At 67.1% G+C, this 50,433-nt stretch carries 34 protein-coding genes and 1 pseudogene; 21 read left to right on the top strand and 14 right to left on the bottom strand.

What is annotated here, in order from left to right:
- The coding region (locus MFF13_RS22965; protein ID WP_238273022.1) for a PAS domain-containing protein at positions 1-837 on the top strand (837 nt) is incomplete at its 5' end.
- Between the two features lie 363 nt (positions 838-1,200).
- Here MFF13_RS22965 and MFF13_RS22960 read toward each other — a convergent pair.
- Complete coding sequence (locus MFF13_RS22960; RefSeq protein WP_147814245.1) at positions 1,201-1,449, bottom strand: DUF6894 family protein; 249 nt, start codon at positions 1,447-1,449, stop codon at positions 1,201-1,203.
- 243 nt (positions 1,450-1,692) lie between these two features.
- Here MFF13_RS22960 and MFF13_RS22955 point away from each other — a divergent pair, with 243 nt between their 5' ends.
- Positions 1,693-1,923: a hypothetical protein gene (locus MFF13_RS22955; RefSeq protein ID WP_238273021.1), complete on the top strand. Its 231-nt coding sequence runs from the start codon at positions 1,693-1,695 to the stop codon at positions 1,921-1,923.
- Positions 1,924-2,644: 721 nt separating this feature from the next.
- On the opposite strand, the gene MFF13_RS22950 is transcribed toward MFF13_RS22955, so the two are convergent.
- From MFF13_RS22950 to MFF13_RS22920, 7 genes are all read right to left on the bottom strand, one after another.
- Complete coding sequence (locus tag MFF13_RS22950) at positions 2,645-3,418, bottom strand: SDR family oxidoreductase (protein ID WP_238273020.1); 774 nt, start codon at positions 3,416-3,418, stop codon at positions 2,645-2,647.
- 58 nt (positions 3,419-3,476) lie between these two features.
- Positions 3,477-5,894, bottom strand: coding sequence for a membrane-bound PQQ-dependent dehydrogenase, glucose/quinate/shikimate family (locus tag MFF13_RS22945; RefSeq protein WP_238273019.1), 2,418 nt, complete (start codon positions 5,892-5,894; stop codon positions 3,477-3,479).
- Between the two features lie 35 nt (positions 5,895-5,929).
- A complete protein-coding gene (locus tag MFF13_RS22940) occupies positions 5,930-6,874 on the bottom strand; it encodes an SMP-30/gluconolactonase/LRE family protein (protein WP_238273018.1) in 945 nt (314 codons plus the stop codon).
- Positions 6,875-6,969: 95 nt separating this feature from the next.
- Entirely contained in the window at positions 6,970-7,455 is a 486-nt protein-coding gene (locus MFF13_RS22935) for a cyclophilin-like fold protein (protein ID WP_238273017.1), read from the bottom strand.
- A gap of 10 nt (positions 7,456-7,465) precedes the next feature.
- Positions 7,466-8,227 (bottom strand): SDR family NAD(P)-dependent oxidoreductase, encoded by a 762-nt coding sequence (locus MFF13_RS22930; RefSeq protein WP_238273016.1) that lies wholly within the window; start codon positions 8,225-8,227, stop codon positions 7,466-7,468.
- Positions 8,228-8,266: 39 nt separating this feature from the next.
- On the bottom strand, positions 8,267-9,469 hold the full coding sequence (locus MFF13_RS22925) for an MFS transporter (RefSeq protein WP_238273015.1): 1,203 nt from the start codon (positions 9,467-9,469) through the stop codon (positions 8,267-8,269).
- Positions 9,470-9,513: 44 nt separating this feature from the next.
- On the bottom strand, positions 9,514-9,909 hold the full coding sequence (locus MFF13_RS22920; RefSeq protein WP_238273014.1) for a (R)-mandelonitrile lyase: 396 nt from the start codon (positions 9,907-9,909) through the stop codon (positions 9,514-9,516).
- 132 nt (positions 9,910-10,041) lie between these two features.
- Between MFF13_RS22920 and MFF13_RS22915 the strand changes: the two genes are divergently transcribed.
- Entirely contained in the window at positions 10,042-10,935 is an 894-nt protein-coding gene (locus MFF13_RS22915; protein ID WP_238273013.1) for a LysR family transcriptional regulator, read from the top strand.
- Positions 10,936-10,952: 17 nt separating this feature from the next.
- On the opposite strand, the pseudogene MFF13_RS22910 reads toward MFF13_RS22915, so the two are convergent.
- From MFF13_RS22910 to MFF13_RS22900, 3 genes and pseudogenes are all read right to left on the bottom strand, one after another.
- A pseudogene (locus MFF13_RS22910) lies at positions 10,953-12,234 on the bottom strand (flavin monoamine oxidase family protein).
- A 160-nt stretch (positions 12,235-12,394) separates the two neighbouring features.
- A complete protein-coding gene (locus tag MFF13_RS22905; protein ID WP_238273012.1) occupies positions 12,395-12,946 on the bottom strand; it encodes a metallophosphoesterase in 552 nt (183 codons plus the stop codon).
- A 398-nt stretch (positions 12,947-13,344) separates the two neighbouring features.
- Positions 13,345-13,719 (bottom strand): response regulator, encoded by a 375-nt coding sequence (locus MFF13_RS22900; RefSeq protein WP_238273011.1) that lies wholly within the window; start codon positions 13,717-13,719, stop codon positions 13,345-13,347.
- Positions 13,720-13,972: 253 nt separating this feature from the next.
- Here MFF13_RS22900 and MFF13_RS22895 point away from each other — a divergent pair, with 253 nt between their 5' ends.
- Complete coding sequence (locus MFF13_RS22895; RefSeq protein ID WP_373322596.1) at positions 13,973-14,389, top strand: response regulator; 417 nt, start codon at positions 13,973-13,975, stop codon at positions 14,387-14,389.
- 119 nt (positions 14,390-14,508) lie between these two features.
- Positions 14,509-17,325 (top strand): PAS domain-containing protein, encoded by a 2,817-nt coding sequence (locus MFF13_RS22890; protein WP_238273010.1) that lies wholly within the window; start codon positions 14,509-14,511, stop codon positions 17,323-17,325.
- A 363-nt stretch (positions 17,326-17,688) separates the two neighbouring features.
- On the opposite strand, the gene MFF13_RS22885 is transcribed toward MFF13_RS22890, so the two are convergent.
- Complete coding sequence (locus MFF13_RS22885) at positions 17,689-19,644, bottom strand: AI-2E family transporter (protein ID WP_238273009.1); 1,956 nt, start codon at positions 19,642-19,644, stop codon at positions 17,689-17,691.
- A 423-nt stretch (positions 19,645-20,067) separates the two neighbouring features.
- Between MFF13_RS22885 and MFF13_RS22880 the strand changes: the two genes are divergently transcribed.
- From MFF13_RS22880 to MFF13_RS22845, 8 genes are all read left to right on the top strand, one after another.
- The gene (locus MFF13_RS22880) at positions 20,068-21,222 is read left to right on the top strand and encodes a YihY/virulence factor BrkB family protein (protein ID WP_238273008.1); all 1,155 of its coding nucleotides are present in this window, start codon (positions 20,068-20,070) and stop codon (positions 21,220-21,222) included.
- A gap of 610 nt (positions 21,223-21,832) precedes the next feature.
- On the top strand, positions 21,833-22,225 hold the full coding sequence (locus tag MFF13_RS22875) for a heme utilization protein (RefSeq protein ID WP_238273007.1): 393 nt from the start codon (positions 21,833-21,835) through the stop codon (positions 22,223-22,225).
- A 273-nt stretch (positions 22,226-22,498) separates the two neighbouring features.
- Positions 22,499-23,575 (top strand): hypothetical protein, encoded by a 1,077-nt coding sequence (locus MFF13_RS22870; protein WP_238273006.1) that lies wholly within the window; start codon positions 22,499-22,501, stop codon positions 23,573-23,575.
- 5 nt (positions 23,576-23,580) lie between these two features.
- Positions 23,581-24,402, top strand: a complete 822-nt coding sequence (locus MFF13_RS22865) for a mechanosensitive ion channel family protein (RefSeq protein ID WP_238273005.1) — start codon at positions 23,581-23,583, stop codon at positions 24,400-24,402.
- An 83-nt stretch (positions 24,403-24,485) separates the two neighbouring features.
- Positions 24,486-25,478, top strand: a complete 993-nt coding sequence (locus MFF13_RS22860) for a mechanosensitive ion channel family protein (protein ID WP_238273004.1) — start codon at positions 24,486-24,488, stop codon at positions 25,476-25,478.
- A gap of 162 nt (positions 25,479-25,640) precedes the next feature.
- The gene (locus MFF13_RS22855) at positions 25,641-26,069 is read left to right on the top strand and encodes a LexA family protein (protein ID WP_238273003.1); all 429 of its coding nucleotides are present in this window, start codon (positions 25,641-25,643) and stop codon (positions 26,067-26,069) included.
- Positions 26,066-27,355 (top strand): Y-family DNA polymerase, encoded by a 1,290-nt coding sequence (locus MFF13_RS22850; RefSeq protein ID WP_238273002.1) that lies wholly within the window; start codon positions 26,066-26,068, stop codon positions 27,353-27,355. Before MFF13_RS22855 ends, MFF13_RS22850 begins: the two co-directional genes overlap by 4 nt.
- Positions 27,356-27,887: 532 nt before the next feature.
- A protein-coding gene (locus tag MFF13_RS22845; protein ID WP_238273001.1) for an IS3 family transposase occupies positions 27,888-29,068 on the top strand; the annotation gives its coding sequence in 2 pieces (ribosomal slippage) (positions 27,888-28,149 and positions 28,149-29,068; 1,182 coding nt in all).
- Between the two features lie 31 nt (positions 29,069-29,099).
- Here the strand turns inward: MFF13_RS22845 and MFF13_RS22840 are convergent.
- Positions 29,100-29,519 (bottom strand): GAF domain-containing protein, encoded by a 420-nt coding sequence (locus MFF13_RS22840; protein WP_238273000.1) that lies wholly within the window; start codon positions 29,517-29,519, stop codon positions 29,100-29,102.
- A gap of 104 nt (positions 29,520-29,623) precedes the next feature.
- The gene (locus MFF13_RS22835) at positions 29,624-29,785 is read right to left on the bottom strand and encodes a hypothetical protein (protein ID WP_238272999.1); all 162 of its coding nucleotides are present in this window, start codon (positions 29,783-29,785) and stop codon (positions 29,624-29,626) included.
- A gap of 768 nt (positions 29,786-30,553) precedes the next feature.
- Here MFF13_RS22835 and MFF13_RS22830 point away from each other — a divergent pair.
- The 8 genes from MFF13_RS22830 (at position 30,554) to MFF13_RS22795 (ending at position 50,238) form a co-directional block, all read left to right on the top strand.
- A complete protein-coding gene (locus tag MFF13_RS22830; protein WP_238272998.1) occupies positions 30,554-39,511 on the top strand; it encodes a peroxidase family protein in 8,958 nt (2,985 codons plus the stop codon).
- A 60-nt stretch (positions 39,512-39,571) separates the two neighbouring features.
- Positions 39,572-41,299, top strand: coding sequence for a type I secretion system permease/ATPase (locus MFF13_RS22825; protein WP_238272997.1), 1,728 nt, complete (start codon positions 39,572-39,574; stop codon positions 41,297-41,299).
- A complete protein-coding gene (locus tag MFF13_RS22820) occupies positions 41,296-44,541 on the top strand; it encodes a calcium-binding protein (protein WP_238272996.1) in 3,246 nt (1,081 codons plus the stop codon). Before MFF13_RS22825 ends, MFF13_RS22820 begins: the two co-directional genes overlap by 4 nt.
- Positions 44,542-44,565: 24 nt before the next feature.
- Positions 44,566-45,912 (top strand): HlyD family type I secretion periplasmic adaptor subunit, encoded by a 1,347-nt coding sequence (locus MFF13_RS22815; protein WP_147829714.1) that lies wholly within the window; start codon positions 44,566-44,568, stop codon positions 45,910-45,912.
- A gap of 149 nt (positions 45,913-46,061) precedes the next feature.
- A complete protein-coding gene (locus MFF13_RS22810; protein WP_238272995.1) occupies positions 46,062-46,601 on the top strand; it encodes a methanogen output domain 1-containing protein in 540 nt (179 codons plus the stop codon).
- A gap of 58 nt (positions 46,602-46,659) precedes the next feature.
- The gene (locus MFF13_RS22805; protein ID WP_238272994.1) at positions 46,660-47,775 is read left to right on the top strand and encodes a sensor histidine kinase; all 1,116 of its coding nucleotides are present in this window, start codon (positions 46,660-46,662) and stop codon (positions 47,773-47,775) included.
- A 40-nt stretch (positions 47,776-47,815) separates the two neighbouring features.
- Positions 47,816-48,439, top strand: a complete 624-nt coding sequence (locus MFF13_RS22800; RefSeq protein WP_238272993.1) for a response regulator — start codon at positions 47,816-47,818, stop codon at positions 48,437-48,439.
- A 701-nt stretch (positions 48,440-49,140) separates the two neighbouring features.
- Positions 49,141-50,238, top strand: coding sequence for a PAS domain-containing protein (locus MFF13_RS22795; RefSeq protein ID WP_238272992.1), 1,098 nt, complete (start codon positions 49,141-49,143; stop codon positions 50,236-50,238).
- Positions 50,239-50,433: the final 195 nt, after the last annotated feature.

Raw genomic sequence — 50,433 nt, 5'->3', positions numbered from 1 at the left:
GCGATGGCGCGCAAGGGCCTGCGGCTGGATCTCCGAACGGCGCTGCGCGAGGCGATCGAGGGCAACACTCGGGTCGTGCGCGACAGCATCAGCGTCGAGCTGCCGGACGGCCGCCTTCAAACGATCTCTTTGGTCGTCAAGCCGTTGAACACTGCCGGCGCGACCGAGCCATTGTTCCTGGTCGTGTTCAACGAAGCCGCTGCGCCCGTCGTTAAGGAGCGGCAGGCCTTGGAGGCGAATGAGCGAGACACGGCGTTCCAGGGCTTGGAACGCGAACTGAGCATGACGCGCGAGCGGTTGCAGGGCGTGATCGAAGAGTACGAGACCTCCCTTGAGGAGCTCAAATCCTCGAACGAGGAACTCTACTCCGTCAACGAGGAGATGCAGGCCGCCAACGAGGAGCTGGAGGCTTCGAAGGAGGAGACGCAGTCTCTGAACGAGGAGCTTCAAACGGTAAATGCCGAGTTAACGTCCAAGATCGAGGCCATCGATCAGATGAGCGACGACCAGTCCACGCTGTTCGAGGGCATGAACGTCGCCAGCGTGCTCCTGACGCCGGATCTCCACATCCGCATGTTCACCGCTGCCGCGGCGCAGATCTTCGGCCTCCAGCCGGGCGACGTCGGCCGGTCCCTGCGCAACTTCTCGACGCCGATCCCCCTGACGTGGCTGTTGGACGAGATCCCGACTGTGCTGGCGGCGAGCCGACCCTCCGAGCGGACGATTGAGGGGGAAAACGGCGCTCGCTACCGTGTCCGGTTGATGGCCTCGTCCCGAAAGGGCAGCCGGATGCCCGGGATCGTCGCGAACTTCACGAACCTACTGGAGCAGGGATGACCGAGGGGAGCGGGCACCGCGCCTAGAACCTCGGCGGCCCGTCCGCGCTTGCGTGATATCGACGAGGCTGCCTACGCGAGAATAGCGGGCAAACGGCACGCCTTTGCAGAGGCCGCCCACCTCTGTTTCGTGGGAAAGCAGATCGCGGTGCCGGCCTGAGCTGAAGGTTGAACGTCAGCTTTCCGGCGGCCAGCCCAGGCTTGCCTCGACATCTACGAAGACATCAAAGCTTACGACATGCCGGAAATGCAGATTCTGATGCGCCTACTGCTGCTTCAGATCGGTCAAGACATTGCGCGCCAGCAATCCAAAAATTAAAAAGGAGCAGCTTGATTGCAGTTCATGAGGCTGAATAAGGGGAGGCTATCTGTTCGGCGCGTTCAGCCATTCGTCCGCGAGCGTAAGGGTCGCACGGTAGAATACCGTACCGTCCATGTCTCGCACGGCGGTTGAGAAGGTCCGATGATCGCCAGTGGCCAGCTTGTCCCGAGCCATATCCGGAAGGGCTGCCAACGCGGCCGTGCGAGCATCTTCCAGGGTATCGAAGGCAATGCCCTCGTCGCCAAGGATCAAGTGTTCATCGTCACAGCTATCGATGACGTAGCGAGACATGTGGCTCTCCTCAGAAAGCAGCACTCTCCTAGGTTCTGTTGGCTGACGCCACAACTTAAGTGAAATGCTGCAGCTACGCCCTTGAAACACGCTAGGCGTCTTATTCCTCCTGCATTAGCAGCCGACGGATTCCCCTTCGATCAGCCGCGGCGACGCTGCTTGCCCCCTCCATAGGCGGGTCGCCGGCAACGTTTTTGAACGGTCGTCACCGAACCGAACCTGGGACAGGCTGGTTGATGCGCCATGGCGTACCAAAACCCCGTTGAGAACTTTTCCTGCCAGCGCTTGCGCGACCGGACGGCCCTGAACGTCATCCTCGATGAGACGGTGCTATCCGCGTTTTCGGAGACGATCTCCGTGCTCCGAGATGGTGGCGATCCGCTGGTCCCTGAGTTTGAGCATGTGGTCCGTTCGCATCGCATAGGCATCATCAAGCAGCGCGCCATCCTTGGGGCCGCAGGGATCGACTTGTGATGGTAGAGCGCCCACTCTACATCGTTCGGGGTCTCTCGAAGAACGGCACAGTGACCTACAACTGTCCGACGCCGGAATGGGCTGTGCGCAAGAACCGTGACCTGATCCAGAGCAAGCTGACTGACGTTACCATCACGGGACCGGACGGCCGCATCCTGAGCCTGAGAGAGCTGGAAGCCCTCTCGGACGAAGGCGCCGTACCCAAGGCTTGCGCCTTGGCGTCCAGGGCCTAACTGCCGACAGCGATATGACTGTTCCTCGCCGTCATGCCACGCCGTACATGCCAGCATCCCGCCGACTGTAAGGCCGCCGGTCGCGGTGGACCCTGCCGCCGATGCGATGCCGCTGCCATTGCACAGCGGGCAGTGTCCCTTCGCGAACGCATCCAAGCGAAGAAAGCCGAAGGGCTCTCACTCTATGCGCCGCGCAGTGAGCGTTCCCCGAGGGAAGAGGTGCCTTAACTTGAGGCCGTTGATCTCTGCTCGACTGCCTCTGGGTGAATTTTCCCTCCGTCGTCGGCGCACAAGCATGGTTGCCGTGTAGCGACCGCTTCGTTGCGAGATGTCTGCTTTCGAGCTTTAGGTTGGAGCTCCTCAAAGGCGAAGTTGGGTCGGAAGCTGCACGTCTGCTTAGGAAGAGGGGGCTGTAGACTTGGCCTCGGGTTGGCCGACCAGGGACACGCGGTATATTTTGCGCTGCTTTCCCGTTCTGGGTGCAGGCGTCAGCCAACCGTCTGGCCGCCGTCGACTACCATGGCGTGCCCGATCACGAAGGCTGCCATGTCCGAGCATAGGTAAAGCACCGCCGCCGTGATCTCCTCGGGCCTCCCCATTCGCCCGACGGGCTCCTGCGCGATCACCCGTGCCAGGCCCTCCGGGGTGCCGCCGGTGAACCGTTGCATCATCGGGGTGTCGATGATGCCGGGGCAGACCGCATTGATGCGAATTCCATCCTTCGCATAGTCGAGGGCGGCGCTTTTGGTCATGCCGATCACGGCGTGCTTGGTCGAGGCATAGGCGGCCTGGCCAGCGATGCCCTTCACGCCCGCGCCGGAAGAGGTGTTGACGATGGCGCCGCCACCGTTCCTCAGCAGCAGCGGGACCTGGTGCTTCAGGCAGAGAAACATCCCCCGCAGGTTGATCGCGACGAGGCGGTCGAAGTCCTCGTCCTCGTCCTCGATCTCGGACACCGGGGCCACCGGCTGCTCGATGCCGGCGTTGTTGAAGGCGAAGTCGAGCTTCCCGAAGGTCTGGATGGTCCGGTCGAGCGCGGCCTTCACGTCCTCGGCCTTGCTCACGTCGCACCGCACCGCGAGCACGCGGCCACCGACCTCCTCGATCAGGCGGGCGGTCTCCAGGTTGCCCTCCTCGGACACGTCGGCGACCGTGACGGCGGCGCCAGCCTTGGCGAACGCCAGGGCGGTGGCGCGCCCGATGCCGCTCGTCGCACCTGTTACGAAGGCGACCTTGCCGGTGAAATCATGGGTCTGGGTCATCGGTATCTCCGGAATCTGCGTGATCACCGCGCGGCCTCGGAAGGCCTTACGGACGGGTTCAGCGCGGCAGCGCGTAGGCAACGAGCTTGGTGCCGAGGCTGATGGTGAGCGGGGGCTTGCCGCCGGCCGCCACCACCACGAACTGGCGGCCGCTCACCGGGCTGCGGTAGGTCATCGGCGTGGCGTTGCCGCCGCCCGGAAGCCGGGCCTGCCAGAGCTCCCGCCCGGTCGCGGCGTCGAGCGCCCGGAAGGTGCGGTCCATGCTGGCGCCGACGAAGACGAGGCCGCCGCGCGTGGTGACGGCGCCGCCCGAAACCGGCGTGCCCACCGTCAGCGGCAGCATCGACGGGATGTTGAACGGCCCGGTGTCACGGGCGGTCCCGAGCGGCTTGGACCAGAGCAAGCGTCCGCTCGACAGGTCCACCGCGGCGATCAGGCCCCAGGGTGGCGCGGTGCAGGGCACGCCGAGCGGCGACATGAACAGGCCGCCATAGGCACCGTAGGGCGTGTTCAGCATCGGCCGGTCGGCGTCGCCACCGGGGCTTTGCCCGTCCGACAGCTTCAGCTTGCGCCGGTTCGCCACCTTGCGGGTCACGAGCTCGACCCGGTCGGGGAACCGCATCCAGTTCGCGACCATGATGCCGCGGTCGACGTCGATCGAGGCGCTGCCCCAGTTGACGCCGCCGACCGAGCCCGGATCGATCAGGACGGGCTTGCCCAGCGTTATCGGCGTCAGGTGCCCCTCGTAGCGCGATTGCCGGAACAGGATGCGGCACAGCATCTGGTCGACGGGAGTCGCGCCCCACATGTCCGACTCCCGCAGGGTCGCTCCCCGGAATGCCGGCAGGTCGAGGGAGGCGGGCTGGGTCGGCGACAGGCGCTCGCCCGGGCCGAGATCCCCCTGCGGTGCCGCCACCTCGGTCACCGGCTTGATCTGCTGCCCGGTCTCGCGGTCGAGCACGAAGATCTCGCCGCGCTTGGTCGGCTGGATCAGGGCGGGCCGCACGCCGTTCGCGGTGGGCATGTCGACGAGGGTCGGCTGCGAGGGGGTGTCGTAGTCCCAGATGTCGTGGTGGGTGGCCTGGAAGCGCCAACGCAGGCGGCCGGTCTCGGCGTCGAGGGCGATGACGGCGCTGGAGACCTCCTCGTCGAAGGGCCGGCGCAGGCCGCCGAAATTGTCTGGCGTGGCGTTGCCCATCGGCAGGTAAACCAGCCCGAGCGCCTCGTCGGCGCTGATCGGCGCCCAGCTGTTGGGCGAGGACGGCGTGTAGGTTTCCCCGGCCGGCGGCGCGCCGATCCGGTCGGGATGGCCGGGATCGAAGGCCCAGGACAGTTCGCCGGTCCGGGCGTCGAAGGCGCGGATCACGCCGGACGGGCCGCCCCAGAACTGGCCATCGGGGATGCCGCCACCCACCACCGCCTTGCCGCGGATGATCTGAGGGGCCGAGCTCACGTAATACTGACCGGCGGGGTAGGTGCTGATACCCTCGCGCAGGTCGACGCGTCCGCCCTTGCCGAAGTCGGTGCAGGGCTTGCCGGTGGCGGCGTCGAGGGCGATCAGCTCGGGGGTCTGGCTCGCCGCGATGATGCGGGTGGCGCACATGCCGGTCGCGTTTGGCACGCGGTAATGGGCGACGCCGCGGCACGGCTTGCCCGAGGGCGGGGTGCCGTTCGACATGTCGTGGCGCCAACGCTCGCGCCCGGTCTCGGCGTCGAGGGCGAGGACGCGGTTGTGGCCGTCGCACAGGTAGAGGGCGTCGCCGACCATGATCGGCGTCGCCTCAAGGGCGGTCGCCGGTCCGGGCGTGTCCGGGCCGGTCTCGGCCTCCCACGCCACCTCAAGCTTGCCGACGTTCTGCGGGGTCAGGTCCGTGAGCGGGCTGAAGCGCGTGCCGCCTTGGTCGTTGCCGAAGCTCGGCCAGTCCTCGCCCGTGATCTGGGCCAGGGGTTGCGGCAGGGTGCCGGGCGCACGCTCGGCGACGCCACGGCGCAGGATGGGCTCGGCCGGTGCCTCCGGGTGCAGGGCACCGCCCGCGACCACGGCGAAGATCAGGGCCCCGGCGAAGGCCGGCCATCCCCATGCACCGGTGAGCCTGCGGGGCCCGCCGCTCCGGACGGGCGGCAACAGGAGCGCTAGTCCGAGGACGAAGGGCGCGAGCAGCCGTGGCAGGAGCTGCCAGGGATCGAAGCCCACCTCCCAGACGGCCCAGGCGGTCGTCCAGACCAGCATCGCCGCGAAGAGCGGGACGCCCCTCTGGTCGCGACGCCAGACGAGGACGCCGCTCGCCAGGAGGGCGATCCCGGTCAGCAGGTAGTACGGCGAGCCGCCGGACCAGGCTAGTACCGCGCCCCCGGCAGCCAGGCCGAGCCCGATGAGAACGAGCAGGGAGGCTACCGCTCGCCGCGTCCAGATCGCCATAGGGCCATCACGGACTGCGGTGCGCGCCGATGGGGGCACCGCGACTTTGGTCTTCATGAGGGTGCTTTCTGGCGCGGAACCGGAGGCGGCCATCACTGGTGCGAGAAGAGTGGCAGTGCTTTCGCGAATGCCTTGGCGTGGAAGATCATGGAGCCCTGGCCACCCGGGCCGTCGTTCGTGACGATGAGGAGGTCGTCGGTGCCCGGCCGCAGCGCCATGCTAGTGGAGCGCAGGTTGTGGCCGTCGTCTCGGCCGGGCAGCAGCACCTGGCCAATGGGGATGCCGTTGCGGTTGAACGCCAGCACGCGGCCCTGGCCGTACAGGGCGACGTAGAGGTTGCCATCGGAGTCGGCGCGCATCGAGTCGGGCGGCGGACCGGTGAAGTGGTAGGCCACCGCCGTGCCGAGCGGGGTGGGGGTGGTCGCGTCGGCGAGGTCGACCCGGTGCAGCAGGTTGCGACCGAACTCGGTGACCCACAGGGTCTTGCCGTCCGGGCTCAACGCCACGCCGTTGGCCAGCGCGAGGTTCGGCAGGATCGGGGTGACGGTCGTGAGGTCCGGCGCCACGTAGTAGGCGCCCCCCTTCGGATCGGTCGAGGTGCCCCGGAAGTCGGTGAAGTAGAAGCCGCCCTCGGCATCGAAGACGAGGTCGTTGACGACGTACCCCGCCTCCGGCGGGATGACGGTCCGCATGTCCGAGCCGTCGGGTCGCACAGAGACGATGGTGCCGCGCTTGAAGCCGCCGGTTCCGGCGGCGAAGATGCGGCCGTCCTTATGGATCGCGAGGCCGCCGAGGTTGAGGTCGTTGGTCGGCACGACCGTGGTCAGGCGCTTGTCCGCCGTAAGCCGAAGCACGCGGCCGGTACCGGCATCGGTGAACAGCAGGTCGCCCGCCCGGTCGAAGGAAGGCCCTTCCAGGGGGACGCCCTCATCCGACACCTTGAACCAGGCTTGCGCGACAACGCTCTGCAGGTCGCGCTCCCCTGGCGGAATGGGCACGGGTCCGCGTGTCTGGGCGTCGTAGGCTAGCTGGTTCATCGCATCCTCGGCCGAACTCGCACCGGTCGCTCCCGAGAGGCAGCCCACGACGGCGAGCGTCAGGGCAAGGGCGTGCCTGTTCCGTAATCCCCGCGTCATGGGACGGCCTCGATGGTCACCTTGACCGGGGCGGACTTCCGGAAGGCATCGGGGATGCGGTCCAACCGGCCGAGGCGCACGAGCCCGCGCGAATAGGTGAAGTCCTTGTAGAAGATCGCGAGGTTGCCCCAGGGGGCGTAGTAGGCCAGGTCGCCGGGCTCCGGATCGACACCCGGCGGCTCGCCCTCGGTCGCGAGACGCTTCGGCAGGTCCGCGATCTTCTCCGTCGCGTTGAAGTCGGTCAGCTCCACCGTAAGGGGCAGGAGAGCGCGAAACGCGCGGGCGGACGCGCCGCCGCCGAGCGTCGCGGTGACGCTCTCGCCGTTCGCGGTGCCCAATCGGATTTGCACGGTCTCCATGGCGGGTGCCTTTTCGGTTTTGGGGCCGGGAGTGCGGGGCCCGGGGCCGGGTGCGGCGTGGAGCGCGGACACGCTGGCGAGTATGGCTGCCAGGAGCGCCGGCGCGGACACGTTGCGTCGCATGGTCGACCCCTCAGGTGGCGGTGTAGCCACCGTCGACCGGCAGGGCGACGCCGAGGACGAAGCTCGCCGCGTCGCTGCAGAGGAACAGTACGGCTGCGGCGACCTCCTCGGGCCGGCCGAGGCGCTTGTTGGGCTGCTTGCCCATGATGACGTCCATCGCCTCGGGCTGCTCCTTGAGCATCTTGGCGACCATCGGGGTGTCGATGGTTCCGGGGCAGACGGCGTTCAGCCGAATGCCGCGCGGAGCGTTCTCCAGGGCCGCGCTCTGGGTCATCCCGATCACGCCGTACTTGGTGCCGTGATAGGCGGCGAGGCCGGGATTGCCGATGAGCCCTCCGATGGACGAGCAGTTGACGATGGCGCCGCTGCCCTGGGCCTGCATCTGGCGCAGTTCGGCCTGCATGCAGTTCCAGACGCCGCGCAGGTTCACCGCCATGACCCGCTCGTAGTCCGCGTCCGGGACGTCCACGACGTCGTTGGCCGGGATCTGGATGCCGGCGTTGTTGAAGGCGGCGTCGAGGCGGCCGTAGGTGTCGACCGTGCGCCGGACCATCGCGGCCACATCGTCAGCCTTGCTGACGTCGCAGCGAACGCCGAGCACCCGATGGCCCTCCGCCTCCAGGCGATCCGTGGCGGCTCGCAAAGCCTCCTCGTTCTGGTCGGACAGCACGACGGCGGCGCCCGCCTCGGCGAACATCCGGGCGGTCGCCAGACCCACGCCCATGGCCGCGCCGGTGACGAGGGCGACCTTGTTCTCGAAGGTGATCTGCATGGGGGTTCCTCGGTATCGGTTTGGGCGGGATTTCGGGGTTCAGGCGTTCGGCCGCTGGCGCCAGGCGAGGGCCGCGACCAGGGCCGAGGCGCAGAGCGCGGCGGCGCTGACCGCGAAGGTGGCGCGGTAGCCGCTCGCGTCGTAGGCGAGGCCGCCAAGGGTGGCCCCGAGGGCGATGGCGAGTTGCACCACGGCGACGAGCAACCCGCCGCCGGCCTCGGCCTCGTCGGGCAGCGCCCGGCTCAGCCAGGTCCACCACGCCACGGGTGCCGCGGTGGCGACCAGGCCCCATCCGGCGAGCAGCGTCGCCGACGCAACCGATGACCCGCCGACCACCGTCAGGGCGACGGCGATGATCGCCATCACGAGAGGCATGGCGATCAGCAGGCTGAAGAGGCGTGTCTTGAGCAGGAACCCGATCAGGTAGGTTCCGACGAGACCCGCCGCGCCGGTGCCGAACAGGATGAGCGACAGCGTGGCCACATCCACGCGCGGCACCGTCTCCAGGAACGGGCGCAGGTAGGTGTAGAGGGCAAACTGCCCGAGGAAGAACAGCGAGACCGAGAGCATACCTAGAGGCACCTGGCGCTTGCGCAGGACCCGGAAGACGGTGCCGCCGTTGGCTGTCCGGGCGGAGGGCATCGCAGGCAGGCTCATGAAGAGCCAAGCCAGTGTCACGGCCCCCAGCGGGACGACGCAGAAGAAAGCGCCGCGCCAGCCGATATACGCCCCGAGGAAGCTGCCCAGCGGCGCCGCGACCGTGGTCGCCAGGGCGTTGCCGCCGTTGAGCAGGCCCAGCGCACGGGGAAGCTCGGACTCCGGTACGAGACGCATGACCGTCGCGGTCGACATCGACCAGAAGCCGCCGATGACGACGCCTACCAGGGCACGCCCGGCCATGAAGACCGCGGTGTTCGGCGCGAAGGCCACCATCAGGCCCGAGGCGATCATCAGGACGGTGAGCACGAGCAAGACGGTGCGGCGGTCGATCCCGCGCGTGGCCGTGGAGATGACGAGGCTGGTGATGACCGCGAACAGGCCGGAGACGGCGATGGCCTGGCCGGCATGCCCCTCGGTCATGTGGAGGTCGGCCGCGAGCGGCGTCAGCAGGCTGACGGGCATGAACTCGGAGGCGATGAGCGTCGCGACGCAAAGGGTCATGGCGAACACCGCGCCCCATCCGCGGGCCGCCGTCTCGCGACCGAAGGCGGCATCGTCCGCGCAGGCATGGTTCGGGTTCATGGGCAGGCTGCCCCTTCCTGGATGTTCGAGGTCGAGGGCGGTCTTCAGGCGCCGTACTGCCGGTCGGAGACCTTCTCCATCCAGTCGACGGGGCTGCCGTTCAGCGCCTCCTGGATGGCCATGTGGCTCATGGCGGTGGTCGGGCCGGCCCCATGCCAATGCCTCTCGCCGGGCGGGAACCAGATCACGTCGCCGGGACGGATCTCCTCGATGGGACCGCCCTCGCGCTGGACCCGACCGCAACCCGCCGTGACGACCAGGGTCTGGCCGAGCGGATGGGTGTGCCAAGCCGTGCGGGCGCCGGGCTCGAAGGTCACGAGGGCTCCGCTGGTGCGGGCCGGCTCCGTCGCGCCGAAGAGCGGGTCGATGCGGACCGTACCGGTGAACCATTCGTCCGGGCCCTTGCCGGAGGGCTGCGAGCCCGCGCGTTTGATGTCCATGGCCATGCTCCGTCGTGATCGATGGGTCCGGGAGCGCGAAGGCCCCCGGCGATGCTGGATCGGAAACTAGCGTTTGGGTGCGAACCCGATTAGGTGCTCAAATGAACATGGGGTCATGAGCAGAGCTTATGGATGTTGCGTGAGAGCCTGAACGACCTGAGTGCCTTCGTCGCCGTGGCGCGGGCGGGCAGCTTCACGAAGGCGGCCACGCAGCTCGGAGTATCGCAGCCGGCGCTAAGCCAGACGGTCCGGGCCCTTGAGGCGCGCTTGGGGATACGGCTTCTTGCGCGCACGACCCGGAGCGTGTCGGCCACCGAGGCAGGTGAGCGGCTCCTCAAGGCCGTGGGGCCGCGCTTCGACGAGATCGAGGCCGGCCTCGTCGACCTGGCCGAGATACGCGGCAGGCCGGCTGGGACCATTCGGATCACCGCGGACGAACACGCGGCACGAACGGTCCTCTGGCCCGCCCTCCGACGCGTCCTGCCGGGTAACCCGGACATCAAGGTCGAGACCATCGTCGACTACGGCCTAACCGACATCGTCGCCGAGGGCATCGACGCCGGCATCCGGCTGGGGGGGACGGTGGCCAAGGACATGGCCGCGGTGCGGATCGCGCCCGACATGCGCATGGCCGCCGTCGCGGCGCCCTCCTACCTCGCGGGTCGTCCGGGTCCCCAGCGGCCGGAGGACCTCACCGACCATTCCTGCATCAACCTGCGCCTGCCGACGCTCGGGGGGCTCTATGCCTGGGAATTCGAGAAGGGCGGGCGGGACGTCCGCGTCTGGGTCGAGGGGCAACTCGTCTTCAACACGGTCACCCTGATCCTGGAGGCGGCGCTCGACGGGTTCGGGATCGCCTACCTGCCGCAGGACCAGGTGCAGGCCGGCCTGGACGACGGTCGGCTCACTCGGGTGCTGGATGACTGGTGCCCGCCATTCTCAGGCTATCACCTGTACTATCCGACCGTGTGCCGGCCCTCGCCGGCGTTCGTCGTGCTGGTCGAGGCGCTGCGCTACCGGGGATGAGGTCGCCGTAGCGCCGCTCACGTTGCCGTAGCGGCGAGAGGGCCTCGCAGCCCCAGGCCGTGCCTGTCCCGAAGCGCCGCCATCGCCTCGTCGGCAGCCCTTTGCCCGCTATCGTGGGCCCCATGGGCGGTCGTGAAGTCGAAGGGGTGGGTCGCCTCGCCCGCGAAGAAAAGCCGGTCCTCGAAGGGCCGGGCCAGCTGTGCCCGCGCACCGGATCGGCCCGGCAGCGCGCAGCTATACGCGCCGCCGATGGAAGCCATCCGGCTCCAGCACGTCGCCGCGAGCGGTCGGATCGCCGACGCCACGTCGGTGCCAAACAGGCTGGCCAACTCGGCCGACACGTAGGCGAAACCCGCGGCCGGGCCCTCCTCCTCCACGATGCGGGCGCCATCGCCCCCAAGGAACGCCTCGATCACCGGCCATCCGTTCGGGCGGATGGAGTACGCGGCGGCCCTCGGGTCGTGGAGGTTGCCGTAGGCATGCGAGTCCGGCCCGAACGCGGCCTCGCGCCCGATCTCCAGGAATACCTTCTCGTTGCGACCAAGCGGCAGGGCGGCGGCCGCCTCGCGCCACGGGTCGACCCCGGAGGGAAGGCGGATCGCGTCGTCCGCCAGGACCGCGGTCGAGACGGTGAGGATGGCGGCCCCCGCGCGGACGATGCCGGCGCGGGTGGTGACGGCGACGCCGTCCGCCGTCAGATCGACCCGCTCGGCGGGGGTGGCGAGGCGCAGCGTCGTCGAGGACGGCAGGCTGGCGGCGACCAGCGTGCCGTAGCCGAGCGGCAAATGCCAGTTCCGGCCGGTCGAGGCGTCGTCGTAGGCCAGGTAGTCGGCGGCGGAGATCGCCTCGGGGCCAACGCCGCTCATGAACCCGGCGATGGCTCGCACGTAGGCGTTCCAGGTGCCGCCGGGCTCAAGCGCATCGCTGGCTTGGTCACTATCTGCCGCGACCAGGCGGAGCCGCTCTTCCCAGTCGCCGTACGCCTTTTGCGCTGCCTCCTGGGCGCCTTCGTCCTGGGTGATGCCGGGGTGAGCCTTGGCCCAAGGCGGCTCGCCTCGGTCGACCGGGAAGCCAGAAGCTTCGGCGATGCCCACCCAGGCATTGCGGTCGCCGGAATGGAGCCACTCGCAGCCGAAGTCGAGCGGGTACCCGCCGAGTTCCTGCGTGTATGCGCGGCCGCCGAGGCGCGACGAGGACTCAAGCAGCAGAGCCGATGACCCGTGGGCCGCAAGCTGCCGGGCGGCACCGATGCCGGCGGCACCCCCCCCCTACGATGATGACGTCGAACGCGCTGCCCATGGGATAAAGGTGAGGTCGGCCGATACAGCTTCCAAGGTTCGTGCGGCAGTCGCACAGCACCGGAGCGTGGTTTCATCCGCGGAAACGCCGTACCGGCTTTGCGTCTCGGCACCGGCCGGGATGCGGTCACGCTCTTTGACTGAGTATCGTAGTGCCCGTTTCAGGCCTGCTGGTCAGCAACGGGCGATCCCGCCATCCTCGCCACGATCTCCCCCAGCGTGACCGGCCGCCAGTCCCAGCAATCGACGCCGACGTCGAGGCTCGTCCGGGTGGCCGGAATGGCCCCGTGGGAATGGCCGTAGACGTGAAGGTCGCCGTGCCACGCATTGGGCCACGTCACGTGCGCGTAGTGGCTGGCCCAGAGGGCGACCCGCTCGGGCATGCCCGGGTCCTGGACGAAGACCCGTTGGACATCGACGATGGGCCCCGCCCAGGTCAGGCGTTCCGCCAACTCGTCGTGGTTCCCGCGAACCAGATGAATGCGTCCGTTTAGGCGCTCCTGGATGGATGCGGCGTAATCCAAGCCGCACATGTAGGCGAAGTCACCGAGATGCCAGACGATGTCGTCCGGTCGGACGGCCTTGTTCCAGGCGGCGACCAGGGCCTCGTCATGGGCCTCGATGGTCTCGAACGGTCGGGGTCGAGGCATGCGTGGACTGAGCATGCTCTTGTGCCCGAAATGGGTGTCGGCGGAGAAAAGTGTCCTTGGCAATATAGCCTCCGAAATGACGGAGGCCTTCTCGCTTCGCGCGGCGCTCCGAGGTCAGGGTCGTGGGCGGAAGTCCCTGGCTTTCATCGGTCGAGCGCTCCTGATGTGACGTGTCGATCGCATCGCCCACGTCTCTCCCGCAAGTGGAGAACGAACCGGATCCACCACGAAAGGCCGTCCGTTGCCGCCTTCGACGCGATAGCCCCCCTGCATACGGGCGGCCCCCATTACCGGCGGACTTCGGAAGCGGCGGCCTGCACGTGGTGCGGCCAGTCATGGTTAAGGAATCCTTGATTCCGGAAGCGGGCAAGGGGAAGCGGGTCCCGCGTCCTGCTTCCCTCGGAGTCGAGATCGTCCGTGCCAACGAGCACGGCCACCCGCTCTCGTCGACCGGCCGACAGTCAGACCGCGTCGTGGATCGCGTCGACGACCTGGTCCGCACTGTAGGGCTTGGGCAAAAACAGACCGTGGTCTGGGATTTCCCCGTCGGAGAAGCGCTGGCGCCCTGACGTCACGACGAGGCGGATGTCTGGCCAGGCGTCGTGGACGCGTCCGGCCAGGGTCACCCCGCACATGGAGCCCGGCATGTCGACGTCGGTGAACAGCGCACCGATGTCGGAGCGCTCGTGTAGGATGAACCACGCCTCGTCGGCATGGCGCGCCTCGACGATGGCAAAGCCCGCATCCTCCAACAACTCGACGGCGCAAAGGCGCACGAGGTCGTCGTCCTCGACGACGAGGACGGCCGAGGCTTCCATGGAGCGCTTCGTCATCATGGGAACGCAACACATGTTAAGTCGATAGGTTGCCGGCTTCGACCGCTTCGCCTGAAAGGTCCTGGCCGATGTGATCAGCGTTGGTGCAGGAAAATGACCTTTGCCATGGTCCGCGGTATCGTAGGGACGAACCCTGCCGATCCCCGCTCGTGATTTACGCAGCGGATCGAGGTTTTGGTCCACGCGATGGTGAGCAGACAACGCCAAATCAAACTTATGTTATGAGGCAACCTCTGCGGCGAAGCGGCCTTTGATGTCGATGACCCTGCCTGGCCTTTCCGCTGCCCCCTTCGCCCTCGTGGTCGACGACGATGCCCTCATCCTGATGGAAGCAGCCGACATCCTGAAGGATGCGGGCTTCGTGGTACTTGAGGCGATGAACGTGGCCCAGGCAATCAAGGTGCTCGACGAGCACCATGGCAAGGTGCATCTGCTGTTCACCGACGTGCAGATGCCCGGTCAGGGCGACGGTTTCGAACTGGCTCGCCGGACCGCCGAGTTGTGGCCGCACATCGCCATCGTCGTTGCGTCCGGCGATATACGGCCCGCACACGGTGACCTGCCGGCTGGGGCAACGTTCATCCCAAAGCCCTTCAGTCCCTCGGTGGTCAGGCACCACATTCGCAAGACGATGCCCTCGGAGAAACATCCCGAGGCACTTAAGAAGTAGCAGTGGTCTTGGGCCAGCGCCGAGAACCACCACCTGCGGGGGGGCAGCACTCTGGTTGCAACGCTACCAGACGATCCGGCAATCGTCGCCCGAAGTCGTACTTAAACCTTGAAATACCATTGTACGGCGAGGCGTTTAACGGCAGACCGCATCTGTCTCGGCGTCTGGCCGAAAGCGCATCGGGAGTCGGTTGGAGGGCTATGGCGGGAGGAAGCAAACACCTCGATGGATCTCGCCGGGACGAACTGGCGAGCTACGACATCCTCGACACGCCCGCCGAGTCCGAGTTCGACGACATCGTGAAGGTCACGTCGGATGTCTGCGGCATGCCGGTGTCGTTGATCTCACTCCTCGACGGCGACCGCCAATGGTTCAAGGCTGAGACCGGCTTCGGGCGGAGCGAAACGCCCTTGTCCCAGTCGATCTGCGCCTACGCCGTTCAGCAGGACGACGTCTTCGAGATCGAGGATCTGACCCAAGACGCACGTACCTCGGCCAATCCGCTGGTGACCCGCGGCCCCGGGGTACGCTTCTACGCGGGCGCCCCGCTGAGGACGCCTAATGGCGTCGCCCTCGGCGCGCTGTGCGTCCTCGACACCAAGCCGAACAAGCTCACGCCCGCGCAGGCTTTCGTGCTCCGCACGTTGGCGCACCAGGTCGTGACGACCCTTGAACTCCGCCGGTCGCTCCGGCTCCGTAAGGAGAGCGACCGCCGCAATAAGGCCATCCTGGAGAGCGCGGTCGACTACGCCATCGTCTCCCTGGACTTGAAGGGCATGGTGACCAGTTGGTCGCCCGGCGCGGAACACATCCTTGGTTGGTACGAGGACGAGATGCGCGGGAAGCCGGCGCACGTGTTCTTCACCGAAGAGGATGTCGCCACCGGCATTCCCGAACAGGAGATGGCCTCGGCCCTGCTGCGTGGGCGCGGCACGGACGAGCGCTGGCACCTCAGGAAGGACGGCAGCCTGTTCTGGGCCAACGGCGAGATGATGCCGCTCCGGGACGAGGACGGTCGGCACGAGGGCTTCCTCAAGATCCTGCGCGACCGCACGGAACAGCGGAACGCCGCCGCCAAGGAGCAGGCGGACGCCGCATTCATGCGCGGCGTGCTGTCGTCCTCGGCCGACTGCATCAAGGTCCTCGACCCTGACGCCAGGCTGACCTTCATGAACGAGGGCGGCCTGGCCGTGATGGAGGCCGACGACTTCGACCAAGTGAAGGGCTCCGACTGGACCGGTTTCTGGCAGGGGCAAGCGCGCCTGGACGCCAGGGAGGCTTTCTGGGCGGCTATGGCCGGCGGCACCGGCCATTTCCAGGCACCGGCCGAGACGCTCAAGGGCACGCCGAAGTGGTGGGACGTACAAGTCACGCCGATCCGCGGGACGGACGGCCGCACCGAACGACTGCTCGTGGTCTCGCGTGACGTGACCGCCCAGCGGGCCTCCGAGCAGCGCATCGCCGACAGCGAGAAGCGTTGGCGCGGCCTCTTCGAGGGCATGCAGGAAGGTTTCTTCAGCGGCGAGATCATCCGCAACGCGGAGGGATGCGCCATCGATTGCCGGCTCGTAGAGATCAACCCGGCCTTCGCTGCGCAGTCCGGACTGCCCGTCGAGACCGTGGGCCGCACCATCCGCGAGGCTATCCCGGACATTCCCGACTGGCTGATCGAGACCTACGCACGGGTCGTCGACACCGGTGCCCCGGAGGTGTTCGACATCACGGTGCCTGAGCTGCGACGGACCTTCGAGGTGCGGGCCTATCGCGAGGCGGGTCAACGTTTCGCGGCGATGTTCATCGATGTCTCCGAGCGCAAGCAGGCCGAGGCCCGGCGGGCGGCGCTGGCGGAGCTCGGCGACCGCTTGCGCAACACCGGCGACCGGGCGGAGATCGCCCGCGCAGCCGCCGAGATCCTGGGACGCACGCTCGGATTGTCCCATGCCGGGTACGGTGACGTGGACCATGACAGGGAAAGCATCGTCATAGGGGAAGGTTGGACGGCGCCGGGAATACCGGGCATCGGAGGCGTGCACGGGTTCCGGGACTACGGCACATACATCGATAGGCTGAAGAACGGTCATGCCGTGGTCATCGACGACGTCACCGACGACCCCCGCACCGCGTCGGACGCCGGTGCCCTTGCAGCCCTCCACGTGCGATCTCTGCTCAACCTGCCGCTCATGGAGCACGGGCGGTTCGTGGCCATGCTCTATGCCCTGAAGGATGTCCCGTACGCCTGGAAGCCCGAGGAGATCAGCTTCGCCAACAGCATCGCCGACCGAACTCGTGCGGCGCTCGCCCGGATCGAGGCCGAGGAGCGGCAGCGGACGCTGAACCTCGAACTCAGCCATCGCATGAAGAACATGCTGGCGATGGTTCAATCAATCGCCACCCAGACCATGCGCACGGCGACCGACCTGGATACGGCCAAGGAAGTCTTGGCCGGTCGCCTGATCGCGCTCAGCAAATCACACGACCTGCTCCTCGGCGGCGAGTTGGGTGCGGCACCGATCAGGACCCTGATCGAAAGCGCCCTGCAGACCCACGAGGACAACCCACGTCGTTTCGTATTGGACGGCCCGACCTTCACCGTCGGAGCCAAGGCGGCGATGTCGATGTCGCTCATGCTGCACGAGCTCGCGACCAACGCGGCCAAGTATGGGTCGCTCTCGACGGCGAACGGCCAGGTCGCGATCACCTGGCAGCTTCGTGACGTGGACGGCGAGCCCCATTGCGCCTTGCGCTGGTCGGAAGAAGGCGGTCCCGTCGTGGTGCAGCCGACGCGGACCGGCTTCGGCACCCGCCTCATCGGCCGCGGTCTGGCCGGAAGCTTCGGCGGCGCGGTCGACTTGTCGTATCCCGTCACGGGCGTGGTGTGCATCATAGACGCGCCATTGAGCGGCCTCCAGGCCGAGGATGCGCCGGTAGCGTCCTAGGTATCCGCATCCCTATTCGGACATATCCTCGCGAGGTTCGTCGAGCTGATGCAACAGGTCGCCAAGCAGCTCGGACGGCGGCGCGGACGGCATGGCGTCGTACAACGCGCGCAGCGTCCTGCCGGGATGGCGGTCGGTGGCATTCCTGGATGGCGAATGAAGCCAACTGCTTTCGAAACGGGGCACGACATTCGCGCCGCCGCCACGCACTGCCGTACTCTCACGGGATGGATGGCCCTAGCGGTCGGTCATCCCTTGATGGATGCGCGGATCGACAGAGACGACGCCCCTGGGACTTGACGTCGCCAATCCACCCGCTGTGCAAGATCCAGGGTCTGCGGCGGGGTATCGACGCCGCTCGCCTCAGGCGGCGTCCCTGTGCCCTTCCGTCCCGATGGCCATCCTCAGGCAGGCCTCGACCCCGTCGCGCAACGAGGAGACATAGACATCGGCGCCGACCTCGCGTCCGATGGCGGCGTCGGTCAGCACCTTTTCGCCCACCGGCCATAGCCCGACCAAGACCGGTATGCCAGGCGCGCGGCGCTTGAGGCGCTCCAGCAGGTAGCGCAGGTGCGCCGGGTTGCCGGAGATGTCGAGGTAGGAGATGCAGACCATCGCCACGCCCGTCAGGTCGAGGTCGCGGATGCCGTCGCGCGATACGGCCCTGTAACCTGCTACCCGGGCCCCCAAACCATGCTTGCGCAGGAGCTGTGCCAGCATGGCGGAGGACGCCTCGTCGAGGGGACCGCGCCCGGCTACGCAAAGGACCGGCGCATCGCCCCGCCATCCCTCCGGCAGGGCTTCGCCCGAGGGCGCCTGTCCCGGCACAGCCTCGTTCCTCGGGTGCACGCGTTCGGCCAGGGTCGGGGTCTGGTTCGGACTGATAGCCTTATCCTTCCCGGTCGGCTCGACGTCCTCGTGATCCTCGAAGTCCTCGACGAGCGACCGGGACGAGGCGCGGATGTTTTCCAGCTGCGCCGGGGTGACGACGCCACGCGCGTAGTCGTTGGCCGCGAGTTGCAATCCCTTCAGTGCCACCTCGTCGTAATAGGAGGAAAGCGAACGCTCCTTCAGCATCGCCTCGGCAAGGTCGCGCACCTCGTCCGGGTCGCCGGACAGCATGCGTTGGTAGAAGTTCTCGATGGGCGTCAGCGGGGGCCGGTCGCCGAGCATGATGTCGAGGAACTCCAGGCTGTCGACATGGCGCCCGAGCACCACCAGGCAGACCGTGAAGGGCGTGGCGAGGATCAGGCCGATGGGGCCCCACAGGAAGCCCCAGAACAGGGTCGAGACGATCACGGCGAACGGCGAGAGGCCGGTCGAGTGGCCGTAGAGCAAGGGCTCGATCACCTGCCCGAACACCGGCTCGGCCACGAGGAACAGGGCGGCCGTGGCGATCACCATGGACCAGCCCGGGTCGACCGCGGCGGCGAGAGCCAAGGGAAAGACCGCCGAGATGAAGGCGCCGATGTATGGCACGAAGCGCATCAGGGCCGAGAACACGCCCCAAAGCACCGGGCTGGGCACCCCGACGATCCAAAGGCCTACGCCGACGATGACACCGAAGGCGGCGTTCATCCCGAGCTGGGCGAGGAAATAGGTACCGAGCCGACCTGCGGCATCGTCCATGGCCACCGTCGTACGGTGCAGGTCACCCGACCCGAACAGGCGGATCATGCGATTGCGAAGGTCCTCCCGCTGCAGGAGCAGGAACACGACCACGACGAGCACGATGCCGACGGTGGTCAGGGGTTCGACGATGGGTCCGAGCACCTTCTCGGCCAGGGTGAACGGCGATGGGTCGGGCTCCTGGACCTTGACGAGCTGCGCCTTGGGGGTGTCGCCCGCGGGTCCCGTGGAGGCCGCCGTGCCGGCGGCGTCTGCCTTCTGGGTGGCGTCCTGGACCTGGTGGCTGAACTTCGAGATGACCCGGTTGGCTTCGCCGAGCCAGCCCGCCTGCAGGCCGGCGAACTTCTTCGAGACGGTCGCCTGGTACTGCGGCAGGTTGCCGGCGAGCCCCGCCACCTGTGTGCCGATGACCGTGCCGATGCCGCCGATGACGGCGAGCGCCAGCAGGACCGCGACGATGACAGACGGTACGCGCCCGAGGTGCAGCCGTCGCAGGAGATTGACGACGGGACCGAGGACGAAGCTGAGGAGCACCGCCAGGACGAGGGGGATGAACACCTCGCGGCCGAAGTAGAGCGCGGCGATGAGCACAACGCCGACGGCCAGCGTCAGCAGCCCGCGAAGGCCCGGGACGAGCGGGGGAGGAACCTGTGCGGGTTGGCGCGGAACATCGGTCGCCTCGGTAGGCATAATTTACGGACTCCATGTCGCCGAGGCCTGATCGAGGCGCACGAGCCATCAACGCCGGGAAGCGAAATTCGGCCCAAGCCCACCACGCTCCTGAGGCATCGCGAAGGGCCGCACGTGCGGTATCGGCCCATGCCTGAAGGCCGGTGGGCGGGCATCTTGCCTGACATCGGCATCCGGAACGCCCATCAGGCTTCGTGTTGATGTGGCGTTCGCTCGTTTGAAGGCGTGACACCGGCGTACCTGTTGAGAGCGGTCAAGCCGATACTGGCGTGCCATCCCTGGAGCCATGGCGAATGAGGTGTCTCTCATTCATGCCGGAAGAATTCCTTGAGTTCAGACAAGGCTTTGCAGCAACGAACAGACGGTGCGCACGTTAGAACGTCGGCCGAGCCTTCCGGTTGGGCGCTACCAGCAGGCCGGTCCATGACGGATACCACCAAGACACCTCCGGGTGGCTCGTCCTCCGCGGCGACATCCATGGCGTGGACGATCTTTCTTGGGACCGCGCTACTCGGCGTCGTCGCGCTTCCACGCCGCGGCGCGTCTCCGCCAAGGAAGGCCAGCGACAGTCAACTCGGCCCAGAGGACGGGCCGGAAACCCATGAGGGTCGTGCCGCGGAGCGTGTCGCCGAGACCGAGGCGGACCGGGGCCGCCAGGCCGAGGGTCCGACCGAGATCCCGGCCAAGGGCTGGTGGGACATCGGCAAGCGCGTGCTGCAGGAGTTCGGCAACGACCGCGTGCTGCTGGTCGCGGCCGGCGTCACCTTCTACGCGATCCTGGCCCTGTTCCCGGCCATAGGCGCCATGGTCTCGATCTACGGCCTCATCGCCGATCCCGGGACCATCAACGACCAGCTCGCCAGCCTCCAGGGCATCCTGCCCAGCGGCGCGCTCGATATCGTGGGCGAGCAGGTCAAGCGCATCGCAGCCAAGGGCGGCGGCACCCTGGGCTTCACCGCGGCCTTCGGCATCCTCCTCTCGATCTGGAGCGCGAACGGCGGGATGAAGGCGATCTTCGACGCGCTCAACATCGTCTACGACGAGAAGGAGAAGCGGAACTTCATCTGGCTGAACCTGCGGTCGCTGAGCTTCACCGCCGGCGCGCTCCTGTTCGTCGTCCTGGCTCTCGTCGGCATCGTGGTGGTGCCGGCGGCCCTGGCCTTCCTGAACCTGGGCTCGATGGAATGGGTCATCGCGCTGGCACGCTGGCCGATCCTGCTGCTGATTGTGCTGGGAAGCCTCGCGCTGCTCTACCGCTACGGCCCGAGCCGGGACGCCGCCCAGTGGCGCTGGGTAACCTCCGGAAGCGCGGTGGCCGGGTTCCTCTGGATCGTCGTGTCGGCCCTGTTTTCCTGGTACGTGTCGAGCTTCGGCAAGTACAACGAGACCTACGGCTCACTCGGCGCCGTCATCGGCTTCATGACCTGGATCTGGATCTCGACGACCATCGTGCTGCTCGGCGCCGAGTTGAACGCGGAGATGGAGCACCAGACGGCCAAGGACACCACCACCGGCAAGCCGGTGCCACTCGGCACGCGCAGGGCAAAGGTCGCCGACACCGTGGCCGCCTCGGCCTGATGGCGGTCCGTACGCGTGAGGCCGCATATCGGTACTTGCGCTCCAGGGTCAGGGGATCTGGTGGTGGTCCCTGGCTTTCATCGGTCGGGCGCTCCTGGCGGGAAGTTCGATCGCATCGGCCTCGTCTCTCCCGCAAGAGGAGGACGAACCGGATCCACTGCCAAAGGCCGTACGTCAGCCGCCTTCGGCGCGATAAACCCTCTCGTACGGGCGGCTCCCATCACCGGCAGACCTCGGACGCGACGGTCTGCACGAGGTGCGGCCGATCATGGTTAAGGAATCCCTGATTCAGGAAGTGGGCACCGGGAAGCGTATCCCGCATCCCGCTTCCCTCGGAGTCGAGATGGAAGATGTCGGCGACCCCCGATGCCCGCCCCGGCCGCCGTATCGGACATCTTCACAAAGCTTCGAACGGCTCACCGAGAGCGACGCTCCGACAGATCGTTTGTGAACCTTCGCCGGCATCGAACCATTGAGCACCGTCCGATGCCCTTGGCCAGCGGATGGGGCCGCTGCCCCTGTCCCATCCAGCGCTCACCGAAATCATGGACGCTCGACGCCGGTTACGCGCGATCCTGCCTCTACCGAACAACGATTGGAACAGCCCACGATGGCGCGCCGCCTCCGAAACCTGATCGCGTTGATGACCCTAACCGCGACCATCGCCTCGGCAGCGGCCGGCGAGAAGAAGCTCAGCGTGCCCGACGGCTACGACGGCTCGTGGTCCATCGCGGTCTCGACTAGGGAGGGGCCATGTCCCGACGGGCGGAGCTACGCCGTGCGGATCAAGAACAGTGACGTCTCCTATCCGGGCGACGACATCGACGTGGACGGGAGCGTCGGCACCGGGGGCGGCGTTCGGGCGACCATCACGAAGGGTTCGAGGTCCGCGAGCATCTCCGGCAGCCTCGACCGTAAGGGAGCCGGAGACGGAACCTGGAAATCGGCCGGCGACAGCCTGTTCGCATGCAGCGGGACGTGGACCGCCCGTCGGGGTGGGTGACCCGCCGGCGTCGGGGCGGCTGGCATCGCAAGTTCGCCCCATCCCGTCGCCCATCGAGCCGCCAAGGCTCCGGGGCGCAGGTGTGCGCCACATTCCACCCCACACGAAAGGACGTCGCAACGAAGCTAGGTGGTTCACGTTGTCGACCACCCTGGATTGGAATGCCGCGCGCCGATGTCGAAGACTGAAGGCCCCGTGTTCCTGATCCCCCTTGAAGATGCAAAGACGCCACCGGTCCCCAGGGATGAGGTTGCCCGTAGGTACCTCGGGCGATTGATCGCCCTGTTCCACCGCGAGAAGTCCGAGCCCTTCATCGCCGACGACAAGCTGCACCGTGCGACGCTGAAGCGTCTCGACGAGGTCGTGGCTCCCCCCGCTTGCGGGCCGGTCCTTGCCGAGATCGGGGCCACCGTCGGCAGGTGGCTGGATCGCCAGCCCGGCGGGTCGCACATCCTGACCGTGGTGCTGCCGCCCTGCGACGAGAACGCGGTCATCGAGACCTGGGCGTCGGAGGCGGGGCATCAGGTCCTTGCGCCGCCTTCGCGGCAATCGCTCGTCGCCACCGAGGAGCCCATCCTGCCGGACATGGCCGGGTCGGGCATCCTAGTCGTCCCCAGGCTGGAGGACTGGTTCCTGCGGCATCGGGATGGCCTTCGAGCCGTGCGCGCGCTTCTTGCGGCCATCGACGGGCTCGACCGACCGGTGGTCGTCGGCTGCAACGCCTGGGCTTGGGCATACCTCGCCAAGGCGACCGGCGCCGACGCCCTCCTGCCCGACGCCGTGACGATCAAGCCGTTCGACGCCGTTCGCCTGCATGGATGGTTCGTCCAGCTCTCGACCTCCGAGGCCACCGGGGCGATGCGGTTCCGCCTGCCGGCCGACGGCGAGGACGTGCTCGCCGTCGACGAGGCAGGCACACCTCGCAACGACTACCTGCGCAAGCTGGCCGGGCGAAGCCTCGGCATACCCTGGGTCGCCTGGCACCTCTGGCGGCGTAGCCTTCGGACGGGTGACGACGCGGGTATCGCCGAGGACGCGAAGGCCGCGATCTCGGACGGCGAGGCCAGCGAGCAGACACTGTGGGTGGCCGCCCTCGACGAGTACCTGTTGCCGGGTTCGGACGACGGGGCCGCCCTCCATGCCCTGCACGCGTTGCTGATCCACGGACCGCTGACGCGCGAGGAACTGCTCCTCGTCCTGCCGGGCGTCGGGGAACCGAACGTCCTGCCCGTCCTGCTCCGGGCCGGGTTCCTGGAGCGCAAGGGCGACCGGTTCGGATGCCGGGCGGCGGCCTACCCGGCGATCCGGGATGGCCTCGAAGCGGCGGGCTTTCCCGCGGGACGGGTTTGAACGCCATGGCTACCGCACAGGACGTACAGGACGGGGGCGTGCAGCTCGTCCACAGCTTCCAGGACATCCGGTTCTGGGAGATCGGGCTCATCGTCGCCGGCACCTGGGCGGCGATCTGGCTGGTGCGCAGCACCTTCCCGTACCTCGCCGAACGCGGACCGAGCCGCCTGAGACTCTACCTCCTGGCGGCCGTGCCCATCGCCCGGTTGCTCCTGATGGTGCTCGCCATCGTCTGGATCGTGCCTATCGTCTTCAACATTACGTTGCAGAACTTCCTCGTCATCGCCGGTGCGGCCAGCGTCGCCATCGGCTTCGCCTTCAAGGATTACGTCAGCAGCCTGATCGCCGGGGTGGTGGCCCTGGTCGAGCGACCGTACCGCCCTGGGGACTGGGTCAAGATCGGCAGCGATTACGGCGAGGTGCGCAACGTCGGGCTGCGCGCGATCCTGCTCCAGACACCTGACGACAACGCGGTCACGGTTCCGCACTCGACGATCTGGACCGACCGGATCACCAACGCGAACGACGGCGCCGAGACCCTGCAGTGCGTCGCCGACTTCTACCTGCTGCCCCGGCACGACGGCGCCCTCGTTCGCGCGCTGCTGAAGGACGTGGCGCTGACCAGCCCGTTCCTGAACTACGGCAAATCGGTCCGGGTGGTGCTGCACGAGGAGCCCTGGGGCACGCACTACAAGCTGCGCGCCTACCCGTTCGACATGCGCGACCAGTTCGCCTTCGTCAGCGACCTGACCGTACGCGGCAAGCTCGCCATCGCCGACGCCGGCGCCATGGAGGCGGTCGCGCTGACGCCGTCTTCGACAATCTGACCGAGCGGCGTCGAGCGCGGCTTCGAGGCTGACCATTCCGACCCGGACGCATTCCCGTCCAGGTCCACACGAAGGATCAACGCGTGCATTTTCTCGGGATCGATTGGGTCGGCGTGAATGCCGAGAACGGGCGAAAGCTTTTGCTCTCCCTGATCTTCATCGCGGTGATCGTCGGGGGCGGGATCGGCCTTCGGGCGCTCGTCGGGCTGGTCCTGAACCGCACCGACCATTCCACGCTCCAGACCAAGTTCTGGACGCGCCAGGGCATCAGCCTCCTCGCGGCGGTGCTGCTGGTCCTCGGCTTGCTCTCGATCTGGTTCAACGACCCCGCCCGCCTCGCCACCGCCTTCGGCCTGATGTCCGCCGGCCTCGCATTCGCCCTTCAGCAGGTCGTCACCTCGGTCGCCGGCTACTTCGTGATCCTGCGCGGCTCGACCTTCACGGTGGGCGACCGCATCACCATGGGCGGCGTGCGCGGCGACGTGCTCCGCCTCGGCTTCATTCAGACCACGATCATGGAGATGGGCCAGCCGCCGGCGGTGCAGGGCAGCAGCCCGGCCATGTGGGTGCGCAGCCGCCAGTTCACCGGCCGCATCGTCACGGTGAGCAACGCGCAGATCTTCTCCGAGCCGGTGTTCAACTACACCCGCGACTTCCCGTTCATCTGGGAGGAGATGTCCATCCCGATCACCTACGAGGCCGACCGGGCGAAGGTCGAGGCGATCATGCTCGCTGCGGCGAAGCGGCATGCCCTGGACACGAACGCCATGACCGACGACGCCAAGACGAACCTGCAGGACCGCTTCGGGGTCGAGCCCATCGACCTGGAGCCGCGCGTCTTCTTCCGGATCACCGACAACTGGCTGGAGCTGACCGTCCGCTTCATCCTCGGCACCCACCAGATCCGAGGCGCCAAGGATGCGATGAGCCGCGAGATGCTGGTAGGCCTCGACGCCGCGGGCATCGGCATCGCCTCGGCAACATACGACATCGTCGGCCTGCCGCCGGTCGAGATCGCCGGACGGCGGCGCGCGGGGCAGACCCCTGCCGGGCAAGCTTCCGACGCTGCGGAATGAGGCACGGCACCGTGGCCGGCAACGATACGTCGCGGTGCCTCCTGATCGTCTCACCCGGGAAAGCTGCGCCCACCAAAACGTGCCTCGGCCGACAAGCGTAGCCGCTATACGGAACCCACCAAACGTGTTCTGCTTTTGTTCCTGGATTCGCGGAGGAGCATCATGCAGGTCAGCGGCGTCACCATCGGCTTTCCCATGCCGATCTCCCTTCTCGCCAAGCCGGTCCGGGCCGGCTTCCCGAGCCCGGCCGACGACTTCATCGAAGAGGAGATCGACCTTCAGCGCCTGCTGATCGTCAACCGACCGGCGACCTTCCTGGTCCGGGTCGCCGGCGACAGCATGATCCTGGCCCGCCTGTTCGACGGCGACCTCGCCGTCGTCGACCGCTCGCTCACCCCACGCAACGGCGACATCGTCGTGGTCGACATCGATGGGGAGCGTTCCTTCAAGGTCTGGAAGCGCCAAGGGCCGCGCATCACCCTGCACTTCGCCAACCCGCGCTTCCCCGAGTTCCAGCTGTCCCCCGACGCCGTCATCGAGGTCTGGGGCGTCGTCTCCGGGTCCGTCTGCGCAAAGCGCCGCTGCGAATGAGCGCCCGGGCCTACGCCCTCTCAGACGGCAACAGCTTCTACTGCTCATGCGAGCGCGTCTTCGACGCGCGCTTGGCCAAGGTGCCGGTGATCGTGCTGTCCAACAACGACGGATGCGCCATCGCCCGGACCAACGAGGCCAAGGCACTCGGCATCCGTATGGGCGAGCCCTGGTTCAAGATCCGGGAGATGTGCAAGGCCCAGGGCGTTCGGGTCTACTCCTCGAACTACGCCCTTTACGGCGACATGTCGGCCCGGGTGAACGCCGTCTACCGGGACTTCTCACCCTGCATCGAGATCTACTCCATCGACGAGAGTTTTTTGGACATCTCCGACGTGCGCGAGAAGGATCGCGAGTCCCTGGCCCGCGACATGCGCGAGACCGTCCGGGCCTGGACGGGCATTCCCACCTGCGTCGGCATCGGTTCCACCAAGACGCTGGCCAAGCTCGCCAACCACGTCGCAAAGAAGAACCCCATTCTCGGCGGGATCTGCGACCTGACCGACCCGGAACAGTACGACCACTGGATCATCCGGGTGCCGGTCGCCGACATCTGGGGCGTCGGGCCGGCCAATGCCCGGCGCCTTGAAGCGCTGGGATGCGACAGCGCCGCCGACGTCCGCGACCTCGATCCGAAGATGGCGCGCAAGACCATGACCGTAGTCGGCGAGCGCCTCGTCCACGAGCTCCGCGGCACCCCCTGCCTCGACCTGGAGACGGTGGCCGCCACCCGGAAGGGATGCGCCGTGACCCGGTCGTTCTCCGAGCGGGTCGAGGATCGCGCCACCATGGAGCAGGCCGTCGCCACCCATGCCTCCAGACTCGGCGAGAAGCTCCGGCGCGAGGGGTTGGCCACCAACCACGTCACCGTTTTCTTCCACACCTCGGAGCATGACCGCGACCGTCCGCAGCGCTCGGTCTCGACCGTGGTCACGCTTCCCGAGGCGACCAGCGACACCCTCGCCCTGGTGAAGGCCGCCACCCACGGCGTCCGGAAGACCTGGCGGGACGGGTACCGCTATTCCAAGGCCGGGGTGGTCACCACCGACCTGATGCCGCTGTCTGCCTCCCAGCGGGCGATGCCCGGCCTCGGCCAACTCGACCGCGAAATGGGGGCGGCCCTGATGGAGGCGCTCGACGCCTGCAATCGTCGCTTCGGGCGCGGGGCCGTGGTGCCGGGCGCCGCCGGTTTCGCACCCAAGCGGGAGTGGTCGACCAAGTTCGAGATGCGCTCGCCCCGCTACACCACCAGGCTCGACGAGCTTCCTGTCGTCAAGGCAGCCTGAGGGTCGACCAGACCCAGGGGTGGTCGGACCTCAGCACCAGGCGGCCCGGTTGCGGCCGCCTCGGCCATCAGGATTTGAGGTTGTGGGCACGGAGACCTCGGCGGAGGGAACAAACCGTGGCCAAGCGACTTCATTCCTGAGCTTAGCCGCCAATCGGGGGCTCGAATGCGTGCCAGGACCAGGGCCAGTCCCGCCAAGATCATACCGCCCCCTGCGAAAGGGGCGGCGTTTTCGCGTGCTCCAGGGCATACGAAGTCCACCGCACCGAAGGCCAAGCCGAAGAAGGCCACGGTCCGTATCTTCGTGTCGTACAGCCACGCGAACGCGGCCCAGCAGGCGAAGCTGCAGATCCATCTCGCTCAGTTGAAGCGAGACGAGGTCGAGACCTGGTTCGACGGTGACATGGAGGCCGGCGATGCCTTGAACGCCGAGATCTCCCGCAAGCTTCGGGATGCCCACGTCTTCGTATGGTCCGCCCCCATTGAAGTGGTCCGCCCTTTGGTATGGCTTTTGAGCCTGGAGGACGGACGAGATGGCAAAGCACCCGAAGCCCGAGGAGATCGTCGCGAAGCTACGTCAGGCGGACGTTTTGATTTCACAGGGCCAGAGCGTGGCCGATGCAATCCGCGCGCTCGGTGTGAGTTCGGTGACGTACTACCGGTGGCGGCGTGAGTTTGGCGGCCTGAAGTCGGATCAAGTTCGACGGATGAAGAGTCTTGAGACCGAGAATGCTCGGCTTCGAAAGGCAGTCGCCGATCTCACCCTCGACAAGCTGATCCTGCAGGAGGCGTCCCGGGGAAACTTCTGAGCCCCGCGCGCCGACGCGCCTGTGTCGAGCACATCCAGCTGACGATGAACATCTCCGAGCGCCGTGCCTGTCGGGCGCTCGGACAGCATCGCTCGACACAGCGCAAAGTGCCGCGGGGCCGCGATGATGAAGAGGCGCTGACAGCCGATCTCGTGGCGTTGGCCGAGAAGTACGGGCGCTACGGCTACCGCAAGATCAGTGCGTTGCTGAAGGCGGCCGGATGGTTCGTCAACGACAAGCGTGTCGAGCGCATTTGGCGACGTGAGGGGCTGAAGGTCCCAGCCAAACAGCCCAAGCGAGGGCGGATCTGGGACAACGACGGCTCCTGCGTCCGTCTTCGCCCGGAACACCGCAATCACGTGTGGTCGTATGACTTTGTCGAGGCGCGCACGCATGACGGGCGCAAGATCCGGATGCTCAACGTGGTCGACGAGTTCACGCACGAATGCCTGGCGATCCGGGTCGCCCGCAAGCTGAAGGCAACCGACGTCATCGACGTGCTCTCGGATCTGTTCATCGTGCGTGGCGTACCTGGCCATATCCGTTCGGATAACGGCCCGGAGTTCGTTGCGAAGGCCCTCCAAGCTTGGATCACCGGCGTCGGAGCAAAGTCGGCCTACATTACGCCAGGCTCACCGTGGGAGAACGGCTACGTCGAAAGCTTCAACGCACGGCTTCGCGACGAACTCCTGAACGGCGAGATCTTCTACACACTCAGGGAAGCGCAGGTCGTCATCGAAAGCTGGCGACGTCACTACAACGGCGTGCGCCCGCATGCCTCTCTGGGATACCGACCGCCGGCCCCGGAGGTGTTCATGCCAGCCTTCTCCGCTTGGCCGGCTGCGCTTGCCAGACCAGCTCCGCCGGCCAAGCTACCCGTGGCGGAGCGGCCCACCGTGCACTAACTTTACCCTTGGACCACCTCGTGGGGGCCGATCACTGTTCGCCCAAGGCACCCAGGATCTCGGCCTGCGACAGCGTGAGGCCGGTCTCACGGGGCTCGCGATCGATGACGCAGAGCGTGCCGAGCCCATGGCCGGAAGCGGTACGCAGGGGCGCCGCCGCATAGAAGCGCATCGCCAAGGGGCCCGTGACGGCGGGGTTCGCCATCGTGCGCGCGTCGCGGGTCAAGTCGGGAATGACGAACAGGGTCGGCTCGGGCAAGGCATGGACGCAGATCGACCGGTCCAGCGGCGTCTCAACCTCGTCGAAGCCGACCCGCGCCTTGAACCACTGCCGTTCGGAGGTGACGAGGGTAATCATGCCGACCGGCGTGCCGCATAGCTTGGTCGCAAGGCGCACGATGCCGTCGAACGCCTCCTCGCCGGGCGTATCGAGAATGCCGTAGCGGAACAATGTGGCGAGGCGCTCGGTATCCGAGGCGCTGTTCCGTCGCGTTGCGTTTCCCGCGCCGTCAAGCCTTGCGTCCCGGCTCGGGCTTTGTTCGGCTCCCTGGCTTATCATGACCGGAATGCCGAGGCTTGAAGCGCCGCCAGCCGCATGAGATCGCGAAGCTCGACCCCCTCGCATTGCCCCCACTCCAGCAGGTCATGCGCGCGCGACAGCGCGATCAGCCAATTCTCGGCGGCGGTGTCATCGGGCATATACAGGAACATCGGCATGCACCCCCTCAGTTCCGCCGGCGTGCTGCCGCATACGATCCATCGGTCTCGAAGGCACGTGGTATAGAAGCGTCGACCCGCTCCAAGATCGGGCCCAGCCATCCGTTTCGCAACTGGAGGCTGTCAGAAATACGCTCTTCACCCAACACGGAATTCAGTGAAAAACCATAACTCGGCCGTGCATTTTTTACAAATAACCATCTTTCCACCAACGATAATGCGTTGAAATCATTCTTTTTTGATTTTTTGTATTTAAAGACCTATAAATGATTGATTATCGGGCAGGACAATCTCATGTGACGTGCGCGTGTGGTGCCGTACCTCGGTCAAAGATTGTCAATGCTGAGGGAAAAACCCTCACACGTGGGTTTTTCCTAGTTCGTTGAGGAATTATTCACGATTGCGTGGAACGCGATCCGTGCAAGGTTCCGTCACCGGCCAAGCATAGACCGGCCGAGCGCTTCGATCCCCCGGTTTTGCCGAGGTCCCTGCGATGACGAGCAATATTACGACATCGCCCGGTCATCCGGAGCGGTCGCACCACATTCTCCCCGGACCGCATAAAGGATCTGCGTCCTACTCTTCATCGCGGATCGCGATCGTCATTGTGACTCCGCCTCACCGGCTCCCCCCTCCAGCGTCCTAGCCCTCGGCTGGGATTCGGCCGCCCCATACGCGGCGGCCTCTCCGCGAATACCCCCATCCACGATCCCCGGGGCGCCCGTCGAGGTGCGTCCTGCCGCAGCCTCATGTCTTCAGGAGACGGCCATGTCTGTCACGTTCACGGTCGACACCAACGACCTTCGTCAGATCCTCGCCCAGATCCGCATCGCCGAGGAATACGCGGCCCCGGGGAATACTCGCACCCTCCAGGAGATCATCGGTCCGGACGCCGCGCTGCTTCCGATGGGTCTTCGGGCGGTCGACGGAAGCAACAACAACCTCCTGCCGGGTCAGAGCCTGCTCGGAGCGGCCGACCAGCCGTTTCCACGCCTGCTGCCCGCCCAATACACCACGGGTACGGGCTCGTTCGACACGAATGGTCCGGCACCCGGCGGGTTGGTGATCAACAACGAATACAGCGCGACCGGCACCGTCGTCGACACCAGCATCCGGACGGCGAGCAACCTCATCGTTGACATGAGCCCGCACAACCCGGCCGCCGTCGCCGCCTGGTTCGCGAACCCCATCGCGCAGGCGGCCTACGCCGATGCGCACGGTGGGGATTCACCGCCTCAAGGCTACATCCCGACCGCCACCGATATCGCATTCATCCCGAACCAGTCGCCCGACATCGGCTTGTCCCCGCCCTTCAATGGCTGGATGACCTTGTTCGGGCAGTTCTTCGACCACGGCCTGGACCTTGCCACCAAGGGCGGCAACGGCTCGGTGATCGTTCCGCTGATGCCGGACGACCCGCTGATCGCGGGTGCCGACGGGGTGCTCGGGAACGCCGACGACCTTCCGGCGTCGCAGCAATTCATGGTCCTGACCCGTGCCACGCCCGTTGCGGGGCCGGGCGCCGACGGCGTGCTCGGCACGGCGGACGACATCGTAACCGCGAGGAACACCACCACGCCCTGGATCGACCAGAACCAGACCTACACCTCGCATCCCTCGCATCAGGTCTTCCTTCGCGAGTACACCCGCGCCGACATCACACCGGGGGACAATATCGACAACCCGGTCACCATCGCGACCGGGAACCTGCTGAACGGCGGCGCGGACGGAAGGGCCATCGCCAACTGGGCGGAGGTCAAGGCCCAGGCCAAGGCCATGCTCGGCATCGAGCTCGTCGACACGGACATCCACAACGTGCCCGTCCTGATGACCGACCCCTACGGCAAATTCATCCCGGGCGCCCACGGCTACGCGCAGATGCTGATGCAGCCCGATGCGACCCATCCCACCACGTGGTTCAAGGAGGGAACGGCGGAGGGCATCCGCACGACCGGCGCCGTGATGACGGGGCACGCCTTCCTCGACGACATCGCCCATACCGCGGACCCCATCGTTCAAGGGCGGGCGGTGGCGGCCGACGCGGACGCGCTCACCGGCAATGCGGTCGATTTCAATCCTCAGACCGGGGCGAACCTCGCCTACGACAACGAGCTTCTCGACCGGCACTTCATCACCGGCGACGGGCGCGGCAACGAGAACATCGGGCTCACCGCGGTCCACACCATCTTCCACTCGGAGCACAATCGCCTCGTCGAGGCCAACAAGCAGACCATCCTCGCCTCGGGTGACCGCGCCTTCATCAACGAGTGGCTGAGGGTCGACCTGGGTCCGAACGACGCCATCCCCACCACGCCGGAGGGCGTGGCCGCCTTGCAATGGGACGGCGAGCGCCTGTTCCAGGCCGCCAAGTTCGTCACCGAGATGCAGTACCAGCACCTCGTGTTCGAGGAGTTCGCACGGACGGTCCAGCCCAACGTCGATCCCTTCGTGTTCACGAACAGCGCTGACATCGATCCGGCCATCACGGCCGAATTCGCGCATGTCGTCTACCGGTTCGGGCATTCGATGCTGACGGACACCATCGACCGCATCGGGTTCGACATGCAGCCGGTCGACGCCGACACGACCGTGGCCGGCACCCAAGAACTCGGCCTCATCGAGGCGTTCCTGAACCCGCTCGCCTTTACAGCCAGCGGCGTCGACACCGAGGCCGCCGCCGGCGCCATCATCCGCGGCATGACACGGCAGATCGGCAACGAAATCGACGAGTTCATCGTCGATGCCCTGCGCAACAACCTGCTGGGGCTCCCCCTCGACCTGGCGACGCTCAACATCGCGCGGTCCCGGGAACAGGGCGTGCCGACCCTCAACGAGGCCCGCGCCGAGTTCTACGCGATGACGGCGGACGCCAAGCTCAAGCCCTACACGAGCTGGATCGACTTCGCGCAGAACATCAAGAACCCGGTTTCGGTGATCAACTTCATCGCGGCATACGGCGACCACGACCTCATCACTCAGGAGACGACCCTCGCCGGCAAGCGCGCCGCGGCGACTGCGTTGGTGTTCGGCGTGAACGTGGACGTGCCGGACGATCCCTCGACCGCGGCGAACGAGGCGCACACGATCTCGGCCCCGACCGACAGGCTCGACTTCCTCAACGGCACGGGCGCCTGGACCGCCGCCAACTCCGGCCTGAACGACGTCGACTTCTGGATCGGCGGTCTCGCCGAGGAGAAGATGGAATTCGGCGGGATGCTCGGCAATACCTTCAACTTCGTCTTCGAGACGCAGATGGAGAACCTGCAGAACGGCGACCGCTTCTACTATCTCAGCCGTACGCAGGGCATGAACCTGCTCAACGAGCTGGAGGCCAACACCTTCTCGGCCCTCGTCCAGCGTAACACCGACCTTGGCGACGAGGGATCCTCGCACCTCAACGGGTCTTTGTTCGGGCGTGCCGACCACGTACTGGAGCTCAACCAGGTCAAGCAGGTCGGCGACGATCCGACCCAGGACGACCTGCTGCTCCAGATCCTCGACCCGAAGGTGGTTCGTCTCGACCCGGGTGCCGACGTTGACGGAGACGGGCATGCCGACGGCGGCATGCTCAAGTTCAGCGGCGGCGAGCACGTGGTGTTGGGCGGCACGGAAGGCAACGACATCCTCATCGGCGACAAGGGCATTGACACCCTCTGGGGCGACGGCGGCGACGACTACCTCAACGGCGGCATGGAGTCCGACCAGATCTTCGGCGGCGATGGTGACGACGTCATCGAGGACCCCTTCGGCGACGAATTCATCCGCGGAGGCGAGGGCAACGACGCCATCTCAAGCGGACCGGGCCTCGACATCCTGTTCGGCGGTGGCGGCAAGGACTTCATCACCCACTCCACGGATCCGGTCGAGGTCTTCGCGGGGCGCGGCGACGACTTCGTCCTGGGTGGCAGCGCCGCCGATAACCTCATGGGCAACGAGGGGAACGACTGGATCGAGGGCGGCGAAGGCTTCGATGGCCTGTCGGGCGAGAACTCGCAGCTGTTCTTCAACAGCATCATCATCGGCCACGACGTCCTCAACGGACAGGGCAACGATACCGACTACGATGGCGAGTCCGGCGACGACATCATGGTTCAGGGACCGGGCATCCAGCGCAACAACGGCATGCTGGGCTTCGACTGGGTGATCCAGAAGGGCGACCCGAACGACGGCGTCATCGATCTGGGCATCTCGCGCTTCGTCAACCAGCAGGCCCTGACGCTTCGCGACCGCAACGACGCCGTCGAGGCCGCTTCGGGCTGGAAGCATGACGACACCCTCATCGGCACCGAGAAGCCAACCGGTGCGGTCGGCGATCCGGCGGGAGGCATCGTCGGTGGCCCGGCGACCGACAGCATGCTGCTGTCGCAGAACGTCGCCCTGATCGACGGCTTGGAAGCCCTGCTCAAGCTGACACCCGGGGCCGTGCGCGGACAGACCGTGGGCGTCGACGCCACGCCTTTCGCCGACCTGGCTCCCGACATCACGGTCTTCGACCCCCAGAACGGTGGCGACATCCTCCTCGGCGGCGCCGGCAGCGACACCTTCAACGGCAAGGCCGGCAACGACATCATCGACGGCGACCGTTGGCTCAACATCAGGATCAGCATCCGTGACGCCGCCGGCACGGAGATCGCGACCGCCGACAGCCTGGCGGGTCAGATGTACAAGACCCCCGCCGGCCTCGCCGCACATGATCCCGAGGACCTGTATCTCGACGGGATGCTCCTGCAGACCGCGCTGATGTCCCGGGCCGTCAACCCAGGGCAGCTTAACATCGTGCGCGAACTCGTCGATGCCGGCGCTGGAGCCGACGTCGACACGGCGATCTTCTCCGACGTGCGTGCCAACTACACGGTGACCAATCTCGGCGACGGCAGCTTCCAGGTCAGCCACACCGGGTTCGCGGTGACCCCGACCCTGAAGCTCTCCGACGGCATCGATACGTTGCACAACATCGAGCGGGCCCAGTTCGCCGACCAGAGCGTCTTCCTCACCAACGTGCCGGCCACCGGGGCACCGACCATTGACGACACCTCTCCGACGGAGCTAGCGGCGCTTCGGGCGAACGTCGCCGGCATCGCCGACCTCAACGGACTGCCGACCACCTTTGCCTTCCAGTGGCAGTCCCTCGGTGCGGACGGGGTCACCTGGACGAACATCGCCGGGGCGACGGGACAGAACTTCACGCCGCAGCAGGCGCAGGTCGGCTTCCTGGTCCGGGTCGCCGTGAGCTTCACCGACCAGGGTGGCTACTCCGAGCGCGTGGTCTCGGCGCCGACCGACGTGGTGGGCGACAACATCGTCGATAACGGCCTCGGGAACACGATCAACGGCACGGCTGGCGCCGACCGCATCCTGGGCAACGGCGGCAACGACATCGTCAATGCCGGGGCGGGCGACGACTTCGTCGATGGCGGCGCTGGCAACGACGTCATCAACGGCGCGGCCGGCAACGACGCACTCCAGGGCGGGACGGGCAACGACGTCGTCAATGCCGGGGCCGGCGACGATGTCGTCACCTGGAACGGCGGCGTCGCGCTCGGTCCCATCACCCTCGTCGCATCCGATGGGCGGGACGTCGTCAACGGGGGCACCGAGGGACCGGTCGGCGACACCTTCGTCGCCAACGGGACGCTGGGCGCCGCCGAGACGTTCCGGGTCTACACGACGGCCGCCTGGGGCCAGGTCGCCGGCAACAACGTCGCGACCCTCAGCGCTGGTACCGAGATCGTCGTGACCCGCAGCGTCGGTGCCGGGGCCGCCGCCATTATCGCGGAGTTGCAGGAGATCGAGGAGATCCGGATCGGGACGGCCACCGTATCGTCGCCGAACCCGCCGACCAACGCCGGTGCCGGTGACAGCGTCTTCCTGATCGGTAACTTCTCGACGACGAGCCTGAACCTTAACACCGTTACCATCGATGGCACGGAGGGGAACGACACCGTTGACATCTCCGGCCTGACCTCGGCCCACCGGATCGTATTCCATTCCAACGGCGGCGCCGACACCATCGTGGGAACGCTACGACCGCAGGACGTCATCGACCTCGCGCCGGGCACAACCCTGGCCGACTACGTCGAGACGCAGGCCAACGGCATGACGATCCTGACGCGCGGCACGCACAGCATCACCTTCGCGAGCTCCGGCACGCCGACCTTCGATACCGTCCCGGCGACGGGCGGGACTCAGCCTGGCGGCGGCACCGTCGGCGACGGGACCGCAAACGGAGGTGGGACCGCCACGGGCGGCGGGTTCGCCCTCACGCCGGCGGACCTTGCCGGAATCAAGGCCCTCGTCACTGGGCAGGCCGTCGCCGGGGGTGACGACGACGCCAACGGTGCCTCCGGCGTGCGCGAACTCTCGGGCGTCGGCAACAACCTGACGCATCCCGGGTTCGGGGCGGCCGACCAGCCCTTCATCCGGCTTACCGAAGCCCATTACGGGGCCTTCGACCCGGCCACGGGCAACAACGCCCTCAACCCGCTGTTCACCGGGCTCGATCCACGCGCCATCAGCAACGTGCTGGGCACCCAGGAAGCCGATCTTCCGCACCAGGCGAATGGTGCGAACATCTTCTTCATGGCGTTCGGCCAGTATTTCGACCACGGCCTCGACTTCCTGCCGAAGTCGTCCGCGAACGGGACCGTGGAGATCGGCGGTCCGGGCTCAGTACGTAGTCCCACGAGCGACAACCCGGTCGATCTCACCCGCGGTGAGGTGTCCTCAATCGATGCGAACGGCGTCCCGCAACACCTCAACAAGACCTCGCCCTTCGTCGACCAGAACCAGGCCTACGGCTCGCACGAGCTCGTCGGACAGTTCCTGCGCGAGAGCGATGGCCACCAGGGCGTGGGCGCCCACCTGCTGGCCGGGCTGCCGGACCCGTCCGATCCCGCCTTCAACCTGCTCCCGACCCTGCGTGCCCTGATCCAGCACCATTGGGAGGCTAACACGATTTTCCACGATCCCTCCCTGCCCGGCGGCTCGATCAGTTTCCGAGACTACTACTCGAACTTCGCGACACCGGGACATGCGGCGGGAACCCTCGTCGATCCGGCAACCGGCGCGTTCGACCCCGGCATCGTCAGCGCCATGGCGGCGAACTTCATGGGCAGCGGGAACGCCCTGCTCCTCGACACGAACCCCTTCGTGAACCTGCTGGACCACTTCGTGGCCGGCGACGGCCGGGCGAACGAGAACGTCTCCCTGACGGCGATGCATACGATCTGGGCGCGCAACCACAACTTCCACGTCGACAACCTCGTCGAGTCGGGCTTCCAGGGTACGCCGGAGGAGGTCTTCCAGGCCGCCAAGATGATCAACGAGGCGGAGTACCAGCGCGTCATCTTCACCGAGTTCGCCGACCACCTCATCGGCGGCATGAAGGGCAACGGCTCGCATGGCTTCGGCGGCTACGATGCGAGCGTGGACGCGCGCATCTCCGAGGAGTTCGCTTCCGCCGTCTACCGCGTCGGGCATTCGCTCATCGGGGAAAGCCTGACGGTCTTGGGACCGGATGGCCAGCCGCGTCAGGTGCAACTCGTCGACGCCTTCCTCAACCCGACGAACGATGCCGGCGCCTTCACGGCTCCCCTTCCTCCCGGTTACGTGCCTCAGCCGGGCTATGCCCAGCTCGGCGCGAACGCCATCCTCGCCGGCGTCGCCACGCAACAGGCCGAGGAAGTCGACTTCAACATCGTCGACGCCGTGCGCAACGACCTCGTGCGGATCAACGCCGACCTCTTCGCCTTCAACGTGGCTCGCGGCCGCGATGTCGGCCTGGGAACCCTGAACCAGGTCCGCGCCGACCTTCAGGCCTCTGCGGATCCGTACGTCCACGAGGCGGTGGGCTTCGCCGGCGATCTCCGCCCCTACGCGTCCTGGTCGGACTTCCAGGCACGGAACGGCTTGAGCGATACCGTCATCGCGCAGTTCAAGGAAGCCTATCCGGACCTCGTCCTGACGACGGCCGGGGAGCGGGCGGCCTTCGTGACCGCCAACCCGGACATCGTTCTCCATGACGGGCCCGACGGGACCAAGGTCGTGTCCGGCATCGACCGCGTCGACCTCTGGGTCGGCGGCTTGGCCGAGAAGCACATCAACGACGGGGTCGTCGGGCAAACCTTCTGGGTCGTATTGCACGAGCAGCTCGACCGCCTCCAGGAGGGTGACCGGTTCTACTACCTCGACCGATTCGACAACTTCGACTTCTACCAGAACCAGGTCGACGGTCAGACCTTCTCCGACATCGTCACCCGCAATACCGGGTTGACCGGCCTGCAGGAGGACATCTTCGCAGTCAGCAACGAGGACGCGCAGCCCGGCGGTGGAACCGGTGCGGGCACTGGAACCGACGTGGGAACCGGAACGGGCACGGGCACCAATGATGGCACCGGTGTCGGCGGGGGCGGCACGGGTACCGGCACCGGCGATGACACCGGAACCGGTGGCACAACCGGCGGAAGCACCGGTGCGGATGACGGAACCGGCACCCAAGCAGGCTCTGGGACGGGGTCTGGGACGGGGTCTGGTGGAACGACCGGAAACGGTGCGGGTGCCGGTGGCACGGCCGGGGGCGCTTCGGGCAATGGCGCCGGGTCCGGCACGGGCTCAGGCGGCACGACTGGAGGAACCTCAGGAAACGGCTCCGGGAACGATCATGGGACCGGGGGCCATTCGTCCGATGACGACGACGGCACCGACGTGGCCGAGAACGGAGACGATGGTCACCAGGGCGGCACCACGGGAGGCGCTACCACCGGCGGTGGAACGGTCGGAGGCACGACCGGCGGCGGGACAGCGACGCCACCGGCCGAACTTCCGGCAAGCTTGGTGGACGGTACCGCGGGCGATGATGTCCTATCCGGGACTTCCGGCGCCGACACGATCCTAGGGCTGTCCGGCGACGACAACATCTTTGCCGCCGACGGGGCCGACGTGATCCGCGGTGGCGACGGGAACGACTTCGTCGATGCCGGTGCCGGGCGCGACGTGGTCTTCGGCGGGGCCGGTGACGACGACATCCTCGCCGGCGCCGGCGACGACATGCTCTACGGCGACGGCGGCGCGGACCGCATCCTCGCCGGGGCCGGCAACGACCTCGTGACCGCGGGCGCCGGCAACGATGCCGTCATCGGCGGGGACGGCGACGACCTCTTCGTCGCCGAGGTGGGTGACGGCAACGACAGCTACTGGGGCGACGAGGTCGGCGGCGGCACCGGCAGCGACACGCTCGACATGTCGGCGATCACCGCCAACATCACGGCCAACCTCGGTACCGGCCTCGCCGGGCGCGGCAGCGTCACCAGCGCCCAATCCGGGTCCGACACCCTCTGGGGCGTCGAGAACATCGTGACCGGCTCCGGCGACGACCACATCACGGCGAGCGACGCCGTGAACGTGATGGATGGCGGCCTGGGCGCCGACATCTACCACTTCCAGTCGGCCGCCGCGGCCAACGGCGACACCATCGCGAGCTTCCAGCCCGGCGACAGGATCGACCTCAGCGGCATCGACGCGAACCAGGGCGTGGCCGGGAACCAGGCGTTCACGCTCGCGACCGGGGCGGCCTTCACCGGTGTCGGGCAGCTGCTCGTCACCCAGGAGAGCCGGGCCGACGGCGACTACACCATCGTCGCCGGGAACACGGGTGGCGATGCGGCGCCCGAGTTCAAGTTCGCGATCAAGGGAACGCCTGCCGCAACGGCGGCGGACTTCACGCTCTGACGTCCGTCGGGCCCCGCTTAGGGGCCCGACCCCTCCATCCGGCCGCCGGGGGAACTCGTCATGCGCACCAAGGACCAGAAGCAACTCGCCAAGAAAAGAAGCGTCGAGCGGCTCACCCGTCATTTCGGGATGCCGTTCGTCTTCCTCTTCGGGATGTCGGGCATCATCAACGTCCTCGCCCTGACCGGCTCGTTCTACATGCTGCAGGTCTACGACCGCGCCCTCCCGAGCGGCAGCCTGCCGACACTCGTCGGCCTGTCGACGCTCGCCATCGGCCTCTACCTATTCCAGGGCATGTTCGACGTCCTGCGCCAACAGATCCTCGTCCGGATCGGGGCGCAGCTCGACCGCCGCATCGCCCCGCTCGCCCAGCGCGTCTCCATCGACATGCCGCGCTTCGGGTTCTCGGCGGCGGAATCGATGGAACGCAGCCGCGACGTCGATACGGTCCGCGGCTTCCTCGGAAGCCCGGGCTTAGTGGCGCTCTTCGACCTGCCCTGGACGCCGGTCTTCCTCGTGTTCGTCTACATGCTGCACCCCTGGCTCGGCATGTTGACCATTGCGGGCGCCGTCCTGCTCACGTTCCTCACCATCCTGACGGAACTGATGACCCGCCGGTGGACCGGGGCGACCCAGCAGGCCGTAGTGGCGCGCAACGCCATCGGCGATTCGAACGCACGCAACGCCGACGTCCTGAAGGCGATGGGGTTCTCGGAACGGGCGGTGGACCGGTATCGCCTGGCCAACAACGAGCACCTCGAACTCCAGACCCGAACCACGGACATCGCCGGGACGTTCGGCGCGATCTCGCGGGTGCTACGCATGATCCTGCAGTCGGCCGTGCTCGGCCTCGGCGCCTACCTCGTCATCGGCGGCGAGCTCTCGGCCGGAGCCATCATCGCGGCCTCGATCACCTCCGCCCGCGCCCTGGCGCCCATCGACCAGACCGTTGGCAACTGGAAGGCCATCTCGGTGGCCCGCACCGCCTTTGGTCGCCTCAAGGAGACGCTCGTCGCCCTGTCCGGCATCGACCGTCCGATGCCGCTGCCGATGCCGCTATCGTCCCTGCGGGTCAACTCGGTCACCGTCGCGGCGCCGGGATCCGGTCGGGTGCTGCTGTCGGACGTCGGTTTCGAGCTCAACGCCGGCCAGGCTCTCGGCGTCATCGGCCCGAGCGGCGGCGGCAAGACCACCCTCAGCCGGGCGCTCACCGGCATCTGGCCGGTCCTGCGCGGCGGCGTGCGCCTCGACGGCGCCGATCTCCCCCAGTGGGACGAGGAAAGCCTCGGCCGCATCATCGGCTACCTGCCGCAGGAGGTCTGCCTGATGGACGCCACGGTGGAGGAGAACATCTCCCGCCTCGCGGAAAGCGCCGATCCCGCCCTCGTGGTGGCGGCAGCCCGCGCAGCGGGCGTGCACGAGATGATCCTGCGGATGCCCGACGGTTACCGCACCGAGCTCGGTCCGTTCGGCACCGCGCTCTCGGGCGGACAGCGCCAGCGTATCGGCCTCGCCCGTGCGCTGTACGGTAGTCCCTTCCTGCTCGTGCTCGACGAGCCCAACTCCAACCTCGACGGTGAGGGCGAGGCTGCCCTGGCGGCCGCGATCCTCGGCGTCCGCGCCCGGGGTGGCATCGCCGTGGTCATCGCCCACCGTCCGAGCGTGCTCGCCGCCGTCGACGTCATCGCGGTCATCCAGGACGGCAAGATGACCGCCTTCGGTCCCAAGGAAGCCGTCCTCGGCAAGGTCGCAAGGGAGCGCTCCTCCGTGGAGCGGGTGACGGCATGATGATCGAGACGAAGGGCACCAAGACCAGGACATCCCGTCCGGACGAGACCACGAAATACGATGCCCAAGGCACCAACGCGAAGTCGGGGACGCCGTACTACCTGGCGCTGGCCGTCGCATCGTTGGCCGCGTACCTGAAGTCTCTGTTCAATACCCCGGTGCATGCCGAGGCCGAGGTCGCGGATGTGGAGCCGCAGCCGAAGCCCGGCCCGAAGCTGGTCGCCCTGACACCCTCGGATCAAGAACCGGCCGCCAGGGAGCCCGATGGCCGCCTCGCCGGAACGTCCGGGGTGGCACCCGGGTCCGAGGCGCCGGCCTCGGAGTACGATTTCCCGGCCTTTCTCCGCACCAAAACCCTTCAGTTCGCGAAGCCCGATCCCCAGCCGAACCTCAACGACTTCAAGGCATCCCCGGTCATCCCGACGCCGGAGAACGACAACCGCGGAGCTGCCTCTGGTGGCGGTGGAGGCGGTGGCGGTGGCGGTGGCGGCCGGGACGAAAGGCCATCGGATGCCGGGCAAGGCGAAAACGGTCCGCATTCGGGGAACGGCGTCGACGAACCCGTATCGTCCACCGAGAAGGGCGGGTCGCCCACATCCGAGCATTCCAACGGACCTGGACGGGATGCCGGCCGAGAACATGCGGCGAATCCCGCCGGTGGCGTGGGCCAACCCGCCGACGGACCCCGCAATACGGGTGGTGGCAGTACCGTTCCCCCCAATGACAACCTGCCGCTGGAGGATGAAAAGGGTGGAACGGACGGGCGACGCAACCGCGCCCCGATCTCGTCGGGGCCCGTTCTCCTGGCGAACACGACGGGTTGCGCCCTCCTCGCCATCGCGATGACGGACCTCCTCCGCAACGTTCGGGATCCCGACGGCGACGTGCTGTCGGTCCGCAACGTCTCGGTTTCCTCGGGGGCGCTGTCCCCGGACGGGGACGGATGGATCTTCGACGGTGACGCGGTCGGTCCGGTCACCATCACGTACGAGGTGACGGACGGAGAATTCTCCATCGCCCAGACGGCCAGCTTCAACGTCGTCGAGCGCAATCAGGTGACCGGTTCGAGCGGCGACGACATCATCCTCGGCACCCTCTGCGCGGATGCCATCGACGGCGGCGCCGGTAACGACATCATCGACGCCCGTGCCGGTTCGGACCTGATCGATGGTGGCCTGGGCGACGACCACATCGTCGGGGGCGCCGGGGACGACACCATCCTCGGCGCGGCCGGCGACGACGTCATTTTCGCCGGTTCGGGCGCGGATGTCGTGTCCGGAGGGACCGGCAACGACCGCATCTTCGGCGAGGAAGGCGACGATATCCTCTTCGGCGATGCCGGCGACGACCTCCTGGATGGCGGGTACGGCAACGACATCCTGATAGGCTCTACCGGGAGCGACATGCTGTTCGGCGGTGCCGGCGACGACCGCCTGGACGGAGGCGAGGGCAACGACCTGGCGTTCGGCGGCCTCGGTCGGGACGTGGTGTCCGGAGGTGCCGGCGACGACCGCCTGGAGGGCGGGGAAGGCGACGACGTCCTCTTGGACGGTTCCGGCCGCGACATCGTCCTGGGGCAGGAGGGGGATGACGTCATCGTCGCCGCGCTGGACGGGGATGACGACCTCTTCGATGGCGGGCTTGGTCGGGATACCCTCGACCTCACCGCCACGACGTCCGGCGTCACGGTCGACTTGGCGGCAGGGACGGCCGTCGGTGCCGAGATCGGTCGTGACCAGTTGGTTTCCGTGGAGGTGGTGCGTGGTGGATCTGGCGCCGACGTCATCGGCGGCGATGCGGGCCCCAACGACCTCTTCGGCGGCGTCGGGCGAGATCATCTTGCGGGAGGCGCCGGAAACGACCTCCTTGACGGCGACGCGGATTACGATGTCCTGTCGGACGGCACCGGGTCCGACACGGTCCTGGGGGGCGGCGGTGACGACGTCCTGATCGTCGCGACCGACGCCGATGCCGACCGCTTCGACGGCGGGTCCGGCGAGGACACCCTCGACCTGACCGCCACGACCTCGGGCGTCGTGGTCGACCTGATGGCCGGGACCGCGGTCGGGCGCGACATCGGCACCGACGCCGTCGCATCGGTCGAGGTGGTGCTGGGTGGCTCGGGCGACGACGTCCTCTCAGGAAGCTCCGGTGGCGACACGCTCCTGGGCGGCATGGGGCAGGACCGCATATCCGGTGGTGCCGGTGACGACCGTCTCGATGGCGGATCGGGCGCCGATACCCTTCTCGACGGAACCGGTTCGGACGTCGTGCTCGGCGGCGCCGGCGACGACGTCATCACGGCATCCTCCGATGGCGAGGCCGACAGCTTCGATGGCGGTGAAGGCCAGGACACCCTCGACCTTTCGGCGGCGCATTCCGGCGTGACCGTCGACCTCATCCTGGGCACCTCGGTCGGCGTGGAGACGGGGCAGGATCACGTCGCGGGCGTGGAGGCGGTGGTTGGCGGGTCCGGGGCCGACGTTCTCCTCGGTAGCACCGGTGGCGACAGCCTCTCCGGAGGCGACGGCGACGACCGTCTCGTGGGTCGTTCGGGGGACGATGTCCTGGACGGAGGCGGAGGTCAGGACACGATCCTCGACGGGGCCGGGCACGATACCGTCCGCTCGGGCGCAGGGGACGACCGGATCGTCCTGGCCATGGACGGCGACGACGACCGCATCGACGGCGGCGAGGGCTCCGATACCCTCGACCTCGGCGGGGCGACCGGGAACCTGCTCGTCGACCTCGTCAATCACGTGGTGTCGGGCACCGAGCTCGGCGAGGACCAAGTGGAATCGATCGAGCGCATCGTGGCCGGGTCGGGTGACGATTGCTTCGTCATCGGGGACGACGACGTGGTGCTCACGGGCGGCGGCGGGAACGATGCCTACGAGTTCCTCTCCCGGTTGGGAGCGCGGGAACCGACCCGTGCGGTCGAGATCACCGATTTCTCGGTCGGGGACCACGTCGACCTCCTCAACTGGTCGCTGTTCGAGGCTGGCGGCGGCACCGGGGGCAACTCCCTGGCGGATGCGATGGAGCGCAACGATGGCACCGTGTCGGGCATCCGATACAGGTCCGCCCTCCTCGGCGAGGGCGACGTGACCGTCATCTCGGCCGACCTCGACCGTGACGACACGTTCGAGACGACCATCGTCCTCGACGGGCACCACACCCTGCTCTTCATCGAAGGCCCGGTCCACCAAGCTGCATCGACCCCCACCACACCCGTCACCTGATCCCGCCGTAAGAGGTACCGGACCATGAGCACCCAAGCCGTCGGATCCCACCGCCCAAAGTCCCTTGCCGAGATCGACCACCGGAAGGAGCCTTCCTTCTCGGTGGTACCCCGCATCGCCTTCGGGTTTTCCCTCGTGATCGCCCTGGTGGTCGGGGCCGGGGGATGGGCCGCGACGACGGACCTGAACGGCGCGATCATGGCGCCGGGCTCCGTCACGGTGGACCACCATGCCAAGGCGGTCCAGCACCGGGACGGCGGCGTCGTCGGCGCCATCCTGGTCCGTGACGGGCAGGCCGTAACGGCCGATCAGGTCCTCATCCGGATCGACGACGCCCAGACGCGGGCCGAGCTCGCCATCGTGCGGGGACAGCTGGTCGAGCTCGCCGCCAAGAAGGCCCGCCTCCTCGCCGAGCGGGACGGGCTGCGCACCATGAGCTTCCCGCTGTCCCTGGCCGGCGTGGACCCCGAGACGAAGGCCATCGTCGACGGCGAGATGCGCCTCTTCAAGGGCAACCTCGCCAGCCGGGACAGCCAGCGTCAGCAGCTTGAACTCCAGATCGGACAGGTCACCGAGGAGGTAGCGGGACTTGTGAAGCAGAGGGACGCCAAGCGTGATGAGCTCGTCATCCTGACCAGCGAGCACGGCAAGCTGCAGGGACTGGTCGACAAGCAGCTCTTCGAGGGATCGAAGTTCCTTCCCATCAACCGGGACCGCCATCGGCTGTCCGGGGAGCAGGGCTCGCTCGAAGCCTCGATTGCCCGGGCGAAGGTGCGGGCGAGCGAGATCCGGGTGCAACTCCTCGCGGTCACCGACACCGCGCGCACGGAGGCGCAGCGCGAGCTCGGCACCGTGGACGCCAAGCTCGCGGAACTGGGCAACCGTCGGATCGCCCTGGAGGACCGACTGACCCGGACGGAGATCCGCTCGCCCGTCACCGGCATCCTGCACGAGCTGAAGACCTTCACGGTCGGCGGCGTCATCACCCCGGCCGACGTGCTGGCGACCGTGGTTCCGGAGGACGCGCGGCTGAAGATCGAGATTCACGTCGCCCCGTCCAGCATCGACCAGGTCGGCGTAGGCCGGGTGGCGAGGGTTCGGTTCACTGCGTTCAACCAGCGCACGACCCCGGAACTGAAGGGGCAACTCGTCTACGTGTCACCCTCGACGTCCAAGAGCGCCAAGGACGACGCCTTCTACGTCGGATACGTCGAGCTCGACGCCGGGGAGATGAGCCGCCTCGGGATTGGGAAGCGCCTGGTGCCCGGCATGCCGGTCGAGGTCCATGTCGCCACCGAGGAGCGCACAGCCCTGTCCTATCTCGTCAAACCGATCCAGGACCAGTTCAGCCGTAGCTTCCGGGAGCGGTAGGATAAATGCGTGGAATCCCACCATTTGATGGCATCCCTGTTTCCGGCGACTGGAATGACAGATTTCAGTCCAGAAGTATTTCTATTCGATTGTCAATTTAGTGATTCCGCACAATAATGTGATTCATATCTGCGCGGAGGACTGAGTCGATGGAGCATCGAGCGGTTGACATAACGGCTTTCGACCAAGCGCAGATAGGCATCGACCGCGAGCGCTTTCTCGGGATGGTCGTCAGGGTCCTCAACAGCACCCTCGAAGACACGGTCGGAAGCCGGGAGACCAGCGGGTTCATCAACTTGGTGGGACTGGCGATCTCGGAGGAGATCGAGGCGGAATACCTTCGTGCAGCAGGGACCTCCAGGCTGGACCTCAAGGCGACCATAGGGGCGCTGATCGACCTCAAGCGACGCCTCGGAGGCGACTTCTACGTCATCGAGGAGACGGCCGAGCGCATCGTGCTCGGCAACCGGCGGTGTCCCTTCGGCGACCTGGCGAAGGATTCCCCGTCGATGTGCATGGTGACCTCACACGTATTCGGCCACATGGTTGCGGAGAGCCAGGGCTATGGACGGGTTACGCTCGCAGACACCATCGCCCGCGGCGCCCATGGCTGTCGGATCGTCATCGATCTCGATCCCGACGCTCCTGACGACGGGGGACAGGCCTACTTCGGGAAGGCCGACGCCTAGGTCCGACTTCGACACCCTCTTCGAGTTCGTCCCGTCCCCCATGCTCCTGGTCCGACGCATGGGCGAGGTCGAGGCGGCCAACGCAATGGCCCGCGAGGCCCTGCCAGGGCTCGAAGTCGGCTGCTCCCTCCCCGTCCAAGGAGCCGTCCGCGACGAGTTCCTGCGTTACGTCGACCGCTGCGCCTCCACCGCCGCGACCTTGCCCGGCGTCCTGTTCCTCCAAAGGGGCGACGGCGGGTTGGATCGGCATTCCTGCCACGGCATGCGCGCGAGACTGCATGGGTTCGAGGGGCACGCGCTGGTCCTGCTCCACCTCGATGCGCCGGCCCTCGACCGGCGGTTCCGGTTACTGGCCGCCAAGCTCCACGATGCCCGCCGCATCATGCAGGAGCGCAGGCGACGGACGCTGCAATTGCAGTCCCTGATGCGGGAACGAGAGGCATTGCTCGTCCGGATGGAGGCCGACGCGGTCGCCCGTGTGTCGGCGGAACGGGAACGGGACGAGGTCCTGGCGCGATTGTACCGCGCCGGCCAGGACGAACGGCGCCGGCTCGCGCGCGACCTTCACGACCATGCGGGCCAACACCTTGTTGCGCTGAACTTCGGGCTGAGACGTCTCCTGCCGCATCTGATGGGCACCACCGCGGCACAAAACGAGCTCGACGGCCTCCTCGGGCAGGCACAGGACGTCGGCGAGGCCCTGAGGCGGGTGACCCTGGCGCTGCGTCCCGCTGCCCTCGACGAGTTCGGCTTCGTTACGGCCCTGCGCTACCTGGTGGACGAATGGAGCCGTGCGACGGGCATCGGGACCGAGATGCAGGTCTGCGGGGAGGAGGTCCCCTTGCCGGCCGAGCACGCCATCACGCTCTATCGCCTGAGCCAGGAGGCGCTCACGAACGTGGCCAAGCACGCCGGTCGACCAAGCTATGCCTCGTTCGTGCTCCTGTTTAGCCCGGGTCATCTCACGTTGACAGTCGACGACGACGGTGTGGGATTCGAGGCCGACGAGGCGTCCACCCTCTCGCTCGTATCCCAGGGCAAGCTCGGGTTGATCGGGATGCGCGAACGCATGTCCCTGGTCGGGGGCACCCTGGAACTGGAATCCTCGCCCGGCCAAGGGACTTCCGTGATAGCGCGGGTCCACCTCACCATTGATGCCCCCCACCATGCCTGACCGTGCTGCGATCCGCGTCGTCCTCGCGGACGATCATCCCGTGTTCCGCCACGGGGTCGCCGACCTTCTCGCCGGCACGGGCGAGGTTGAGATCGTCGCCTCGGTGGACACCGGAACGACGGCCGTGCAGGCGGTGACCGAACTCGTGCCGGACATCGCCATCCTGGACCTTGCCATGCCCGACATGAACGGGGTCACGGTGATCCGTAAGCTCGTCGAACGCGGAAGCCCGAGCCGGGCCATCATCCTGAGCGTCTACGAAAGCCGGGTCTACGTCGACCAGGCCTTCGAGGCCGGCGCGGGAGGGTACGTCCTCAAACGCTCGGCATTCCTCAACATCGTCCAGGCCGTCCAGGCGGTCCGGTCCGGAGGAACCTATGTCGACCCGCTCCTGCCGGGGCACGGTGTCGGCCGTGGACGCGTCGTCGCTGTGCCGTCGGACGAGGCCCAGAACTCGATCACGGCACGTGAAAGCGAGATCCTTCGCTTCGTCGCCTACGGTTACACCAGCAAGGAGATCGCCGGCCGCGTGGGGGTGACCTCGAAGGCCGTGGAAGCCCAGAAGGCCCGGGCCTGCTGCAGGTTGGGCATCAACAGCCGTGCGCAAATCGTCCAGTTCGCCATCCTCCAGGGATGGCTTCAGGGTGAGATGACGCTCCGGTGAGTTCGGCACCCCGGGCCCACCTGGTCCGGCTGCCGTTACCTACGGTGGCCGTGGCGGGCCGACTGCGAGGATCGTGGCCTGGCCGTCGCCATTGGCCGCGGTGACGGCCCGGTCGAACGCGTACCCAACGATGGACCGAGGGCTTTTGATCGCCGACGGGCTGGGACCGTCAAGTCTCGAATCGAACCGACGCGCAGGGCGGGCGGGCCGCTAATCCTCGCGACACTCCGGAGCGTCGCAAACCGCTTCCTCTATCTCTTCGTAGAAGTGAGCCTTCAGGTCGGCGCGTGTTACCCCTTTTGCGGTAAGTTCCGTTAGCGCGCCCTCGATGATGGGAACTGCCACCTTCGAACGTTCGGCTGCCAGCTTCGCTACGGATCGTCGGCGCGCGATAGCCTCTTCCCGCTGCTTCGCTCGTTCGGAATGCTCAGGCTGGACCGCAGCGTCCGGGGACGGGTCTGAGCCAGCATCCTGGCTCTGATAATAGATCAAGGCCAAGGCAAGCGATGCCAAAATCAGAAGCGCGCGCATCCCCTAGATAGGGCTAGATTGAACGCTTCGGCAATCGATCCAAGTCGTCAAGTGAGCCTGCTGCCCGATACCGGATGAAACTGCTCGACATAAACGTCTTATCATAGGCGTCGATGACGCTTCGATCAGACGAAAACGTCCATTTCCGCCGTGACGGGCAAGGAGGGGGGATGCCGACGCGTTCGTTGATGCGCCTGACGCAGTCAGAGGGCGAAGCGGTGCCACCCACCTCGCCTGCCTTCTCCTCAAGGAACCTCCTGAAGCTGGTCGAGGACATGGGCGACGTCGGCTTCTGGACCGCCGACATGCGCAAGGACCGGGTGGAAGCCTCGGTCGGGCTTTATCGCATCCTTGGCCTCGATCCGGCACAGGAGATGAGCTTCGGGATCGGCCTGGATCTGATCCACCCCGACGACCGGGCTGCCCATGGCGACCAGATCTCCGTGCTGCGCAGCGGGCAGCCGATCACGCGGGAGTTCCGGATCATCCGCCCGGACCGCACGAAGCGCTGGATCCTCCACCGTGCCGAGGTGATGCTCGACCCGGACGGCAGGCCGAACCAGGGCATGGGCGTGGTGTTCGACGTCACGGGACGACACGACAGCGTCACGTCGATGGAGCAGCGTCACGCCCGCTTCAACGCCCTTCTGAGCGCGACCGCGGCGGTGTTTTGGATCAACGGACCGGACGGCGAGCCCCTGGAGATGCCGCAATGGCAGGCGCTCACGGGCCAGAGCCACCTGGAGATGAGCGGGCAGGGCTGGCTCGACGCCATCCATGCCGACGACCGCGATCGCACGGCGGCGGCGTGGTCGACCGCGGTCTCGCACGCCACCCCGTACAACACGGATTACCGGGTGCTGTGCGCCGACGGCATCTACCGCTGGTTCAATGCGCGCGGGGTGCCGATCCTCGACCATGACGGTTCGGTGCGGGAATGGGTTGGGGTTTGCCTCAGCGTACCCGGACGGAACCGCTACGGTTTCTCTAAGGGTGCATCCGGGGGGGCGACCTACGCATCGGACGACGGGGAGCCGATCGTCACGCCGGCCCAGATCCGTGGTGCGCGTGGCGTCACCGGCCTGTCAAAGGACGAGTTGGCTCGACGGGCGAGGGTGTCCGTCTCGACCATCGTGCGCCTTGAGGACGCGACGTCTTCCATCAAGCCTCGCCCCGACACGCTTAGGGTGGTGCGGCAGGTGCTGGAGGAGGCCGGCGTCACGTTCACGTTCGAACCCGGCGCCAAGCCCGGGCTTAGGGAGACCTGATCCGGATTTCCCGCCACCGAAGGCGGAGGGCTTCGGCCGAACGCGATCCCACCCCGGGACCGGCGCATGGTCGACCCCGCCGGTGACGGTGATGGCGTTCGCGGAGGCCCAGCACCTGGCCGCCTTCGCCACCGCCTGGACGGCCGACCCGGAGCCGGAGGACGACGAGGCCGCGCCGGAGGGCTGAAGGCCCGG

Source organism: Methylobacterium cerastii (assembly GCF_022179125.1).
Taxonomy (GTDB): domain Bacteria; phylum Pseudomonadota; class Alphaproteobacteria; order Rhizobiales; family Beijerinckiaceae; genus Methylobacterium; species Methylobacterium cerastii.
This window is presented reverse-complemented; position numbering and strand designations above follow the sequence as displayed.

Excerpts from the sequence above, each read along its gene's own strand:
- MFF13_RS22885 (WP_238273009.1), bottom strand. The coding sequence starts at position 19,644 with ATGCCTACCGAGGCGACCGATGTTCCGCGCCAACCCGCACAGGTTCCT.
- MFF13_RS22855 (WP_238273003.1), top strand. The coding sequence starts at position 25,641 with ATGCAGGTCAGCGGCGTCACCATCGGCTTTCCCATGCCGATCTCCCTT.
- MFF13_RS22835 (WP_238272999.1), bottom strand. The coding sequence starts at position 29,785 with ATGCCGATGTTCCTGTATATGCCCGATGACACCGCCGCCGAGAATTGG.
- MFF13_RS22955 (WP_238273021.1), top strand. The coding sequence starts at position 1,693 with ATGGCGTACCAAAACCCCGTTGAGAACTTTTCCTGCCAGCGCTTGCGC.
- MFF13_RS22825 (WP_238272997.1), top strand. The coding sequence starts at position 39,572 with ATGCGCACCAAGGACCAGAAGCAACTCGCCAAGAAAAGAAGCGTCGAG.
- MFF13_RS22815 (WP_147829714.1), top strand. The coding sequence starts at position 44,566 with ATGAGCACCCAAGCCGTCGGATCCCACCGCCCAAAGTCCCTTGCCGAG.
- MFF13_RS22810 (WP_238272995.1), top strand. The coding sequence starts at position 46,062 with ATGGAGCATCGAGCGGTTGACATAACGGCTTTCGACCAAGCGCAGATA.
- MFF13_RS22820 (WP_238272996.1), top strand. The coding sequence starts at position 41,296 with ATGATGATCGAGACGAAGGGCACCAAGACCAGGACATCCCGTCCGGAC.
- MFF13_RS22930 (WP_238273016.1), bottom strand. The coding sequence starts at position 8,227 with ATGCAGATCACCTTCGAGAACAAGGTCGCCCTCGTCACCGGCGCGGCC.
- MFF13_RS22830 (WP_238272998.1), top strand. The coding sequence starts at position 30,554 with ATGTCTGTCACGTTCACGGTCGACACCAACGACCTTCGTCAGATCCTC.
- MFF13_RS22795 (WP_238272992.1), top strand. The coding sequence starts at position 49,141 with ATGCCGACGCGTTCGTTGATGCGCCTGACGCAGTCAGAGGGCGAAGCG.
- MFF13_RS22900 (WP_238273011.1), bottom strand. The coding sequence starts at position 13,719 with ATGATGACGAAGCGCTCCATGGAAGCCTCGGCCGTCCTCGTCGTCGAG.
- MFF13_RS22880 (WP_238273008.1), top strand. The coding sequence starts at position 20,068 with ATGACGGATACCACCAAGACACCTCCGGGTGGCTCGTCCTCCGCGGCG.
- MFF13_RS22850 (WP_238273002.1), top strand. The coding sequence starts at position 26,066 with ATGAGCGCCCGGGCCTACGCCCTCTCAGACGGCAACAGCTTCTACTGC.
- MFF13_RS22960 (WP_147814245.1), bottom strand. The coding sequence starts at position 1,449 with ATGTCTCGCTACGTCATCGATAGCTGTGACGATGAACACTTGATCCTT.
- MFF13_RS22940 (WP_238273018.1), bottom strand. The coding sequence starts at position 6,874 with ATGAACCAGCTAGCCTACGACGCCCAGACACGCGGACCCGTGCCCATT.
- MFF13_RS22925 (WP_238273015.1), bottom strand. The coding sequence starts at position 9,469 with ATGAACCCGAACCATGCCTGCGCGGACGATGCCGCCTTCGGTCGCGAG.
- MFF13_RS22895 (WP_373322596.1), top strand. The coding sequence starts at position 13,973 with ATGTCGATGACCCTGCCTGGCCTTTCCGCTGCCCCCTTCGCCCTCGTG.
- MFF13_RS22915 (WP_238273013.1), top strand. The coding sequence starts at position 10,042 with ATGTTGCGTGAGAGCCTGAACGACCTGAGTGCCTTCGTCGCCGTGGCG.
- MFF13_RS22875 (WP_238273007.1), top strand. The coding sequence starts at position 21,833 with ATGGCGCGCCGCCTCCGAAACCTGATCGCGTTGATGACCCTAACCGCG.
- MFF13_RS22950 (WP_238273020.1), bottom strand. The coding sequence starts at position 3,418 with ATGACCCAGACCCATGATTTCACCGGCAAGGTCGCCTTCGTAACAGGT.
- MFF13_RS22865 (WP_238273005.1), top strand. The coding sequence starts at position 23,581 with ATGGCTACCGCACAGGACGTACAGGACGGGGGCGTGCAGCTCGTCCAC.
- MFF13_RS22805 (WP_238272994.1), top strand. The coding sequence starts at position 46,660 with ATGGGCGAGGTCGAGGCGGCCAACGCAATGGCCCGCGAGGCCCTGCCA.
- MFF13_RS22920 (WP_238273014.1), bottom strand. The coding sequence starts at position 9,909 with ATGGACATCAAACGCGCGGGCTCGCAGCCCTCCGGCAAGGGCCCGGAC.
- MFF13_RS22935 (WP_238273017.1), bottom strand. The coding sequence starts at position 7,455 with ATGCGACGCAACGTGTCCGCGCCGGCGCTCCTGGCAGCCATACTCGCC.
- MFF13_RS22945 (WP_238273019.1), bottom strand. The coding sequence starts at position 5,894 with ATGAAGACCAAAGTCGCGGTGCCCCCATCGGCGCGCACCGCAGTCCGT.